The 40,784-nt window shown below is 39.8% G+C and carries 41 protein-coding genes; 14 read left to right on the top strand and 27 right to left on the bottom strand.

What is annotated here, in order from left to right; translation table 11 throughout:
* The first annotated feature begins 319 nt into the window (after nucleotides 1-319).
* From fabG to ACEW8O_RS01670, 5 genes are all read left to right on the top strand, one after another.
* Complete coding sequence (gene fabG, locus ACEW8O_RS01690; protein ID WP_373492891.1) at nucleotides 320-1,066, top strand: 3-oxoacyl-[acyl-carrier-protein] reductase; 747 nt, start codon at nucleotides 320-322, stop codon at nucleotides 1,064-1,066.
* A gap of 571 nt (nucleotides 1,067-1,637) precedes the next feature.
* The gene (locus tag ACEW8O_RS01685; protein ID WP_373492890.1) at nucleotides 1,638-2,936 is read left to right on the top strand and encodes a peptidoglycan DD-metalloendopeptidase family protein; all 1,299 of its coding nucleotides are present in this window, start codon (nucleotides 1,638-1,640) and stop codon (nucleotides 2,934-2,936) included.
* Nucleotides 2,937-3,287: 351 nt separating this feature from the next.
* The gene (locus tag ACEW8O_RS01680; RefSeq protein ID WP_373492889.1) at nucleotides 3,288-4,136 is read left to right on the top strand and encodes an SPFH domain-containing protein; all 849 of its coding nucleotides are present in this window, start codon (nucleotides 3,288-3,290) and stop codon (nucleotides 4,134-4,136) included.
* Between the two features lie 156 nt (nucleotides 4,137-4,292).
* Nucleotides 4,293-4,763, top strand: coding sequence for a hypothetical protein (locus tag ACEW8O_RS01675; RefSeq protein WP_373492888.1), 471 nt, complete (start codon nucleotides 4,293-4,295; stop codon nucleotides 4,761-4,763).
* A 1-nt stretch (nucleotide 4,764) separates the two neighbouring features.
* Nucleotides 4,765-4,935, top strand: a complete 171-nt coding sequence (locus ACEW8O_RS01670) for an Arc family DNA-binding protein (protein WP_373492887.1) — start codon at nucleotides 4,765-4,767, stop codon at nucleotides 4,933-4,935.
* 582 nt (nucleotides 4,936-5,517) lie between these two features.
* Here the strand turns inward: ACEW8O_RS01670 and ACEW8O_RS01665 are convergent.
* The 3 genes from ACEW8O_RS01665 to ACEW8O_RS01655 are packed head-to-tail and all read right to left on the bottom strand — an operon-like array spanning nucleotide 5,518 to nucleotide 9,664.
* Nucleotides 5,518-6,999, bottom strand: a complete 1,482-nt coding sequence (locus ACEW8O_RS01665; RefSeq protein ID WP_373492886.1) for a TolC family protein — start codon at nucleotides 6,997-6,999, stop codon at nucleotides 5,518-5,520.
* Nucleotides 6,992-8,311, bottom strand: a complete 1,320-nt coding sequence (locus ACEW8O_RS01660) for an ABC transporter permease (RefSeq protein ID WP_373492885.1) — start codon at nucleotides 8,309-8,311, stop codon at nucleotides 6,992-6,994. The genes ACEW8O_RS01665 and ACEW8O_RS01660 overlap by 8 nt, the downstream gene beginning before the upstream one ends.
* Before the next feature lie 6 nt (nucleotides 8,312-8,317).
* Nucleotides 8,318-9,664: an efflux RND transporter periplasmic adaptor subunit gene (locus ACEW8O_RS01655; RefSeq protein ID WP_373492884.1), complete on the bottom strand. Its 1,347-nt coding sequence runs from the start codon at nucleotides 9,662-9,664 to the stop codon at nucleotides 8,318-8,320.
* Nucleotides 9,665-9,864: 200 nt separating this feature from the next.
* On the opposite strand from ACEW8O_RS01655, the gene ACEW8O_RS01650 reads away from it, so the two are divergent.
* On the top strand, nucleotides 9,865-10,632 hold the full coding sequence (locus ACEW8O_RS01650) for a class I SAM-dependent methyltransferase (protein WP_373492883.1): 768 nt from the start codon (nucleotides 9,865-9,867) through the stop codon (nucleotides 10,630-10,632).
* Between the two features lies 1 nt (nucleotide 10,633).
* Here the strand turns inward: ACEW8O_RS01650 and ACEW8O_RS01645 are convergent, their stop codons facing one another.
* From ACEW8O_RS01645 to ACEW8O_RS01575, 15 genes are all read right to left on the bottom strand, one after another.
* Nucleotides 10,634-11,605: a glycosyltransferase gene (locus ACEW8O_RS01645; RefSeq protein WP_373492882.1), complete on the bottom strand. Its 972-nt coding sequence runs from the start codon at nucleotides 11,603-11,605 to the stop codon at nucleotides 10,634-10,636.
* The gene (locus ACEW8O_RS01640; RefSeq protein ID WP_373492881.1) at nucleotides 11,605-12,567 is read right to left on the bottom strand and encodes a glycosyltransferase family 2 protein; all 963 of its coding nucleotides are present in this window, start codon (nucleotides 12,565-12,567) and stop codon (nucleotides 11,605-11,607) included. The genes ACEW8O_RS01645 and ACEW8O_RS01640 overlap by 1 nt, the downstream gene beginning before the upstream one ends.
* A gap of 6 nt (nucleotides 12,568-12,573) precedes the next feature.
* On the bottom strand, nucleotides 12,574-13,119 hold the full coding sequence (locus ACEW8O_RS01635) for a DUF4199 domain-containing protein (RefSeq protein ID WP_373492880.1): 546 nt from the start codon (nucleotides 13,117-13,119) through the stop codon (nucleotides 12,574-12,576).
* Between the two features lie 6 nt (nucleotides 13,120-13,125).
* On the bottom strand, nucleotides 13,126-13,638 hold the full coding sequence (locus tag ACEW8O_RS01630; RefSeq protein ID WP_373492879.1) for a DUF4199 domain-containing protein: 513 nt from the start codon (nucleotides 13,636-13,638) through the stop codon (nucleotides 13,126-13,128).
* The gene (locus ACEW8O_RS01625; RefSeq protein ID WP_373492878.1) at nucleotides 13,639-14,880 is read right to left on the bottom strand and encodes a dihydroorotase; all 1,242 of its coding nucleotides are present in this window, start codon (nucleotides 14,878-14,880) and stop codon (nucleotides 13,639-13,641) included.
* A gap of 505 nt (nucleotides 14,881-15,385) precedes the next feature.
* Nucleotides 15,386-16,915, bottom strand: coding sequence for a glutamine-hydrolyzing GMP synthase (gene guaA / locus ACEW8O_RS01620; protein ID WP_373492877.1), 1,530 nt, complete (start codon nucleotides 16,913-16,915; stop codon nucleotides 15,386-15,388).
* A gap of 208 nt (nucleotides 16,916-17,123) precedes the next feature.
* Nucleotides 17,124-18,119 (bottom strand): phosphotriesterase, encoded by a 996-nt coding sequence (locus tag ACEW8O_RS01615; RefSeq protein WP_373492876.1) that lies wholly within the window; start codon nucleotides 18,117-18,119, stop codon nucleotides 17,124-17,126.
* 332 nt (nucleotides 18,120-18,451) lie between these two features.
* Nucleotides 18,452-19,459 (bottom strand): ligase-associated DNA damage response exonuclease, encoded by a 1,008-nt coding sequence (locus tag ACEW8O_RS01610; protein ID WP_373492875.1) that lies wholly within the window; start codon nucleotides 19,457-19,459, stop codon nucleotides 18,452-18,454.
* Between the two features lie 20 nt (nucleotides 19,460-19,479).
* Entirely contained in the window at nucleotides 19,480-20,622 is a 1,143-nt protein-coding gene (locus tag ACEW8O_RS01605; protein WP_373492874.1) for a hypothetical protein, read from the bottom strand.
* Between the two features lie 18 nt (nucleotides 20,623-20,640).
* Nucleotides 20,641-21,273 carry a flavin reductase family protein gene (locus ACEW8O_RS01600; RefSeq protein WP_373492873.1) on the bottom strand — a complete coding sequence of 211 codons (633 nt, stop codon included), beginning with the start codon at nucleotides 21,271-21,273 and terminating at the stop codon, nucleotides 20,641-20,643.
* Complete coding sequence (locus tag ACEW8O_RS01595) at nucleotides 21,270-21,713, bottom strand: hypothetical protein (protein ID WP_373492872.1); 444 nt, start codon at nucleotides 21,711-21,713, stop codon at nucleotides 21,270-21,272. Before ACEW8O_RS01595 ends, ACEW8O_RS01600 begins: the two co-directional genes overlap by 4 nt.
* 10 nt (nucleotides 21,714-21,723) lie before the next feature.
* On the bottom strand, nucleotides 21,724-21,987 hold the full coding sequence (locus tag ACEW8O_RS01590; RefSeq protein ID WP_373492871.1) for a hypothetical protein: 264 nt from the start codon (nucleotides 21,985-21,987) through the stop codon (nucleotides 21,724-21,726).
* Nucleotides 21,988-22,074: 87 nt separating this feature from the next.
* Complete coding sequence (locus ACEW8O_RS01585) at nucleotides 22,075-22,755, bottom strand: SDR family NAD(P)-dependent oxidoreductase (RefSeq protein WP_373492870.1); 681 nt, start codon at nucleotides 22,753-22,755, stop codon at nucleotides 22,075-22,077.
* Nucleotides 22,756-22,905: 150 nt separating this feature from the next.
* Nucleotides 22,906-23,604 (bottom strand): GTP cyclohydrolase I FolE, encoded by a 699-nt coding sequence (gene folE / locus ACEW8O_RS01580; protein ID WP_373492869.1) that lies wholly within the window; start codon nucleotides 23,602-23,604, stop codon nucleotides 22,906-22,908.
* Entirely contained in the window at nucleotides 23,564-23,974 is a 411-nt protein-coding gene (locus ACEW8O_RS01575; RefSeq protein WP_373492868.1) for a 6-pyruvoyl tetrahydropterin synthase family protein, read from the bottom strand. Before ACEW8O_RS01575 ends, folE begins: the two co-directional genes overlap by 41 nt.
* Before the next feature lie 284 nt (nucleotides 23,975-24,258).
* Here ACEW8O_RS01575 and ACEW8O_RS01570 point away from each other — a divergent pair, with 284 nt between their 5' ends.
* Nucleotides 24,259-24,969, top strand: a complete 711-nt coding sequence (locus ACEW8O_RS01570; RefSeq protein ID WP_373492867.1) for a murein L,D-transpeptidase catalytic domain family protein — start codon at nucleotides 24,259-24,261, stop codon at nucleotides 24,967-24,969.
* A gap of 4 nt (nucleotides 24,970-24,973) precedes the next feature.
* Here the strand turns inward: ACEW8O_RS01570 and ACEW8O_RS01565 are convergent, their stop codons facing one another.
* Genes ACEW8O_RS01565 through ACEW8O_RS01550 form a run of 4 tightly spaced genes read right to left on the bottom strand, consistent with a single transcriptional unit; the run spans nucleotide 24,974 to nucleotide 29,629 of the window.
* Nucleotides 24,974-26,650: a murein L,D-transpeptidase gene (locus tag ACEW8O_RS01565; RefSeq protein WP_373492866.1), complete on the bottom strand. Its 1,677-nt coding sequence runs from the start codon at nucleotides 26,648-26,650 to the stop codon at nucleotides 24,974-24,976.
* Nucleotides 26,651-26,678: 28 nt separating this feature from the next.
* Nucleotides 26,679-27,524 carry a 3-deoxy-8-phosphooctulonate synthase gene (kdsA, locus tag ACEW8O_RS01560; RefSeq protein ID WP_373492865.1) on the bottom strand — a complete coding sequence of 282 codons (846 nt, stop codon included), beginning with the start codon at nucleotides 27,522-27,524 and terminating at the stop codon, nucleotides 26,679-26,681.
* A gap of 1 nt (nucleotide 27,525) precedes the next feature.
* Entirely contained in the window at nucleotides 27,526-28,086 is a 561-nt protein-coding gene (locus ACEW8O_RS01555; RefSeq protein WP_373492864.1) for a KdsC family phosphatase, read from the bottom strand.
* Nucleotide 28,087: 1 nt separating this feature from the next.
* Nucleotides 28,088-29,629 carry a GNAT family N-acetyltransferase gene (locus tag ACEW8O_RS01550; RefSeq protein WP_373492863.1) on the bottom strand — a complete coding sequence of 514 codons (1,542 nt, stop codon included), beginning with the start codon at nucleotides 29,627-29,629 and terminating at the stop codon, nucleotides 28,088-28,090.
* Between the two features lie 247 nt (nucleotides 29,630-29,876).
* Here ACEW8O_RS01550 and ACEW8O_RS01545 point away from each other — a divergent pair, with 247 nt between their 5' ends.
* The 7 genes from ACEW8O_RS01545 to ACEW8O_RS01515 all read left to right on the top strand — a co-directional run bounded on the left by ACEW8O_RS01545 (nucleotide 29,877) and on the right by ACEW8O_RS01515 (nucleotide 36,390).
* The gene (locus ACEW8O_RS01545; protein WP_373492862.1) at nucleotides 29,877-30,689 is read left to right on the top strand and encodes a mechanosensitive ion channel family protein; all 813 of its coding nucleotides are present in this window, start codon (nucleotides 29,877-29,879) and stop codon (nucleotides 30,687-30,689) included.
* Nucleotides 30,690-30,765: 76 nt separating this feature from the next.
* Nucleotides 30,766-31,701, top strand: a complete 936-nt coding sequence (locus ACEW8O_RS01540) for a hypothetical protein (RefSeq protein ID WP_373492861.1) — start codon at nucleotides 30,766-30,768, stop codon at nucleotides 31,699-31,701.
* Nucleotides 31,702-32,053: 352 nt separating this feature from the next.
* Nucleotides 32,054-34,828 carry a leucine--tRNA ligase gene (gene leuS, locus ACEW8O_RS01535; protein WP_373492860.1) on the top strand — a complete coding sequence of 925 codons (2,775 nt, stop codon included), beginning with the start codon at nucleotides 32,054-32,056 and terminating at the stop codon, nucleotides 34,826-34,828.
* Nucleotides 34,829-34,922: 94 nt separating this feature from the next.
* Entirely contained in the window at nucleotides 34,923-35,240 is a 318-nt protein-coding gene (locus ACEW8O_RS01530; RefSeq protein WP_373492859.1) for a hypothetical protein, read from the top strand.
* A 29-nt stretch (nucleotides 35,241-35,269) separates the two neighbouring features.
* Nucleotides 35,270-35,794 (top strand): peptidylprolyl isomerase, encoded by a 525-nt coding sequence (locus ACEW8O_RS01525; protein WP_373492858.1) that lies wholly within the window; start codon nucleotides 35,270-35,272, stop codon nucleotides 35,792-35,794.
* Between the two features lie 132 nt (nucleotides 35,795-35,926).
* Complete coding sequence (locus ACEW8O_RS01520; RefSeq protein WP_373492857.1) at nucleotides 35,927-36,154, top strand: type II toxin-antitoxin system HicB family antitoxin; 228 nt, start codon at nucleotides 35,927-35,929, stop codon at nucleotides 36,152-36,154.
* Entirely contained in the window at nucleotides 36,151-36,390 is a 240-nt protein-coding gene (locus ACEW8O_RS01515) for a type II toxin-antitoxin system HicA family toxin (protein WP_373492856.1), read from the top strand. The genes ACEW8O_RS01520 and ACEW8O_RS01515 overlap by 4 nt, the downstream gene beginning before the upstream one ends.
* Here the strand turns inward: ACEW8O_RS01515 and ACEW8O_RS01510 are convergent, their stop codons facing one another.
* The 5 genes from ACEW8O_RS01510 to ACEW8O_RS01490 all read right to left on the bottom strand — a co-directional run.
* Nucleotides 36,391-37,344 carry an ABC transporter ATP-binding protein gene (locus ACEW8O_RS01510; RefSeq protein WP_373492855.1) on the bottom strand — a complete coding sequence of 318 codons (954 nt, stop codon included), beginning with the start codon at nucleotides 37,342-37,344 and terminating at the stop codon, nucleotides 36,391-36,393.
* A gap of 4 nt (nucleotides 37,345-37,348) precedes the next feature.
* Nucleotides 37,349-37,693: an MmcQ/YjbR family DNA-binding protein gene (locus ACEW8O_RS01505; protein WP_373492854.1), complete on the bottom strand. Its 345-nt coding sequence runs from the start codon at nucleotides 37,691-37,693 to the stop codon at nucleotides 37,349-37,351.
* 175 nt (nucleotides 37,694-37,868) lie between these two features.
* Entirely contained in the window at nucleotides 37,869-38,063 is a 195-nt protein-coding gene (locus ACEW8O_RS01500) for a DUF6728 family protein (protein ID WP_373492853.1), read from the bottom strand.
* Between the two features lie 92 nt (nucleotides 38,064-38,155).
* The gene (ispG, locus tag ACEW8O_RS01495; protein WP_373492852.1) at nucleotides 38,156-40,141 is read right to left on the bottom strand and encodes a (E)-4-hydroxy-3-methylbut-2-enyl-diphosphate synthase; all 1,986 of its coding nucleotides are present in this window, start codon (nucleotides 40,139-40,141) and stop codon (nucleotides 38,156-38,158) included.
* Nucleotides 40,142-40,146: 5 nt separating this feature from the next.
* A partial coding sequence (locus ACEW8O_RS01490; RefSeq protein WP_373492851.1) for an SDR family oxidoreductase occupies nucleotides 40,147-40,784 on the bottom strand: 638 nt, incomplete at its 5' end.

Here is a 40,784-nt window from a genome sequence, read left to right as displayed (position 1 = left end):
CGATCTGCCGCCGCTTTTCCAACCCCCCACCTTCCCAAACGACAAGCCCGGTGGCCGATCCCGATAACTATCGTGGACGAGGCCAGAATAGTTAACCTGTTATCATTACCTATTCTGAACTTTTTCAAAATGTTGTAAACTCGAGGTGACAAGGCAAAGTCTTTTTAAATAGTTATCCTTGTTTTATTGGATCGCTACTGGAATTTAACTTTTTAGAAATGTTGCCATTCTTCCAAAACGAATTCTCGTTGAAAATTCAACCTAAATATAAATTTCTTATTTTTGACCCTTTAACAAATACCAACCAAAATAATACAAGATGGGATTATTAAGCGGAAAAACAGCTCTGATCACGGGAGCATCTAAGGGAATAGGAAGGGCCATTGCCATCCGTTATGCACAGGAAGGCGCCAATGTGGCATTTACATATCTGTCAAGTGTGGAAAAAGGACAGGCATTGGAAAATGAACTGAATGCCTTTGGTATCAAAGCCAAAGGCTATCGTTCTGATGCTTCCAATTTCAAAGCAGCCGAGGAATTGGTCAATACTGTAGTGGCTGAATTCGGATCTTTGGACATCTTAGTAAACAATGCCGGCATTACCCGCGACAATCTGCTGATGAGAATGACCGAAGAGGCTTGGGATGAGGTAATAGGTGTCAATCTCAAATCCTGCTTCAATACTGTCAAAGCTGCCACCCGTCCCATGATGAAAGCTAAAGCTGGATCAATTATCAATATCACCTCGGTGGTAGGTATCAAAGGCAATGCAGGTCAGGCAAACTATGCAGCATCTAAATCCGGGATCATCGGCTTCACCAAATCCGTTGCTCTGGAATTGGGATCAAGAAATATCAGGTCCAATGCCGTAGCCCCGGGCTTTATCGAAACTGAGATGACAGGGGTTTTGGATGAAAAAACAGTTCAGGGCTGGAGAGATGGTATTCCAATGAAGCGAGGTGGGCAACCCGAAGAAGTGGCCAATGCCTGTGTATTCTTAGGTTCCGAGATGAGTTCTTATATTTCCGGTCAGGTGCTACAGGTGGATGGTGCGATGCTGACATAAATAGAATTTTGAATTACGCTTGACGATTGACGACGCCTCCGTGATCTTCATTTGTGATTTGGTTTTTTTAGTCAAATTCATAGTGATGGGATAAATGCTGAAGTAAAACAATACATTTATTAGAGCCCTGCCATGAAACCCTTAAATTTCACGGCAGGGTTTTATTTTTAAGCAATCATGCATTTAAGAGGTTCAATGCGACCCCATTGGGGTCGTGCCATTCTTTGCCGAATTTCTGCTATAAACATTTGATCCCATTGGGATCAAAACATCAATTTAATTGGCAAGAAAAAGAAGAAAACCAGACCTCGAAGAAGTCATATGTTTATAGAAATGTGTAAAAAAATCAGAATAGTTTGACCTCGGAGAGGTCACATGTTTATAGAAATTAATATGTTGGCGGATTCATTCGACCCCGTTGGGGTCGTACCCTTTACTATCAAAACGCTGCTTTGAATATACAATTCTTTTGAGATCAACTACTCCAATTTATCCTGACCCTCGAGGTTTTGAAAACCTCAAGGGTAAGGAAGGGTCAAACACTGCGCACGGTATTTGTTTTACAAATGTGATGAATACCAAAAATCTAATTTCTATTCTGCTATTGGGATTGCTGTTGGGGGCATGTAATAGGACCAATTTCAGGAAAATATTAGGGCCAAGCAATCCTTATGAACAGTACAGAAATTTTCTCCAATCCTCGGAGTTTGAAAACACGGCAATGGTCAGAGATTGGGTCCAGGCGGGAGAAACGGCACTTTCTTCTCCTATTGAGATCAGTCTTCCTTACCGGGAAATCTCCCATTTTGACAAAAACCAACCTCAGGCCATCTATATGGAATTTGGGACAAAAGAGGGGCAGTTGATTTCAGTTCAGGTTGAAGTGATTTCCAATCCTGATTCCAGGTTTTTTATTGACCTGTATGAAATGGGGCAAAGTGGTTACAAAAACATCCAATTTGCCAAAGACACCAACAGGCTCGAATTTCAGGTAAGGAATTCGGGGAGATTGGGATTAAGGATCCAACCGGAATTGTTTAGAGGTGGGCTTGTCGAAATCACCATTCAACAAAACCCTACTTTGGCTTTTCCAATCAGTGGCAAAAACCATCGATCTATTGCCTCATTTTTTGGGGTTCAACGTGATGGAGGTAGGAGAGTCCATGAAGGTGTGGATGTCTTTGCGCCTAGAGGCACTCCGGTCACCACTGTCAGCCCCGGGAGAGTCACCCGGGTAGGTGTCAATAATTTAGGAGGAAAAACTGTTAGCGTCAGTCATGACGGATATTCCTTTTATTATGCCCATCTGGACAGCCAATTGGTCAACACGGGTCAGAGTGTCAAGATTGGAGATACCTTAGGGACGGTAGGAAACACAGGAAATGCGATCACCACAGCACCACATTTACATTTTGGCATTTACAGAAGGGGTGCAGTGGATCCCTATCCGTTTTTTGAAACTGTAACATTGACCAATTCCCATTCGGTTGCTGATTCGATACATTTAGGTCAGTTTGCCCGAATAAAAGTGGCAACAGCCAATCTGAGAAATCAACCCAATACCCAGAGTTCGATTACCCAAAACCTATCTCAAAACGAAATCATACGACTTCAGGCAAAAGTCAATGATTGGTTTAGGGTCAAGTTGCCTGATGGAACAAGTGGATATATTTTTGAAAATTTGCTTACCTATGAGTTGTCTGCATTTGAATCATTGGAAGATAATGCGGGGGTGTTGATCAGGGAAAATTTTGCTGACAGCCATACCTTTGAAGCTTCCAGACTTGGTGAAAATATTGAGGTGATAGGCGAGTTTCAGGATTCGAGATTACTCAGAACTGAATCGGGAAGGTTTTATTGGGCTTTTTGAATCCCAACCTTTGAGTGCGCCGCGGCGTACTCGAAGGTTTTGAGTTAGGATAAACCTTGAATAAACACTAATGAAAAACTATTGGAGTATTTTTTACCACATAGCAATATAGTGGACATAGTTATAAGTCCAATCGCATTAGATATCAAAAAAATGCTTACAAAGGCTAAGTGATACTTATGTGCACTCCTATGTGGTAAGTAAAAGGCGAAACTTCGAGGTTAAAAAAACCTTTGAGTTGATTTTTATTAAGCTATTCCAAACTATTTAAAAAAATAATTTCCAAAAAATGTAACTTTTCTAAAGTCAACAAAGTATATTGCATTGATATCATTTTAATATCATAACAATATGGAAAAAATCGTAAAACCTTTCTCTGGCTATTTAATGGTTTTGGTGGCGATAGCCCTGATTCCGGCCACTGCACTTTCATTTATCAATGAGATACATATTCTTGGACTTGTTTTGGGTTTGGGATTTATCCTGATTCTCCCCGGCTTTTTTACTCTGCAGCCAAACAAGGCAATGGTTCTGATCCTCTTTGGAGCCTACAAAGGGACAGTCAAAGCCAATGGCTTTTTTTGGGTGAACCCTTTTATGACCAAAAACAAAATTTCGCTTAGGGTAAGGAATTTTGAAAACAAACCGCTAAAAGTCAACGACAAAATCGGTAACCCGGTCATGGTGGGAACTATTGTCGTTTGGCAGGTTGAGGATACCTTCAAGGCTACTTTTGAAGTAGAAGATTATGAAAACTTCATTCACCTCCAATCAGATGCTGCGGTTAGAAAAATGGCGGGCAAATACCCATATGATGATTTTGAGGCTGAAGATGCTGAAATCACATTACGTTCCGGTGTGGAAGATGTCAACCATTCACTTGAAGCGGAAATTTCTGAGCGCTTACATCATGCCGGTATCAAAGTCATCGAGGCAAGGATTTCCCATTTGGCATATTCATCAGAAATCGCTTCTGCCATGCTTCAGAGACAACAGGCCACGGCAATCGTCGCCGCACGGAGGAAAATCGTGGATGGAGCTGTTGGCATGGTGGAAATGGCCTTGGAAGACCTAAAGATAAAAGGCATCATAGATTTCGAGGATGAGAAAAAAGCGGCCATGGTCAGCAACCTGATGGTGGTACTATGCTCCGATCGATCTGCAAGTCCGGTGTTGAACGTGGGAACGCTCAATCAATGATCCTATATGGTAGTCAATGAAGTTCAGGGGTTTCGAGGTTCAATTGACAAAAAGAAATTTGATTTTACGTACTCTCAGACCTCATAAAATCTAAAAAATGGTAGATGGCTGGAGGTCTGAATAAGCCTAAAAATCTTCTAATTAAACCAAAATATCATGGCAACATTTGTCTTTAAGGAAAATCAACGATTCAATCAGCCTTGGATCTGGGCCATTTTGGTTTTGGTCACTGGGATTACATTTTATGGAATTTTCACGCAACCTATCGAAGGCTGGGAAGTTATTATTCCTATCCTAATTTTGGGTTTGGTAATAATGCTTTTTGTAAGCTTGCAACTAAAGACTCGAATTGATGAAAATGGATTGTCCTTTAGTTATTTTCCATTAATTGGCCATAGAAAATATAGCATCGATCAAATTGAAAAATTAGAATTGATAGAATACAACTCACTAACCAAGTTTGGTGGGTGGGGAATCAGATACAACTTTACCATGTGGGCATACAATGTAGGTGGCAAACATGGTCTGATTGTCAGTTTGAAGGACAAAAAATTCCTTATCGGAACTCAAAAACCGGAAGAAATGCAAAAAGTCATCAAGCAGTTTAATCAAATAAAATCAGAGTAAAATGTCTGTTAAAAAACCATTCGCGCTCCGATTGGACGAAAAGATGATGAAAGCCGTCGAAAAATGGGCTGCAGATGAGTTCCGCAGTACCAACGGGCAGATTGAATGGATTGTCTATGAGGCTTTGAAAAAAGCGGGGAGGTTTGCTAAAGGAAAGTCTGAGGAGACGTGAGAAACAAAACGTGAGACGTGAGATTTTAGATCTTTGATTTTAGACCTGCCTGCCGGCAGGTTTTAGATTTTAGATTTGAAAATGGCACATTATTCTAAAGTCATATTTACAAGAGGCTAACACTGTTTCCTAATTCCAGCCAATTCCGTCCAAACCCAATCTCGGTTCTTGTTTCTCGCATCTCGCTTCTTAAATCTTGACTCTTGGTTCCGGTGTCTTATAAATGTCTCTCCCGTACTGCTGTCGGGATCGACATGACAAGGAGAAGTCTTCTTTGATTATGAACACCATTATTTATCAATTCAAGATATCTTCTTGGTTCCCCTATATTATTCAGGACAGGCATTGTTCTTGTTTTTTGGCTCTTGTTTCTCGGCTCTCGCTTCTTTTGTCTTGGTTCTTAGTTCTCGTATCAAGCGTCTTTATAGATGTCTCCTGCCGTCGACATGACAAGGTAAGCTTATTACATCTTCTATTCTGGAATTTTTTTTGATTAGAGCAATCTTAAGAATTTGGTCTTGTTTCTTATTCTAAACTCTCGATTCTCGCTTCTCGCCTCTAATCTCTCGCTTCTCAAAAAACCTAATTCTCCTTAGGTACATACAGCAACTGCCTATTCTCAAAATCATACAGCGTCAGTTCCCGCATTTCATAATAGGCTGTCCAATAATCCCTTAAAGCTACTATGTAGGCCCTTCGGTTTTGGTCTTTTTCCTGCTGGGCTATATTGAGGTCGGTAATGGTCACGTTGCCGTTTTGGTATCTCCTCAATGAGATACCATATCTCTTGTCTGCTACTTCATCTGATTTTTTGGTGATTTCCAAGCGGTCTTTCAACATGGCGAAATTTCTCACTTTGGTGAATATTTCCTGCTCAAAGTTGACAATATCTTGCTCAACTTGGTATTCCGCCAATTTCTTGAATGCCGCAGCCTGTCCCATCCTGGCCTTGTTTCTACCCCAATCCAGTATCGGTACAAAAAAACCTAAATTTACGAGGGTCTGTCTGTTTGGATCGGTATAAATATCCTGCCAGTTCAGAGCGGCATTGTTCAAACCATAGCTTGCATTAAATGACATGTTGAAACGTTGTCCCCGGGCCTGTGCCATATCGGCATCCGCTTCAAGTAGGCGGATATCAAATCCCAGCGCCTGTGACCTGTTTTGGAAAGCATATTCCAAGGCATCATCTACATTGATCTCAATATCCTTGATATCACCGGGAGGAATCAGGATTAGTTCAGCAGTTTCACCTAGACCCACATAGGCTTTGAGTATTAGGGAATTGGTCTCCATATCCAATCTAGCCTGAGCTAAGTCCTGCCTAGCTTGTAACACCTGCAACTCCACCTGAAGCAATTTATCCTCGTAAGTAGTCCCTATGTTATATCTCCCTTGCTCAATTTTTAGGATTTCCTGGGTATTCTGTAAATTCTTGGTGGCAATATCCAAATTGACCTGAGCAACCAAATAGTTAAAAAAAAGTTCGGTTACGGTCCTGCTGATGCTTTCCATTTCCTCTACGTATTCTCTTTTGCTTTCTTCATAGCGCAATGGCTCGATTTTTTTATCCCATTTCAGTGGATTGTAAGCAAAAATTGGCTGGCTTAAACGTACATTGACAGGTACACCGCTCCACCTTGTCTGGGCGGCTCCTTCCGGGGCTAGAAAATTATCAAACCTATTGGTAGATGAATTAATGGAAATAGTACCTCCGGTAGCGGCTATTTCCTGTTGCATCCCCAGTTCAAGATCCATCAGATTCTGTCTGACTTCCCGGAATTCTATGGTACCATCAGGTTGGACGATATTATTAAATGACCGTGAGAACCCGGGGATTGTTCCTGCCAATCTAAGTTGGGGATTGTAATTGGATCTGAAAAGTCTGTATTGCCAAAACCGGTTTTCCTGCCTGGTCTCTGCCCTGAGTGCCGCCGGTGATCTTGACTTGGCACGCAGAACCAGTTCATCTAAAGTATACGTCAATTTTTCCTGGGCAAAACCAAAAACCGGCGCAAGCATCAACAATCCAAAGATGATACTGCGATGTAAACATTTACTCATATCTTAATGAAGTTATAGGATCCTGACTTGCAGCCTTCCTTGCAGGAGCTATGCCGAACACCAATCCAACGGTAGCGGCTACCCCAAATGAAAGTATAATGGAGGGAACGGTGACTATCGTAGGAAAATCGCCCAGATTGGAAACCAAATAGGCAAGAAAAATCCCCAATGCTACACCGATTATTCCTCCTGATACACTGATCATGACTGCTTCAAATAGAAATTGATTGACAATATCGGATTTTTTTGCACCTAACGAAAGTCTTAGGCCAATTTCTTTAATTCTTTCCATAACTGAGGCCAACATAATGTTCATGATCCCAATACCGCCGACCAATAATGATATCGCTGCAATGGCTCCCAATACCAGGTTAAAAATATTTTGTGTCCGCTGTTGCTGCTTCAATAATAGCTCGGGAATTGTTATTTCAAAATCAACTACCATATTATGTCTTCTTTCCAATAACTTGGCAATTACTTCCGCGGTGGGATTCAGTGACTCACTTTCTTCCACCTGCACCACTATTTTGTCTATCTGATGGTAATTTTTGGTAAGAACATTTTCAGAATCTTCATTCATAATACTATATCCGGTAACCAGATCTCTGTTTTTGAACCGGATCAACATGGACTGAATGGGAACGTACACATCCATGTTGAAATCCCTGATTCCCAATTTGGAAATACTCTGTTCGGATATCAATCTTTCTTCCATGACCCCGATCACTTCCAACCACTGGCTACCGCTTTTTATCTTCTTACCAATTGGGCTTTCTTTTGAAAAAAATTTGGTCTGCACTGACCTTCCTATGATGCAAACAGGATCTCCATTGATCATGTTGCTTTGGCTGAACATCTTTCCTTCCCTAAGGTGAAAATCCAGCACCTCAAAGTAGGCAGGAGTAATGCCAACTAGTTTGGCGGACCTCCTTATACCACTTTTGACCAAGTGGGTTTCCAGTATGATTTCGGGACTGATGTTTTTTACTCCAGGTATCATCTCTGAAATCGCATCAACATCACTTAATTTTAGTCCAGGTGAAAATTTACCCCTTTCAGCTTCGAGGTCTCCTTGTGCATCCAAAGTTTGCTCCACCTGTTCAAATACAGGCTCTATGACAATATTGTTGACTCCTACTAAGCGTATTTGTTCCAGAATTTCCTGCTGGGCTCCGTTACCTATGGCCAGCATGGCTATTACTGCGGCAACACCAAAAATTATTCCGAGTGCCGTTAAAAGTGACCGTAGTTTATTTGCAATTACAGCTTCTAAAGCAATTTGAAAATTTGCTAATAGTCTTTCATCAAACATAAACCTTTAGTCGTTATCTTGAGTTGGCCTTCCTCTTCTTGAATTCCTCACTTCGGGTTCCGTTGTATTTTCTGAAACTGAAAAACTTAAGTCTGGATTTCTTTTTCCGTTCAATTCATCTAAAAGACTGATAGCTGTATTCTCTGACCAGTCAGGAGTGGAAAGATAGAGATTCTGTCCTTCATTTAATCCCATTTCTATCACTACATCATTGGCATTGGCTAAGCCCAATTTCACTTCCTGCTTTTTTCTGTTGGATAAATAGACATAATTGATACTGTCGCTTTGCACATTAATAGCTTCTAAAGGAACATAAATCACATTTTCCAATTTTTCAATCACTATCGAATTACTGGTTGTCATAGAAGGACGCATGGAAGGATCACTCTCATTTACTTTGACAATAACCTCAAAAACTTTGGCGTCAGAATTAGGCCGCTGCTGACCCACATTTGCCACTTTGATTACCTCTCCACTATATTTTTTTTCAGGGAATGCATCCAAACCCAATTCCACCTTTTGACCTGCTTTTACTTTTCTGATATCAACTTCATTGACATAGGTCACACTCTGCATGGAGGATAGGTCCGGTAATGTTGCCACTACTGGATTCCAGCTGCTAATCTGCGAACCTTCTTTAACTTTTCCACCCCTTCCTTGGACATATATCACCATCCCGTTTTGAGGGGCTGTGACAGTAAATTTTTCAAGAACGGCCTGGATTTGTGACACTTCACTTTGAACTTCCCTCAATCGAGCACCAACTTCCACCATTCTGGCTCTTTCCTGCAAGGTTTTTATCCTATATCTTTCCTTGGCCTGCTCAAAATCCCTTTTGGCTTTTTCGTAAGCATACTCGTTTTGTTTGATGATGGCAGGTGGTTCAAATTCTGATTGTTCCAATACAAGCTTCTTTTCTCCAACTTCGTATTCGAGGTTGATCAGATTGTCTCTTTCTTGCCTTAAAACCAAAGAAGTGTCCAATTGGGTCTGCTCATATAAAGCTTTGTCCTGATCGAGTTCAATACGCTTGTCTTCCAGCCGCCCAAATAATTCCGTCTTATCCAAAGCAGCTATGAACTCCCCTTGCTTGACGACAGTACCTTCATCCACCATAGATTCAATCGTCATACTTCCAATCCTGTAGCGCCTAGCTTCTACCGGCCCCAAAATTTCAACCGAATTCAGAGCTTGTAATTCTCCAGAAGTGGTGATTTCAACCCTGAACTCACCTTGCTTCACTTTTGCAATGATATCAAAACCATCATCCACACCTCCTCTGGAAAAAAAATAAAAAAGAAGTGCTATAGAAGTTACAATACCAATCAATATGAATATGGTTTTTTTCTGCATGACATTCTTCTTAAGTACAATTACAAATTTAAACGAAATTGGACTTGGAATTCCCCCAATAAGAAAGTTATAAAACCATTAAAGGAATTTATAATTGTCAGATTTTAAGGGAAAACCATGCTTCACGTTTGACAGGATTTTGATAAATTGCAGACTTCCTAATGGCCTAGACCCGGCTAATAATTCCAAAAAACGCTTTCATGAAATCCATTATCAGTTTTGTAATCAGGTTTATCCCAAGGAAATACCTTCAATTGTTTTCCCATTTTTTTCTTAGAGTGATGGCGATTTTCTACAGCGGAAAAAATGTAACCTGCAATGTCTGCCAACATTCTTTCCGTAAATTTCTGCCTTATGGAAGAAAGGCCAGGGAAAATGCACTTTGCCCCAATTGCCTGGCTTTGGAGCGTCACAGATTGATGTGGCTGTTTTTACAGAAAGAAACTGATTTTTTTTCCTCAAAATTAAAGATCCTCCACATTGCACCCGAGTTGTGCTTTATTGACAGGATGGAAGCATTGCCCAATCTGGAATATATCACCGCTGACCTGGAGTCGCCTTTGGCAAAAGTCAAAATGGATGTGCATCAGATTCCATTTGAGGATGAGAGTTTTGATGTGGTATTCTGCAACCACGTTTTGGAACATGTGGATGATGACCATTTGGCCTGCAGTGAAATCAACCGGGTGCTGAAAAAGGACGGTTGGGGAATCATTCAATCTCCGGTATATGACCTTGAAAAAACAATCGAGGACAAAACCATTTCCGATCCTGCCGAAAGGGAAAGGCTTTTTGGTCAGAGGGACCATGTCAGAAAATATGGAAAGGACTATGCAAGCAGATTGAATAAATCAGGCCTAAGCGTGCATGAAAATCTATTTGTAAAAACTCTCTCCCAAGAACTGATTGTAAAACATGCGCTCCCGGAAAATGAAATCATCTATTATTGTGAGAAAGGAAAAAAATAAATTACAGCTTGCCCTCGCTTACCAACTTTTCCATTAGGCCATATATCAGACCTGCACCATAAAAGCTTAATTGTCCAAATGAGGTGAAAATGGCCAGAAAACCTACCACCAAGGAACGATATTTAATAAGGGAATCAAAAAAGACCAAGAGTATCCAAATATTATAAAGCTGCAGAATCCAAAATGAGACCGGCGAAGCCTTCAATAACAAAGCAACTCCAAACAGCCAACCCATCAGGAAAAAAACCGGTAAAAAATGGATTAACTGAATGGCATCAGGATGATATCTGCTGACATTGACCCTGTTTTGCCCAAAAGAAAAACTTTGCCTGAGGAATGACCTGAAAGTGTTTTTCCTTTTGTGGTATACAAAAGCCTCTTCAACCAATTCCAATTTAAATCCTGATTTTTTCAATCGAATGCTCAATTCTATATCCTCACCTTTATTCGGATCCACAAATCCCTTGGTAACTTCAAAGGCCTCTTTGGAAAGCCCCATATTATATCCCCTTGCCTGATACTTGGCAGGGTCTTTTAATTTGCCCCTGATGCCTCCTGTGGTCAGGAGAGAGGTCATACTATAATTAATGGCTTTCTGAAAATCAGAAAAACCTTGACCCGCATCATCAGGGCCTCCATGGGCATCAAGTTTTCTGTTTGTGATGGCAGCAATTAGGATTGAAAAATAATCAGGGGGAATGATGCAATCTGAATCAAAAAGCACAAAATATTCACCCTTTGCTTTTTCCATCCCGAAATTCCTTGCAAATCCCTGGCCTATATTCTTAATGAGATAATAGCTGACACTCAGTTTATCTTTGAAAAGAGGAATGATCTTCTCACAGGTAATTATCGAGCCATCTTCCACAATGATGACTTCGAAGTCTGCGTATGACTGATGGGTCAGACTTTCCAATAACTCCCTGATTTCCAAAGGGCGGTTATATACAGGTATGATGACCGAAAAAAACATCAGTTCTTAAGGTTCAATTCTTCATCGATATTGTAATCTGCCTTTCGGCTGTTGTTGGAGGTCATCATTTCTGCCAAAAATCCTGTCAAAAACAACTGAACCCCCACAATCAATGCCACAAGGGCAAGAAAAAACAAAGGCTGTGCGGTGATTTCCCTTACAGTCCTCCCCTGATAGAGGCCATATATCTTTTGGAAAATAAGCCATGATGTAATAAAGAAACCGGCCAAAAAGGAAACAGTACCCAAAGTCCCGAAAAAATGCATCGGCCTCCTTTTGTAGCGATTGACAAAAGAGACAGATATCAGGTCAAGAAAACCGTTCAGAAACCTCTCAATTCCAAATTTGGTCTTACCGTATTTTCTGGGACGGTGATCCACTACTTTCTCCCCAATATTCGAAAACCCGTTCCATTTGGCAATCAGCGGGATATAGCGGTGCATTTCTCCATAGATGTGGATATTTTTCACCACTTTATTCTTATAAGCTTTCAGTCCACAATTGAAATCATGGAGTTTGATGCCTGAAATGACCCTGGTCACTCCGTTGAAAAATCTGGAAGGGATGGTTTTGGTGATGGGGTCACGTCTTTTTTTCTTCCATCCGGAAACTACCTCAAATCCTTCTGCCATGACCATTTCGTACAATCCCGGAATCTCATCCGGACTATCCTGCAGATCCGCATCCATGGTAATCACCACCTCTCCCCGGGCTTTACTGAAACCCATATCCAAGGCAGCGGATTTACCATAATTTCTGGTAAAACTGACCCCTTTAACATTTGGATTGAGATCGGTAAGTTTTTGAATCTCATTCCATGACCCATCATTACTGCCATCATTTACAAAAATTATTTCATAAGAATAGCCGTGTCCTTTCATAACACGGCATATCCAGTGATGCAACTCAGGAATTGAGTCCTGTTCATTGTAAACAGGTATGATGACGGAGATTTGGATCATTATATTTTAATAGTCCAGAGACTTGTCTCTTTTTTTAAGGATTGCTCCAAGTATCAGTGATATTACAGCATAAATAATCAAGGCTATTCCAAAGGCTTTGACCTGTCCCATTACAGTAAATTGGGCAGCGGTATCTTCTCTCATTTTGTCTATTTGATCAACAGACATTGCATCAGCAGCCCCGAGCTTATCCATCATCGCCATGGTGTTTTCGAGGGTCTGTTCTACCAGGACCCCCGGCAGTGCCGGGTCAATCACATTGTATAACAATGCCGAACCTACTTGGGAAATCAGGCCCGCAACTATCAGGGCAATGAATGAAAAGTTGAATGCAGGACCGAATTCCAAAAAACCTCCAATAGATTTTCTGTATTGAATTCCCAAATAAATCAGGATACCAAAAAACAATACCAGCATAATTAGCCCATACTTCCATGAAACCAATATGGGTGGATCAATGAAATAAACAACAAATGTGATAACAACTGAGAAAATTCCCAGAATAACTCCGGCATTTAACCCTGCTTTAAAAGGGGATTCCTGATTTTCCATAGTACATTAAGTTTTAGTTTTTCTTAAAATTATAGAAATAATAATTGTAAAAAACAACCCCGGAAGAATTTTCCATATAAAATCATTCAGGGCAATGTCAATGGGTTTCATTGTCATGATATTTTGCAAAGTAACATCAAAAGACTTCTCATTAAGCTGAGAGATTATGAGTTCCTTATTTGTATTAAGGACTTCCAGTTTCAAAATCTTTATTGCTTCAAATAGGCTTGTGTCAATCAGAAGTACAATCCATATTCCCAAACAGGAAATAAAAGCGATCATGGTATAAATCAAAAAACCAATGGTCATCCCGTGGGCAAAACTCAATTCCCCGTTGTTCACCTCTTTTTTGAAATATCTGATTCCCAAAAAAACAAAAATCGGAATCAGCACATAACCGAACAGCATGCTAAAATTGGTCGGATCATATCCCAACCAATTGAACATCAAAAAAGCAAAAACGCAGAAAATGCCACCAATCAGGCCAAAGCGATAAGTTGACTCTAAATACCTGTTCATTTAGATTTTGACAAACTTGTTCTTGTTGATTACAAATTTCACTTTACCTGTCAATTCCGTATTGTGCCATGGAGAATTAGAGGAAAGAGACCTATTGGATTTCTTATCAAACACCCAGTTTTCTTCAGGATCAAAAATGGTCAGGTTTTCCAACTTATCTGATTGCTGACCTAAGACTGCATTAGGACCATCGGTGATTTTGGAAATGAACAATGGCCAGGAAATCTCTTCCGCCAACTTTACCATGGCAGGCAGAAAGGTCTGTAAACCCAGCATGCCAAATAAAGAAAGGTCAAATTCCATATGTTTGGCATCTAGGTCTTGGGGCTGATGATTGGAAACAATTGCATCAATGGTGCCGTCCTTTAAGCCTTCAATAAGTGCCTCCCTATCTTCCTTCCCTCTGAATGGAGGCATTACTTTAAGATTGGTGTCAAAACCCATCATATCTTCATCTGAAAACACCAATTGATACAGGGAGATATCAGCTGTCACCTGTAATCCTTCTTTCTTGGCTTGTCTGATTTCTTCCACTGCACCTTTGGTGCTGATGGTCTGAAAATGAAGTCTTCCTCCTGAATACCTTAAAATTTCAAGATTTTTATGGATGGCAATATCCTCTGCAAGATTGGGAATTCCCTTCATTCCGATCCGGGTGGAAGTGAAGCCTTCATGGATCTGACCAAACAAGGCCAGCAAAGGTTCATAAGTCTGATCAAACAATATCCCATTGAATTTTTGAAGGTATTGCAATATTTTCATCAATCTGTCGGGATTCGAAATCGGATTTAATCCATCACCAAAAACAAATACCCCTTCCTGATTCAAATCGAGTATATCCGTAAAATCCTCTCCTTTGGTGTCTTTGGTCGCTGCTGCCTGAATGATAAGGTCTGAAAACCAATTGGCCGATTTTGATTTCAAAAATTGAACTTCATTTCTTGTTTGGACTGCTGGATGGGTATTGGGCATCAGCACGGCTTTGACAAATCCACTTGATTGCAAAACTTCACCCAAGCTCTCCATAGATTCTTTGTATTCCTCTCCAGGCTCCCCTGACATACATCTCAGGTCCACCCAGCCTTTTGATGCCAAAAATCCTGAACAATCGATGGTTTCTTTGACAGAAAAATCGGAACCGGCTTTTTCGGCAACAATCTGATCACCTGTGTAAATGTAATTTTTGGGAGGGTTTATCCTTTGCGGGTCAATTAACCTGAGCGCTTGGAGCAATACAGCCATATATGAAAGGTTTGTGCAAAACTGCAATAATATTCCAAAAAATGAAAGGAAAATTGGGTGAGCTTGGGTAATCAACGGAATCCGAATGGCTTTATCAAGGGTAATCATTACATCCAACCAAACTCCAAAAAAATATTGATTTTCCCCAAAAATAAAACGGAATCCTTAATTAAGGATCCCGTTTTAACAGGGCTTATAGAATCATTGTTCAAAAACTTTATTTTCAACGCCACAAGGTCAAAATCACAGGTCACTTTCACAAGTTAATTGGAATGTTTTTTCAAAGAAATTGAGAAGTATCAATATTACAAAAGTACAATTATGCTACTTTAAGTAAAACCCACCAAAAACAGGGGTTTTAGTGGGTTTTTCAAAAATTCTTGAAGTTTTTATTAGTTCACATTTCATTCAAAAATATAAGGGAAAAATACAATTTATCAGATTTTCATTTTATGAATGTACTCAACCTTAGATGTTTCTTTCATATTAAATGTTACATATTTTTTTATTCCCACTCTATAGTAGCCGGTGGCTTGGAGGAGATGTCGTAAACAACCCTGTTCACTCCTTTTACCTTATTGATTATTTCATTGGACATTTTTCCAAGAAATTCATAAGGCAAGTGAATCCAGTCTGCTGTCATTCCATCGACTGAACCTACAGCCCTGAGCGCCACCACCCGTTCATAAGTCCGCTCATCTCCCATCACACCCACAGACTGGATCGGAAGCAAAATAGCCCCTGCCTGCCAAACTTCGTCATACAACCCATGTGTCTTGAGGCCTTGGATAAAAATTTGATCTACCTCCTGAAGGGTCTTGACTTTTTCGGCTGTGATATCACCTAAAATCCGGATGGCCAAACCTGGACCTGGGAAAGGATGTCTTCCGACGATCGCTTCAGGGATCTCTAATGCCCTGCCCACTTCCCTTACTTCGTCCTTGAAAAGAGTATTGAGTGGTTCGACCACTGAAAGCTTCATAAAATCCGGTAAGCCTCCAACATTGTGGTGGGATTTGATCGTAGCAGAAGGGCCTTTAACAGAAACCGATTCGATCACATCCGGATAAATGGTGCCTTGACCAAGCCATTTTACACCATCTATCTTATGCGCCTCATCATCGAAAACCTCAATAAATGCACGGCCTATGGCTTTCCTCTTGGCTTCAGGCTCCGAGATACCTGCCAAGGCATCATAAAAACGCTGCTTGCTGTCTACCCCGATGACATTCAATCCAAGAGTTCTATAGGATTCCAAAACTTCCTCAAACTCATTTTTTCTCAACAATCCATTGTCAACAAATACACAGGTCAGGTTATCTCCAATGGCCCTGTGGATCAAAGTTGCCGCCACAGAGGAATCAACCCCACCTGACAGCCCCATAACCACTTTATCATTTCCGATTCTTTGCTTTAGTTCTGCAACAGTGGCATCTATAAATACATCAGAAGTCCAATCTTGGGAACAGCCACTGATTTGGACCACAAAGTTTCTCAAGAGATTTTTGCCTTCTGTAGTGTGGGTCACTTCGGGGTGAAACTGGATTCCATAGGTTTCTTCCCCTTTAATTTTAAAAGCTGCGACCTTCACAGAAGAGGTACTCGCAATGACCTCAAAACCCTCCGGCAATGTCTTAATCGTATCTCCATGCGACATCCAAACCTGGGAACCATGGGTCATTTCTTTCAATAGATCATAATGTAAATCGATATGGTCAAGGTTAGCTCTACCATATTCCCTGATTTCAGAAGGGAGGACTTCCCCTCCATATTTTTGGGCCAAAAGTTGGGATCCATAGCAGACACCCAAAATCGGTAATTTTCCCCTTAAGCTGTCAAGATCAAGATCCGGGGAACCTTCGTCGCGTACTGAACAGGGGCTTCCGGAAAGGATAATGCCCTTTACATCTTCTGTAATTTCAGGAACTTTATTAAATGGGTGGATTTCGCAATAAACATTGAGTTCCCTAACTCTTCGGGCGATGAGTTGTGTGTACTGGGAACCAAAATCAAGGATGAGGATTTGTTCTGCCATGCGCAAAGGTACACAGGGCAGTGGGATTGGGAAAAAGTTTAAGTAAAATTTTCAGAAGAATGTTTTGTTGGGGGAGAAGGTTGGATTGGAAGATTTTAAAATTGGAAAATTGGAAGATTTCCTAGGATTTGCCAAGACGGATTGGGAATTTATTAGATTTTTTTTTCTAGGTTGTGGATTAGGGAATTGGAAAATTGGGTTATATGTTTTACCTAATCGAAAAAGCCTTTGCCGGATTCTCTATCAGCATCAGGTCCAGTTCCTTTTGGGTAAATCCTTTATCTTTCAACAATGGAATCAACTTATCAAACAAAGCGGTAAATCCTATAAAATCCCCTCCATTGGGTTCGCCGGGGCTGTACCAACCTGCATCATGTGATAGCAGTACCCGGTCCAAAATCCGGTTTTCTTTGCAATAGACAATCCTCTCAAGGTGTCCGGGCACATCCCATGCAATGCCGTCCAAACTGATCCAGACTCCATGTTCGGCAGCTTTGAGGTAATTTTCAAAATCCTTCTCAGCCTGGGCATGTACCCAAACAAAATTGCTGATATCAATACCAGATTCCTTTAATACATCAATTTCCGCTTTAGCAGTATTCCAAGGCCCGGTATGGGACACGATCAACAAGCCCGTTTCCAAATGGGTAATGGCAGCAGCATGCACCAACTTTTTGTCAATTGGAGAAAGCTGATCTCCTTCATTGACGGAGATTTTTATAAAACCAGGAACAACTCCTGTATCCTCAATTCCCTCTTCATATTCCCGGATCCACCTCTCGGCCAATTCCTCCGCTGATTCAGAAAAAGCATGTTCGGGCAGGTATTTTTCCCCAACAGCGCCGTAATATCCGGTATTGGTGATGAACCGGATTCCTGTCAGATCAGTCAGTTTTTGTAGCAAAACCGGATCTTTACCCAGATAACTTGGCGTGCATTCTATGATTGTCTTTACACCTTTGGATTTGATCTCTTCCAAAAAGGGGAGTACCCTTTGAACCACAGAATCTTTGTCCCATCGGTGATATCCCGTGGAATCCGCCCCGATAAAATCCACCAGAATATGTTCGTGGATCAAAGTCAGCCCCATCTCATCAGGATTGATTTTGCCCGAAACAGTTTGGATATAGGAAGACTCTGACTTTTGTTCCGTACATGAAAAAATGATGAAAATAATTAAGAAGGGGATGATGATTCTTTTCATATTACTGTGGGAAGATGGGAAATAAAAATAAAGATAATTTTTTCAGCTTTGTCAAATTAGAGAACACCAATTAAAATTTCTAAAAGGAAGATATTCCTTTATTTCCTAGTCCCTTTAGGGATATTATATAGGTAGAAAAAACGATTAATGATTGATTCTTGTGCCTTTAGGTACAAAATATATTCCGTACCTAAAAGCACGGCAGCTTAATTTGCAAGTTCAATTTTATCAATATTTTGTACCTAAAGGGACTTAATCATCTTTATCAAAACATATTATCTAATCTACATTTAATTAAAGGAAGCTTCAAAAGACCATTTTTTTAAGAGATATCAATCCCCCGTTTCACTTACATTCTCCCCTTCAAAAAGTGTCTCCAATTCCACTGCCTGGATCTTTTCGACTTCTTCAAGATACCTGCCAAAAACTGCGGTGCTTCCATGGGTGAGGTAAACTTTCTCCGCTTCGGTTGATTTGATGGCAGAAACCAAGCCTTCCCAATCAGCATGGTCAGAGAGTACAAATCCGGCATCGGCAGCACGTCGTCTCCTTGCACCACGGATATTCATCCATCCGGAACAGATTCCTGTACGATAAGGGGAAAACTTCTTCATCCAAGGACTTCCCATTGCAGATGGAGGGGCAATGATCAAAGCCCCTTTAAACCTGCTTTTGGGTATTTCCTGAGTCACCTTGGGTATATCGATGACTTTTACCCCATTGGCTATCAAAGCCTGATTGACATTCCAGACTGCCCCATGCGCAAAAACCTCCCCGATGGAATAATCAAGACGATTGATGATGCGCTGTGATTTACCTAAAGAATAGGCGAAAACAACCGAATTTCGGCCTTGTTCCGCATTCCATCTCCACCAATTGTTCAGACTTTCAAATATCTCATTCTGAGATTGCCACTTGTATATTGGCAATCCAAAGGTACACTCAGATACAAACTCATGACATTTTACAGATTCAAATGGAGCAGAAAGCCCATCATCCTCCACTTTATAATCTCCGCTGACTACAACTGTTTTACCTTTGTATTCCAATCTGATCTGGGAAGATCCCGGGATATGGCCTGCTGGATGAAGAGAGATTTTTACCCCATTAATTTGAATTGGCGCATTGTAGTCTAAAGTTTCCAGAGAAATGTCCTGACCGAGTCTTAGTCTCATCACCTCAGCAGAATGGTGATGGGCGAGATAGTGTTTCATACCATACCGGGAATGGTCAGCGTGTGCATGTGTGATGATAGCCTTTTCAACCGGTCTCCATGGATCCACAAAAATATCTGCTTGGGGGCAGTATAATCCGGAAGGGGTCAGTTCCAATAATGGCATATATTCTTAACCCTATAAAATCAATCAATGTTCACTTCATAGAAATAAAAGGTTTCAGAATCTTTTTCAACTTCATCTTCAGTTTCACCTTCTTTCAATTTATTGAATATTAAGTTTCTGCAGCTTGACAATTTTAAATCTTTTTGCCCTTCCCATAGCTTTTTATCCCCATCGAAAACATGATAATATGTCTTGTCATATTTCTTTGCCAAAGCAAGAAATTCAGGCCCTCCAACCACATTTCTTGGTAAAGCATCCACTTCATCCTTTGGAGCTGCGCCATTGTACCAAGTAATCAGGTAATCATTGGAAAAATTAAATCCTCCGAAAGTGGACGATGACAATATATTGAAAAACCTTTCAAAATTTTCTTTTCCATCACCGGGAGCATTTTGTTTGTAATTTTCTCCGGGTTGCAAATTTATTACTCTCTTGAGTACTAGTCCTGGAAATTCATAAACATAAATCTCAGGGGATGATATGAAATTCAGGAACAATTCATCATTGTGGTAAACAGCAAGAGGATTGTCAAAATTGTAAGTGCCAGGATTGAGAACCATCTGACTTTCCCTAGGGAATTTTCCTCTGGCAATAACAGAAAAATCATCAATCTTGTACGAAGTCAATACCGGGTAATCGACTGCATGACTTTCTGAGAACTCATCCCTTGAGTCGCCAGTATGGAAAGTAAACGAAAACATCGACTCTCCGATAGGAAGATTGACTGTAGAACCCAACATTCTTCCAATGATGGGACTGAAAGGTGTTTGCCGCTTTTCTTTTAATTCAAAATTTCCATTATAAATAAATTGCATACCGTATGTCTCGATCAATATGTCTCCATTCTCAAGGTATTGAGCGGTCATGAAATATTTCGATTGGTAATTATCTTTGCCATCTCCGGTTCGGTTGATTTGTTGCAAAATATTACCTGATCGATCCACTCTCAAAAAATCATGTGACAAACCATCATACAAAAGAAATTCTGAGTGATCTTCTTTCAGATCAATCATGTTAAGCTTGCCAAGATGATCCACTTGTAGACTATCCACTACGAGAAGCTTAATATCACCAACAATTTTATTTTCTTCTTTTGAAGTTTGACAGGAAAAGAGAGCAAATAAGTAGGAAACTGAAAACAAAAAAAACATTGACTTTTTCATAAATGTGAATTTAGTTCATTATAACAAAGTCTCCAAATCCCTGCCAGGCTTTGGATAGCTCAATTTAGCCAATCTTTTGCCGATATGGTATTCGTCCAATCCTGAGACGGTCACTGTGCCCAATGCATTCAGATCCAGAGAACCATCTTTGCGAAGTCCTTTCTCATCCACACGGATATGTTCAATGGCACCAATGACCATTACCGTGCCGTTTACCTGAAGTGTTTGGGTTTCTACCAATTGACATCCAACCTGCAGCGGACTTAATGTTACAAAGGGCGCAAAAAACCCATCTATGTAGAACTCCTCCAATTCTGTGGCATCAAATTCAGAACCTTCATACCTGGCGGCAGTCTGATGTGCCTGTTTATAAAAATCTGCTGTTACATGATTGAGTGAAAAAAATCCTGTCTCCAGAATGTTTTCCAATGTATGTCTTTCTACAGTATGTGGTCTAAACAGCACACCAACCAAAGGTGGTGATGCTCCTATGTGAAAAACCTGTGAGAAGGGAGATAAGTTAGTAATACCTGATTTGCTTTTTGTCCCGATGAGGTTGAGACTTTTGTATCCTGTCAGGGAATTGATCAGATCTCTTCTAAAAAATGATTCAGCCTCCATGACAGAGGCCTTATTGAAATACTTCATCATACCAAAATCGCTTCTTCGATGGAATTGCAGTATTTGATATCCAGTAAGTGAATGATGTTGTCAGGATTGTTTTTAATGATTTGTTCTTTGGCTATCATCACCATCTTTTCAAACCATTTCTCTTCGGGAAGGATTTTTCTGTGCTTATACAGGCCAAGTTCCAACATTTTATTTTTCCAATTGAGGAAATACCATTCCATACTTGGTTGGTGGAAGGCCCTCAATGACCTTTTATCGAAGATGAACTTTTCATATTTACCGTTTTCAACGATTTTTGAAATTTCATTAAAAACTTCCTTAAAATCATCAATAGGAATATAATCTGTTAGCAATTCACAGATGATCATTCCTTTTTCCTGATTGGCAAATACCTTGGCATATTTGATTTCGAACATCAGCTCGAAATTATTGAATTCTATGGCACTGGCTGTAATATTCATGATGGATAGTTTAGTGAAATGAACGGTTCTTCAAGTGGTGGCCATTGGTGACCTCCGCTTTAAAACTTCCCAGGTTCTCTTCAAGACGAATGGCATAATCCAGGGTTGTTTTGATAAGTTCCTGTTGGGATTGAATCTGCTCTTTCAATCTTGCCAATTCCCTGTTCATATCTGCCAATTTGATTTCATATTCTCTTTTAAGCCTTTCCTTTTCTATTCTGGCTTTTTCCAGTTCTTCCTTGAAAATCAAAAATGATTCCGGTGGAGTCCTCATAATCTCTGTACTTTATACTTAGGGACAATACCCTTAGTTTACTACACATTTAACCCTTAAAATGTTTAAAAAACATTTCTGTCAACCTCATTTGATTGCGCTCATTCCGCCATCCAGATGCAGTACCTGACCTGTCATCCAGCTTGCATCGTCGGATAACAGGTACAATGCGGCAGAAGCAATATCCTCCGGCTTACCATATCTCCCAAGGGGATGACGCTTATTGGAAGCTTCTTTTTTATCGTCCGAAGAAAGCAACTGATTGGCCAATGGGGTATCTGTCAGAGAAGGGGCAATGACATTGACCCGGATTTTATTGGCTGCCCATTCCGCGGCCAATGATTTTGCAAGGCCTTCCACTGCACCTTTTGCACTGGATATAGAGGAATGGAATCCCAATCCAACACCCACAGCCACAGTACTGAACAGCACCACGGATGCACTGTTTGATTTCTTTAATCCTTTCATACATGCCTGAAGAACCCTTACGGCACCCAATACATTCACATTATAATCATTTTGAAAATCGGCTATTCTGAATCTATGGAAAGGCTTAAGGTTAATGGTTCCCGGACAATAAACCAAACCATCAATCACTTCGGGCAGGTTTTTGATTTCATCAAAATCTTTGGTGACATCCAATTGACTCTCCCCTTCCTGACTTTTTGAATAACTGAATACTTTAGCACCCAAAGTTTCCAGACCTGACGTGATTGCTTTCCCTATTCCTGAATTTCCTCCTATGACTACAATATTTTTACTTTTCATGCTAATTGCTTTTCCTTTATAATCAATGTAACACCAAATTGTTTGTCCTTTTTGAAGATTTTGTTGGAAGACAGCGATGATACTATCAGGGTAAAAAAACAAAAACCGGACATTACTGTCCGGTTCCGTGTGGTTTAGTTTTCTAGGATTTTACTTTAAAGCAATGTATTTCATAAACTCTGATCGTGAGTTTTCATCGTTTTCAAATTTGCCGCTGTAAAAAGAAGTAACCGTTGAACTGTTCACATCCTGTACACCCCTCGTGGAGACACACATGTGATGTGCATCAATAACCACCGCTACATCATTGGTTCCCAATGCCTCTTTCAATTCGTTACCTATCTGCATGGTCAACCTTTCCTGTACCTGCGGCCTTTTGGCAAAATACTGCACAATTCTATTAATCTTGGAAAGACCAATTACATTTCCATTTGAGATGTAGGCCACATGGGCTTTTCCATAAATTGGAACAAAATGATGTTCACAATTAGAGAAAAAGGTTATATCTTTTTCAACAAGCATCTCATTGTACTTGTACTTGTTTTCAAAAAGCTTAGCGTCAGGCTTGTTTTTGGGATTCAGTCCGCTAAAAATTTCTTTGATGTACATTTTGGCTACTCTTCTTGGTGTGCCTTTCAAACTGTCGTCAGAAAGGTCAAGCCCAAGAACATGCATTATCTCTTTGAAATGTTTTTCTATCAACTCAATTTTGAGATCGTCATCCATTTCAAAAGCATCCTCTCTAAGAGGAGTTTCCAAGGATGTGCCGATATGTTCATCACCCATCTCATCAATAGGCTGGGAAATATTAATTCCCATCGTATTCAACATAATTTCTTTCTGTTTCATATAATCGAATAATTAATTCGTGTTTTGAATCGATTTTATTTCTTAAAATATTCCAAATAACCACAGCAATGTTTTCCGCAGTTGGATTAAGGCTTTTGAATTCATCGGTATCAAGATTTAAATTTTTATGGTCAAATCTACTTATGACATTTTCTTTAATCAGGTCACTGAGGATTTTCATATCAAATACATACCCCGTCTCCGGGTCAATCTCTCCGATCAATTTGACGATCAACTCATAATTATGTCCATGGAAATGGGGATTGTTACATTTTCCAAAGACTCTTGTGTTTTTTTCGTCAGACCAGTTTGGATTGTGCAATCTGTGGGCAGCATTGAAGTGCTCCTTTCTATATACTGCTACTTTCATTACTAACAAACAGACAGTTGTTATTTTTGTTTAATTATTTTTTATATTCTTTAAACAAAAATTACAAAGCATTGATACTCAATTTAATTTAATTTATAAATATATTCCAGATTGAATAGATTCAACAGGCTTAACATCCAATCAAACAAAAACAGTTCCATCGCTTAATCCTACACTTTGAGCAAATAAAAGAAGAAAGTAGATATCCATATAATCTTTAATCGAGGATTTGCAATTTAATTAATTTGGAACCTTATTTGTAAGTATATCATTACCAAATAGTAATGCGGAAACTCACCCTACTTATCTCGCTATTTATTGGCAGCAGCTTTTCAAGTTATTTCTTGGTCAACAGCTCGCCTTCCACTGTCCTGAAAGAAATCTCTTTGGAGGACCATTTCATACAACTCATCAACTCCAACAGTTTCAATGAAAAATTCATTGTTCCCAAAAGGGATATTCTCTCTTTGGGCATCAAGGGATACTTGAAACTGAAAGAAGAGGGAAATATGCCTGAAGGCAAGCCGTTGACGGTCATTGACTTTTCATTGCCTTCTACAGAAAAGAGAATGTGGATCATAGACATGGAAGATGGTATTATTTTACACTATGGATATGTTTCTCACGGAAGGAATTCAGGAGAGCTTATGGCCCAAAAATTCTCGAACAAAAACTCCTCATATATGAGCAGCCTTGGTTTTTATCTGACTGCTGAGACCTATCAGGGCAAGCATGGTTATTCATTGAGATTGGATGGGCTTGAACCGGGATTTAATGACAATGCTAGGGAAAGGGCCATTGTTATTCACGGAGCTGAATATGTCCGGGAAGATTTCATCAAACAGACAGGGAGATTGGGAAGAAGCTTAGGATGTCCGGCACTTCCCCTAGAGATTACTGTTGAAATTATAGATTTGATCAAAGGCAGGTCGGTATTATTTATTTATGGTAAAGACAACAATTATCTGAATCAATCCCAATTTTTAAACGCCTGACAATTTATATCTTTTGTTTTTTTAGCGCATTGAATATCTCTGCATCCCGGTCATAAATATCATGTCTGAAATAAGCATTACCCCTTCCATCAGTCCAATAAGTCAGGTATAAAATCACAACAGGTATTTTTCTATCCAGCATTACAGTTTGTTCTCTTGATTGCCTCATGGCGTTTCGGATTTTTTCATCAGTCCAATTGGCATCAAATGACAGCAGTGTCTTGGCAAGCTCAAAAGGCTTTTGTATCCTGATACAACCATGGCTTAACGCCCTATCTTCCCTGGCAAATAAACTCCGGGAGGGCGTATCATGGATATATACACTGTATTTGTTGGGAAACATAAATTTGACCAACCCCAATGAATTTTGATCGCCAGGTTCCTGCCTGACGATGTAAGGGAAATTGCGTGGATTGACCTTTCCCCAATCAATTGTATTCGGATCCACCACAGCACCCGAGGAAGTCAGCAACCTCATGCTTTTCTTTGCAAGATATTGATGGTCTCTTTTTACTGCCGGAATAATCTCATTTCGGGTAATAGAAGCAGGGACCGTCCATGTGGGGCTAAAAACTATATATGACATTTGAGCACTGAACTGTGGGGTAGAATGATAACTTTTACCCACAATTACCCTTGAGGTAAAAATTGTATCTCTCTTTTGAATAAAATCCAATTGGAAGTTGGCGGTATTCACCAATATCAATTCAAGGTCTTTGATACTGTCCGGAAGCCACCTCAGCCTCTCCAAATTGACAGAGGCTGTTGTTATCAGGTCCTCAGGGGTCATATTGGCTGCACGGATTGTACCTTGACCTATGACGCCATCCGGTTCCATCCCATGGCGTTTTTGAAGTAATTTGATTCCTGACTCCATGAGACTGTCATAAATTTTTTCTTCATCAGTATCATAAGGCTGCAAAAACTCCCAGAAATAAAGTCTTTTCCTGATTTCAGGTATAATATTGTCCGATTCTCCAAGTTTGACAGACTTATTTGTTTTTAAGGATTTCCAAGATGCTTCCTGTTCTCTGTCAAATCTATTTTGATCATCAAACAACTGCCTTAGACCATCCCGCATTTTCCTGTAAATTGTAAATGAAGGATAAATTTCCTCAAAACTTTTTCTGATACTGCCTTTGGCCAAAGCTGATTCCAGCCTTAGATCAATCCTGAGTTCAGGAGAGTTCCTTTGGATATTCCAAATGGTTTTAAGGCTTTCCGGATCAACTTTACCCATATTCAAATGAGAGGAAAGCATGACATAGGAATCGGTCAAAAGTACATCAAGTGCTGCGAAATCGGAGTTGGCTACTTTTTGTCCGGCCTTAGAGGAAGATTCTATTTTATCAAAATAAAAATTGATAATGGCAAGATGATAATCTTCAGGATTCAGGCCGTCAAATTTGGATTGGCCGATTTCATACCGCATTTCATAGGCAATTTCCAGCAATTTGGCATCTTTGTTCCATGCCGGTTCGAAGTACCTCTCACCATAAAATCGGTATATGACCACTGAACTGAACAACTCAATGCCTGCTACGACAGGCCTTTCCTCGGGACTTGTACTTTCCAAAAAGTTACGGATAAATGAGGGAATGCCATTTTCAACCAATACCTCTTGGGAAAATGCAGGTGATAAAATAAATATGGTAAAAACGAAAATCAGGAATTTTTTCATGTGTGGTTATATACTTATTTCTCAAATCTCAGACCTCAAAATCCTGGTAATTTTGACCCAAGGACCAAGATTCCAACAACATGGTCAAAAAGCCATTCATTTTATCCAAAGGAATCAGATTTGGCCCATCGCTGAGTGCTTTGGATGGGTCAGGATGGGTCTCTATAAAAAACCCGTCAACTCCGGTTGCTGCTGCTGCCCTGGCCAAATATGGGGCAAATTCCCTTTGTCCGCCACTGCTGCCGGCCATTCCTCCCGGCTGCTGCACACTGTGGGTGATGTCAAATACAACAGGTGCAAATTGTCTCATGATGGGCAATCCTCTCATATCCACAACCAGGTTATGATATCCTAAGCTGAAACCTCTTTCGGTCAGGCAAACATTATTGTTACCTGTTGACCTCACTTTGGAAACTGCATACTGCATGTCTTCCGGTGCCATAAACTGTCCCCGCTTGATTTTCACTGCCTTTCCGGTTTCTCCTGCTGCCAACAAAAGATCCGTCTGTCGGCACAAAAACGCCGGAATCTGCAGCACATCTACTACCTCAGCCACTTCCGCAGCCTGATAACTTTCGTGAATATCCGTCACCAAAGGTACCTGAAGTTCTTTACCAACTCTTTGCAGGACTTCCAGGGATTTGTCCATACCGATACTCCTGAAGGAGGACGATGAAGTTCTGTTTGCTTTGTCAAAGGAAGCTTTGAAAACATAGGAAAACCCCAATCGGTCAGCTATTTCCTTCACCTTGCTGCCTATTTCTATACAGATATCAAAACTCTCGACAGCACAGGGACCGACAAACAAAACAGGTTTTCCGTTGCCAAGAACTATCTGTTCCGAAATATGCATGGGTATGTTGGATCTTTTCATATTATGGGTTGATATACTTGTTGATAATAGGTGACAACAATCCCTTGGATTGTAAAATTAAATCTGCGACTTCCCTGAATACCCCCTGCCCTCCCTGAAGGGAAGATATAAAATCAACATGTTCAGAAACATAAGGGAGCGCATCAGCAGGACAGGCAGAGAAACCTACTTTTGTCAGAATCGGCAAATCAATCAGGTCGTCTCCGATATATCCGACTTCATCTAAACTTATTTCGAGAACTTCGAGAACTTCGAGAACTTCCTTCAGCTTTTGGAATTTATTCTTGATACCGTGGTAATGAAAATCAAAATGCAGTTCTTCACATCTGTTTTCCACTACTTTAGAGTTCCTTCCGGTGATGGCACCCACTAGAATGCCGTTTTTCCGCAAATGTGCGACAATTAAACCGTCTTTGACATTGAACCTTTTGTATTCCATGCCTGCATCATTATAAATGATTCCACCATCAGTCAAAACTCCATCCACATCGGTAATGAGCAATTTTATCTTTTCAGCCTTTTGGGTGACGGTCTCTGTGATTCCTTTCAGGTAGTTATTCATTTTATTTCTTTTTCTTCCATTGAATAGAATACAGATCTAACCTTCGCTGATCGAGATTCCGGACACTTCCCGCTTTTCTCTGTTTGGTCAGAAGATCCAGATCCACATCTGCCACAATGGTCGTCTCAGCATTTTCTGCCGCCTGTGCCACTGTGGCATCATGGGGGAAGGAAAAATCAGAAGGGGAATATATCGCTGATTGAGAATACTGAATATCCATATTTTCAACTCGGGGCAAGTTACCCACAGAACCGGTAATGGCTACATAACACTCATTTTCAACAGCCCTTGCTTTGGCACAGGTATTTACCCGTAAGAAAGCATTTTTTGTGTCGGTCCAATAGGGCACAAAAAGAATATCCATTTCCTGTTCGGCCAAAATCCTGCCCAATTCGGGAAACTCCACATCATAGCAAATCAAAATTCCGATTTTACCTGCATCTGTATCAAATGCCCTGATGCCATTTCCTCCCTGAAGACCCCAATAAGATTGCTCATCAGGGGTAATATGCAATTTATACTGCTTGTCAGTGGTACCGTCTCTACGACAGAGGTAGCTTACATTCCGGAGTTTTTTGCCATCATATTCAGGCATACTTCCAGCTATGATATTGACATTATAAGAAAGAGCAAGGTCGCTCATTCTACTGACAATTTCATCTGTATAGTCTGCAAGATTCCTAATGGCTTCCGAAGCATCCATATCATTGAATTCCGCCAACAATGGAGCGTTGAAAAATTCAGGTAATAAACAGAAGTCCGATTTATACCCTGAAACAGTATCCACAAAAAACTCAACTTGCTGCATCAGGTCATCGACACTGTTGAACCGTCTCATTTTCCACTGAACCAGCCCCAACCTGACGATGGACTTTTTATTGCCGATCAGTTTTTCATCTTTCTCATAATAGATATTGATCCATTCCAAGAGTGTAGCGTATGCCCTTGAATCAGTATCTTCAGGAAGGTATTTGGTAATTACTTTTCGGACGTGAAATTCATTGGCCAATTGAAAAGACAAAACAGGATCAAAAATCTCTTTGCTTTTCACCATGTCAATATATTTCCGGGGAGTCATCTGATCGAAATATTTGGAATATCCCGGAATCCTTCCCCCTGCAATGATGGACCGCAGGTTCAGGTTTTCACAGAGTTCTTTTCTGGCATCATACAACCTCCTGCCTATCCGCATCCCCCGGTAATCTTTATCTACAAAAACATCTGTTCCGTACAAGGTGTCCCCATCGTCGTCGTGGGTGTCAAATTTCCCATATCCGGTAATCTGATCATAGGTGTGGTTATCGCCGAACTTTGTATAATCTACAATAAGGCTCAATGCCGCGGCAACTACTCTCCCATTATCCTCAATACAAATCTGTCCTTCGGGAAATACTTTGAGCTGGTTTTTCAATTCCTGTCGGGTCCATGCCCCACCCGGTTCTTTATAAATGGTGACCATGATTTCACGGATGTCATCATAATCAGAAAGTTTAATATTTCGGAGCTTAAGCCTGTGCTCCAGTTCATCTCTTTGTTTACTCATGATACAAAATTAACCAAAATTCAATCAAATATTTTTAATTCTGCTTTTTTGAAATTCAAAACAGAACTATCTACCGTATTTCAAACAAAAGTCTAACCAAAACTATTATTATTATATATTAAGATTAATTTAGCTTTCGATTATACCAAAATCTTTTGGGAAATAGTATTGGAACATTAAAAATCATATAAAATTGGACAAATTCTTCGATTTGCTTAACGACTTAATTAACTACAGGCTATTTAGCATGGGTGACTCAAAGGTAACCTTTGGATTGATTTTTACATTGATTTTTTCCATTATCGCCTTATTTGTCATTTCGGAATGGATTAAAAAATTTCTTATAAGTAAAGTACTTAAAAGTTACAATATCCAACAGGGCACAAGGCAATCAGTAGGTACCATTGTCAAATATCTGCTCATCATTGCCGGGATGTTTTCCATCCTTCAGACCACCGGTATTGATCTCAGTGCTTTTGGGATTTTAGTTGGTGCATTAGGTGTAGGTATTGGTTTTGGCCTTCAGAATATTACCAATAATTTTATCAGTGGTCTGATCATTCTTTTTGAGCAACCCATTAAAGTGGGGGACAGGATTGAAGTAGAGGGAATTGCGGGTGATGTCCTTAAGATATCCGCTAGATCCACCACAGTCCTAACCAATGACAATATCAGTGTAATTATCCCGAATTCTAAATTCATCGATGACCAGGTTATCAACTGGTCTCATAATGACCATCGGATTAGGTTCAATTTTCCAGTGGGTGTTTCTTACAAAGAAAAACCTGAAAAAGTAAAGCAAATTTTAATTGAAGTCGCCTTAAACCACAGTGGCATATTAAAGGAACCTAGACCTGATGTATTGTTTGATGAATTTGATGACAGTAGTTTAAATTTTTTTTTAAGGGTTTGGACTTCCGAATTTGTTAATAAACCAAAGGTTTTAAAAAGTGAGCTTTACTATGAAATTTTCAGAAGGTTTAGTGAAGAGGGAATAGAAATTCCTTTCCCTCAAAGAGATATACATATCATTACCGGAGGTGATGCATTGAAAAATTGATTTTTTTTATTTTCTTTAGGTCGGATTTCTGTATATCTCGCATCTAATTGCCCCGAATGCTTTAATACTTATTAAAATGAAAAAGATAATTTTCATATTTTTTGCCATTTTTCTGTCTATTGAAGGCTATTCACAAAGCTTTTATAGGTACAGGTTTGATGCTCCATGGTCTGTTTCAGCATCGGTAGGGCCTACACAGTATTTTGGTGAATTGTATTCACTTTGGAAATATAATGAAGGAATTCAGCCTGACTGGAATGCAAATGTAGCTATCCGAAGGACTGTGGGCACCTATATAAGATTAAGAGGTGATTTTACCTATTATCAGATTTCCGGTCAGGATCCGCCGGCAGATCCCCGAAGTCTAAGACAACCAAGAAACCTGCATTTTAGAGCAAGAAACTGGGAGGCCACAGGAATCGCAGAGTTTCATATCAAGCCGGTAAAAGTTTATAATATCACCAGAAGTTTTTTTAACCTGTATGGCTTTGCAGGAGTTGGGGTTTCGAGTAATAACCCAAAGGCAGAACTAAATAGAAACTGGGTTGATTTAAGACCATTGCAATTGGAAAATAATCCCTATGAGAAACATATTATTGTTTTTCCGACCGGAATTGGGATGAAGTATAAATTAAATGTCTATACCGACCTTACAGTGGAAATGAATTACCGATGGACCTTGACAGATTATATGGACGACATCAGTGCCTTCAACATCAAAGAATTTTACGTGGATTTGGTCAATGACTATGGCGTCAACGGTGATGGCCCCCGTCCCGACCGATTGAGATTGGCTATCAGAAATCCCAACTTTATCAAAGAGAACGGAGAACCCGACGTGGATAGAATTCTAAACAATGGAGGAAGGATTAGAAGAGGTTCAGGATTGACAGAAAGATATGATGGTTTCCTTTCCTTTAATATCGGCTTGGAGATCTATTTGGCACCTGACATCTGGGACAACTGGATTTTCAGAAACAGGGTCAATGAGAAAAGTTTTAGATTCTGGTAGAAATAGATTTTAGATTTTAGATATAAGATTTTAGATTTTAGATCCTTAACCCTGAAATTATTGTTTTAACAAGAATAATTCAAGGTTGAATGTTTTAAAGAGCGATTCTGCCCAACTTCGGTCTTCCAGCTTCCGTCCTTTGTGATTTTAGATTTAAGATTTTTTCGGCAATGCACCAAATTTTGGTTTATTCACATCAGGTCAAGGATGAATTTTTATTGGCCGGTTTTCTTCGGTCTTCTGTCCCCTTTCTTCCGTCCTTTGTAAAAGCAATTGCAGGATTGTCAGCCAATTCCCGCTAATTTTTCTATTTTTGCAAGCAATTCATAAAAAGCAACGCAATTATTCAATAATGGGTGATTACAATTTTCAGGAAATAGAAAAAAAATGGCAATCATACTGGGAGATAAACCGGATTTTCAATGCCAAAGTAGATCAAACCAAACCTAAGTTTTATTCCTTGGATATGTTTCCATATCCTTCCGGTGCCGGACTACATGTTGGGCATCCATTGGGATATATTGCCTCTGATATCATTACCAGATTTAAAAGATTGGAAGGATACAATGTCCTGCACCCCATGGGCTATGATTCATTTGGATTGCCTGCTGAACAATACGCCATTCAGACCGGCCAACACCCTGCCATTACTACCGAACAAAATATCAACCGCTATACTGAGCAACTCAAAAATATAGGGTTTGCTTTTGACTGGAGCAAAGAAGTAAGGACTTCAAGCCCGGATTATTACCGATGGACACAATGGATTTTCATGCAGTTGTTCAATAGCTATTATGACAAGTCCGAAGACAAAGCAAAGAGCATAGAATCATTGATAGCCATTTTTGAAAAAGAAGGGAATGGCAACATTCAAGCTGTCTGTGATGAGGATACTGCTGTATTCACTTCTCATGATTGGAATTCATTTTCAGAGAAAAGAAAGCAGGAAATCCTATTGCAATATCGACTGACATTTTTGGCAGAAACCACTGTCAACTGGTGTGCTGCCTTGGGCACAGTTCTTTCCAATGATGAGGTAAAAGACGGCTTCTCAGAAAGAGGAGGCCATCCTGTGGAAAGAAAAAAAATGATGCAATGGAGCATGCGGATTACAGCCTATGCCGAAAGATTGCTTCAGGGTTTGGAGAAAGTCGACTGGTCGGAACCCATCAAAGAAATGCAGCGCAACTGGATAGGAAAATCCATTGGTGCAGAAATGGTTTTCCAGATCAAAGGAAAAGACAAACAGATCAAAGTTTTTACGACAAGAATTGATACCATTTATGGTGTGACCTATTTGGCTTTGGCACCCGAACATGAATATGTCCAGGAACTGATCACTGAAGACCAAAGAGAAACGGCCGAAGGTTATGTAGAAATCGCCAAAAACCGGTCAGAGAGGGACAGGATGTCTGATGTAAAAACCATCTCCGGGGCTTTTACAGGATCTTATGCGATCAATCCATTCAATGGTGAAGAAATTCAGATCTGGATCGCTGATTATGTTTTGGCAGGATATGGAACAGGCGCTGTGATGGCAGTTCCTGCCCACGATGAAAGAGACTACAATTTTGCCAGACATTTTGGATTGGAAGTCAGGCAGGTGATTGAAGGGAGTATGGAAAACGGTTCTTTTCCGGGAAAAGGCGGAACTATCATTAATTCGGGCTTTATTTCAGATCTTGAAATGAAAGATGCCATGAATAAGGCCATTGCATTTTTGGAAGAAAATAAAATCGGAAAAGGAAAAATCCAATACCGGATGCGGGATGCCATCTTTACCCGACAAAGATATTGGGGTGAACCTCTCCCTGTCTATTTCAAGGATGGATTGCCATACTTGATGGATGAAAAGGATCTGCCATTGGTCTTGCCTGAGGTGGATAAATATTTGCCTACGGAAGACGGAGAGCCTACATTGGGAAGGGCAAAAGACTGGACTTACATGACAGCGGATGGAGAATTTCCTTTAGAGAAAAGCACCATGCCCGGATGGGCCGGATCAAGTTGGTATTTTTTCAGATATATGGATCCCAAAAACACAGAGAAGTTTGTAGATCCCGAAAAGGAAAAATATTGGGGTGCAGTGGACCTCTATATTGGGGGAGCAGAACATGCAACAGGTCACTTATTGTATTCCAGATTTTGGACTAAATTCCTTTATGATATCGGAGCAGTAAGCATCGAAGAGCCTTTCCAAAAAATGATCAATCAAGGCATGATTCAGGGAAGATCCAACTTTGTATATAGAGTCAAAGGCTCCAATCAATTTGTGAGTTATGGTCTTAAGGACAATTATGATACTTCGGAAATGCATGTGGATGTCAATATTGTATATAATGACCAATTGAACATTGACAAATTCAAATCCTGGAGACCCGACTTGGCCGATGCCGAATTCATTCTGGAAGATGGGAAATACATCTGTGGTGCTGAGGTAGAAAAAATGTCCAAATCCAAGTACAATGTGGTCAATCCGGATGACATCATTGAGCGATATGGCGCGGACACCTTAAGATTGTATGAGATGTTTCTTGGACCTTTGGAGCAGTTCAAACCTTGGAACACCAACGGGATTGACGGTGTGTTCAAATTCCTCAAAAAACTCTGGAAGTTATATCATGACAGCAATGGTCAGTTCCAAGTTTCAGACGAAAAGCCAAACAATGAAGAACTGAAAACACTTCATAAAACCATCAAAAAGACCAAGGAGGATTTGGATAATTACTCTTTCAATACTTCTGTGGCTTCCTTTATGATCTGCGTCAATGAACTGACTTCACAAAAATGCAATAAACGTGAGGTTTTGGAACCTTTGGCTATTCTCGTTTCCTCCTATGCCCCGCATATTGCAGAAGAGTTATGGTCATTGTTAGGCCATTCCAAATCAATCATCTACGCAGCTTTCCCTGAGTTTAAAGAAGAGTTCTTGGTAGAAAACAATCACGAGTACCCGGTTTCTATCAATGGAAAAATGAGGACAAAGTTGACCTTGCCACTTTCATTGGGTAGGGAAGAGGTAGAAAAAGCTGCTTTGGAAGATACTACTGTTCTGAAATGGACAGAAGGAAACGCCCCTAAAAAGGTGATTGTTGTACATGGAAAGATTGTGAATATTGTTATTTAGTTTAATTCATGCCGTGACTTTGAGTATTCATGCCATGACTTTGAGTCATGGCATGAATTTACATGAATAGTCATGGCATTAATCAACACGCCCTATGAACAGATTCATTATCTCTTTTGCAGCATTGCTATCCTCAGGGATATTTGCCTATTCCTATTGGAGAGAATGGCTGGGGATAAAATATTTCCAAGGGGAAATGAAATTACAGTTAGGAAATCCTCAAGCACCCTATTTCCATTCCTCTGAGGATCTGTATATGAGAGTTTTGCTCATATTTGGGATTTTGTTTGGAATCATTTTTTTGAGCACGCTTTATTTTACCATCAAAGGAAAAAAGGGTTGGATATTTCTATGTTTTATATTTGCCATGCTCAGTATTATGGCGGTAATGGTCAATGGGGCAATAAAATAAACCTACCTTTACATCTTTAACAACACCATATGAAAATCACAAAAAACACAGTAGTAGGTCTTACTTACGAACTCAAAGTCAGCAAAGAGGAAGAAAATATAGAGTCTGTCCCATTCAGTGTAGAGATAAGAGATCAGGATGATCCGTTTTATTTTCTGTTTGGAAACAGTGGATTACCCGAAAAGTTTGAAATCTTCTTAGAAGGAAAACAACATGGTGATAATTTCAACTTCATCATTCCGACAGAAGAGGCTTATGGTGAAGCCGATGATGAATTGATCATGGCCATGCCAAAAAACCAGTTTGACGCTCAAAATGGATTCGAACCGGGTATGTTGGAAGAAGGTAATTTTCTCCCATTGGTAGATGAAAATGGTTATCCTATGCAGGCCAAAGTGGTGAAGGATTTAGGTGAAGAGATTTTATTGGATTTCAACCATCCTTTGGTGGGATTCGATCTGCATTTTGCCGGAGAAGTTTTTGAGGTCAGAGAAGCTACCGAAGAAGAACTAAGCCATGGTCATGTCCATGGAGAACACGGGCATCAGCATTAATGATTAAAAATAATTACCAATCATAACTTTGGTAATGGTTCTCACACCGTTAATGTTTTGCAAAAGTTTGGGGCTCAAATCTTTGTGAATTATTAAATTAAATCACTTAATTTCATTTAAAATTATAGAGCCATGAAATCATACCAATTCGCAGCACAAATAGAAAAAGATAAAGAGTCAAATTTATATATAGGAATAGTTCCAAATCTTCCGGGAGCACACACGCAGGCAAAAACTCTTGATGAACTGCATGTAAATCTAAAAGAAGTCATTGAACTATGTTTGGAGGAAATGACTACCAAAGAAATTGAAGACTTACCAGAATTCATTGGAGTGCAGCATTTTTCTGTTTCTGTATGAGTAAGCTTCCTATTATTGATACTTTGACTTTTGAAAAAATTCTAACTTCACTTAACTTTCAAATAGTTAGACAAAAGGGAAGTCATGTTTTTTACCGCCATCCGGATGGAAGGTATACCACATTACCCCATCATAAGGGAACTGACATTTCAAGGCCACTTATCCGTAGCATACTTAAACAGATTAACCTCAACACAGAGGATTTTATCAAAATACTGAGGGATAAGAAAGTTTAATTAAAAACCGATTTCCTTTTCTTCCTCCCATTTCAAAAACAATTTTTCACCAACATCAAATGTTCTTTTTTTATCTTCAACTTTCCACAACGTACCATCAGAGAGTTTTACGGTCAGTTCGTTGTAATGCACAAGATATTTTTTTTCTGTGATTTTGGCAGATACTCCACTTGATTTGAATAATTGGATATCAGAAGGTCGGATATATGTTTTTGATTTGCCGGGGATGGGATTCAGATGACTGAAAAGTTTGGCTGCATATAGGTTTTTTGGTTTGGTAAAAATCTCCTCAGGATGTCCTTGCTGAATGATTTTACCCTTTTGCAAGATCACCAAATCATTGGTCATCTGTAGGGCATCATCAAGGTCATGGGTGATAAACACAACTGTTACACCCAATTTCCCAAACATGGTTTTCAATTCATCGATCAGTTCCCTACGCTGAATTTGGTCCAAACTTGAAAACGGTTCATCCAAGAGCAATACTTGGGGTTCAATACTCAAAGCCTTTCCGATTGCTACTTTTTGTTGTTGCCCACCGGAAAGTTGTTTCGGCTTTTTATCTTTGAAGTCTGTCAGGCCAAGTAATTGGAGCAAGGTGGCAACCCTTTTTTTCCTGTATGCTTTTTCATACAGAAACAGGGGCCTGTCAATATTCTCTTCGACAGTTGAATTGGGAAATAACTTGTAATCCTGATATACAAGTTGGATTTCTTCATAGCCTGGAATCAGCTTTTCCTTTGGATTTTGGATACGTTCACCTTCCAAAAAAATCTCCCCTGAGTCCCTATTTTCCGTTCCTGCAATAATTCTCAGCAAAGTACTTTTACCGGAACCACTCTCTCCGACCAATGAGATGATTTTACCTTTGGGAATATCAAGGGAAAAATTATTTAGAACATAATTTTCTTTTTGATAGCTTTTTTTGATGGAATCAATTTTAAGATAGCTCATGTAGTCAAATGGATTCCCGCTTTTTCTTAGGCAAACTATTAAAAATCAAATCATAGGAGTGATCCACCAATTCCAAAATAAGATTATCAGGAACTGACCCGTCAAATGATACCGTATTCCAATGCTTTTTGTTCATATGATATCCGGGAACAATTCCTGTAAATTTTTCTCTTAACTCAACAGCTCTTTCCGGATCACATTTTAAATTGACACTTTCAAAAAGCTCAATATCAATGATGGCAAATATTTTATCTGCGACTTTAAAACAAAGGGTATTTGGATCAAAAGGGGTATCTTCTGAAGTACCGGGTTTTGAAAGACAATATTCTCTGAAAAAAGTAATGTTCATTGTTCAATTTTTAGGTTGCAATTATTTCATCAGAAGACTTACACGGTTTGCCATGCGTGACCGATGACCGATGTCCGATGTTGGCATGATTGACATATTAACCAGCTTTGAGTTTACCATTTTTGTTGGTATGAAACCTAATACTCTAATAATTTTTTTAAAACTCATTCGAAAATCAAGCGATTACCCGCTTAACGATCCAAAAAATAATCCCCATCAGGAATATCAAAATGGTAATTTTATTGATGCCATGCATCATCCTGATATTGATATTGGATGGTCTGTCAGGGTCAGGTTTTCCGAATACCCTGAAAAAATAATTCCCAACTTCACCAAGCTTAAAAAACTCTTTAATTTTATTCTCTGACATCTTTTCTGTTGTTGATAATTAGTAATTTATTTTAGAGCTAATGTTATCATGGTTCCATACTGTTTCATGATAACCTATACAACCTATACAACTCAATCAGCGGCTTCAGGTTCAATCCACACACCATCTTTTCTGATTATTTCTATCAATTCATCTACTGCATGTTCGGAGGGGACAGATTTCTTTACAACTTCTTTTCCCCTGTATAAAGTGATTTTACCTTTTCCTGAACCTACGTATCCAAAATCCGCATCAGCCATTTCACCCGGTCCATTTACGATACAGCCCATAATCCCGATTTTTACACCCTTAAGATGGTCAGTTCTTTTTCTTATCATGGCTGTGGTTTCCTGTAAATCAAACAGGGTTCTTCCACAGGAAGGACAGGAAATATACTCTGTTTTGGACATTCTTGTCCTTGCCGCCTGAAGAACTCCAAATGAGACAGAGTTATGCAATTTGATCTGTTCCAAAGTTGAACTTCTTTCACCATCTTGAAAACTTTCAATCCCCAACATGATACCCTCTCCCAAACCGTCAATTAACAATCCTCCCACATCAGTGGCTGCATATAGCATGATTTTATCCTGGTCCAGAACAGGATAACTTATCTTGACAACAACCGGTATTTGGTTATGGTTTTCCAATAACGTGATAAAAGCACGTCTCAGGGCCGCCATTTGATGGCTGTTTGAGCTGCTTAAGATGATGACAATGTCTCTTCTGTTTTCTATCCAATCTAAAGCCTCGTTGATTTCCAAATCAGTAAGCATCAGAAAGTTCACACCATTGTGGAAAGTATCTGCCGATTTGAATTGATCCAAAGTAAACGCAGGAAACTTATTGATTTGATCAGTTTCATTTTTCCAAATTGAATAATTCTGAATTTCCTTCATTCCATTTGGAAGCATAAATGGAATTGGATTTGAACCGGAATAGACATAATCTGCTCCCTGATCATTCATTTTCCATTTATCAAGTTCAGGCAAATAGAAATGACCAACATGCTTCATTTCTTTTGAGGAGATATTGTCTATAACAGAAATATCCGCAATCACCCGAGGGACATTTCCCCCTCCAAAGTTGAGGACTTCTCTTGTTAATCTTTTATTATACTCAAAAGGAGTAATTGGATAATGATGAATTTCCTCAATATCCTGATGTCCTGATCTTTCCAGATACCTGTCCACCAAACTTTGTGCAACAGGTGATTCAAATTCAGGATCTTCTGTCAGTGATACCCTCACCGTATCACCCAAACCATCCTCCAACAAAGTCCCAATTCCAACAGCTGATTTGATTCTTCCATCCTCACCATCTCCCGCCTCTGTCACACCTAAGTGAAGTGGATATGGCTTAAAACCACCTTCATCCAGTTTTTGAACCAAGAGTCGATAGGCTTGTACCATGACCTGAGTGTTGGACGATTTCATCGAAATGACGATATCATGGTAATTTTCATCTTCGCAAATCCGGAGAAATTCCAATGCCGATTCTACCATCCCAAGTGGAGTATCGCCATAACGGCTCATGATCCTGTCTGAAAGAGAGCCATGGTTGGTACCGATACGCATAGCAGTTCCATATTCTTTGCAGATTTTGACCAGGGGAAGAAAACGCTCCCTGATTCTTTCCAATTCTTCCTGGTAACTTTCGTCAGTATATTCTATGACCTCAAATTTCTTTTTGTCGGCATAGTTCCCTGGATTGATCCTCACCTTTTCTACAATCCTTGCAGCGATTTCAGCGGCATTTGGTGTAAAATGGATATCCGCCACCAATGGCGTATTGTAACCTAACTTCCGTAATTCATTTTTGATCTTTTGAAGATTTTCTGCTTCCTTCATGCTAGGAGCGGTAATCCGGATCAGTTGGCAACCGCTTTCGATCATGCGGATACACTGTTCCACAGAGCCTTGGGTATCCATAGTATCCACAGTTGTCATGGACTGGATCACTATTGGGCTGTCTCCACCAATGATCACATCTCCTACCTTGACGGGGATGGTCTTTCTTCTTGAATATTGAGTAAGGCTGTTACAGTACCTTATCTTTTCCAACAATGCTTTGGTTTCCATACTGATTATAAATCTCCTAATTGAGGTCTAATAACTATTTCTTCAACAACAGAAAAGGGGGAAAGGTTATATGCGCCCCAAACTGCTTCTGCCACGTCTTCTGACTTCATGAATCTTTCTACGGGAAGATCCACTCCTTCCCAACTCGCGGTATATGTAGCTCCAGGCAAAATTGAAGTCACTTTTATATTGTAATCCTTTAGCTCCTGCCTGAGGCATTTGGTAAATCCCAACATGGCCCATTTTGATATTGCGTAGCTGCCACCATTGGCATAGGCAGTTAGCCCTGCTATAGATCCAATGGAGAAAATATACCCTGATTTTCTTTTGATCATTTCTGGTGTAAATGCCCTGGTAAGATAATATGCAGAAAACAAGTTGGTCTTCATCATCAATTCAAAATTACCTTCCGGTTCTGAATGAATTGATCCCGGAAAGAAAACCCCTGCATTATTAACAATCACATCAGGGGTAGCAATATCTTTGACTTCATCTGTAAATACTTCAATTTCTTCTTTTACAGACATATCCACTTTTTTGATAAAAATTTTTTGCCCAGAATATTTAGAAGCAAAATCCTTTTTCAAACCCTTCAAATCCTTCAGATTTCTGGCACAGGTGAAAACATCAAATCCTTCCAAAG

It is taken from the genome of Aquiflexum sp., assembly GCF_041749095.1.
GTDB lineage: Bacteria > Bacteroidota > Bacteroidia > Cytophagales > Cyclobacteriaceae > Aquiflexum.
The sequence above is the reverse complement of the archived record's forward strand: the minus strand, read 5'-3'. Positions and strand labels throughout refer to the sequence as shown.

Bases quoted from the DNA above. Each gene is read 5' to 3' on its own strand.
- ACEW8O_RS01540 (WP_373492861.1), top strand. From the start codon at position 30,766: ATGAAAAAGATAATTTTCATATTTTTTGCCATTTTTCTGTCTATTGAA.
- ACEW8O_RS01500 (WP_373492853.1), bottom strand. From the start codon at position 38,063: ATGTCAGAGAATAAAATTAAAGAGTTTTTTAAGCTTGGTGAAGTTGGG.
- ACEW8O_RS01640 (WP_373492881.1), bottom strand. From the start codon at position 12,567: ATGATCCAAATCTCCGTCATCATACCTGTTTACAATGAACAGGACTCA.
- ACEW8O_RS01590 (WP_373492871.1), bottom strand. From the start codon at position 21,987: ATGAGGACTCCACCGGAATCATTTTTGATTTTCAAGGAAGAACTGGAA.
- ACEW8O_RS01600 (WP_373492873.1), bottom strand. From the start codon at position 21,273: ATGATGAAGTATTTCAATAAGGCCTCTGTCATGGAGGCTGAATCATTT.
- ACEW8O_RS01650 (WP_373492883.1), top strand. From the start codon at position 9,865: ATGAAATCCATTATCAGTTTTGTAATCAGGTTTATCCCAAGGAAATAC.
- ACEW8O_RS01610 (WP_373492875.1), bottom strand. From the start codon at position 19,459: ATGCCATTATTGGAACTGACCCCTTCCGGATTATACTGCCCCCAAGCA.
- ACEW8O_RS01570 (WP_373492867.1), top strand. From the start codon at position 24,259: ATGCGGAAACTCACCCTACTTATCTCGCTATTTATTGGCAGCAGCTTT.
- guaA (WP_373492877.1), bottom strand. From the start codon at position 16,915: ATGGCAGAACAAATCCTCATCCTTGATTTTGGTTCCCAGTACACACAA.
- ACEW8O_RS01605 (WP_373492874.1), bottom strand. From the start codon at position 20,622: ATGAAAAAGTCAATGTTTTTTTTGTTTTCAGTTTCCTACTTATTTGCT.
- ACEW8O_RS01630 (WP_373492879.1), bottom strand. From the start codon at position 13,638: ATGAACAGGTATTTAGAGTCAACTTATCGCTTTGGCCTGATTGGTGGC.
- ACEW8O_RS01525 (WP_373492858.1), top strand. From the start codon at position 35,270: ATGAAAATCACAAAAAACACAGTAGTAGGTCTTACTTACGAACTCAAA.
- ACEW8O_RS01510 (WP_373492855.1), bottom strand. From the start codon at position 37,344: ATGAGCTATCTTAAAATTGATTCCATCAAAAAAAGCTATCAAAAAGAA.
- ACEW8O_RS01530 (WP_373492859.1), top strand. From the start codon at position 34,923: ATGAACAGATTCATTATCTCTTTTGCAGCATTGCTATCCTCAGGGATA.
- ACEW8O_RS01645 (WP_373492882.1), bottom strand. From the start codon at position 11,605: ATGTTTTTTTCGGTCATCATACCTGTATATAACCGCCCTTTGGAAATC.
- ACEW8O_RS01670 (WP_373492887.1), top strand. From the start codon at position 4,765: ATGTCTGTTAAAAAACCATTCGCGCTCCGATTGGACGAAAAGATGATG.
- ACEW8O_RS01595 (WP_373492872.1), bottom strand. From the start codon at position 21,713: ATGAATATTACAGCCAGTGCCATAGAATTCAATAATTTCGAGCTGATG.
- ACEW8O_RS01615 (WP_373492876.1), bottom strand. From the start codon at position 18,119: ATGAAAAGAATCATCATCCCCTTCTTAATTATTTTCATCATTTTTTCA.
- ACEW8O_RS01625 (WP_373492878.1), bottom strand. From the start codon at position 14,880: ATGGCTGTATTGCTCCAAGCGCTCAGGTTAATTGACCCGCAAAGGATA.
- ACEW8O_RS01660 (WP_373492885.1), bottom strand. From the start codon at position 8,311: ATGTTTGATGAAAGACTATTAGCAAATTTTCAAATTGCTTTAGAAGCT.
- folE (WP_373492869.1), bottom strand. From the start codon at position 23,604: ATGAAACAGAAAGAAATTATGTTGAATACGATGGGAATTAATATTTCC.
- ACEW8O_RS01685 (WP_373492890.1), top strand. From the start codon at position 1,638: ATGAATACCAAAAATCTAATTTCTATTCTGCTATTGGGATTGCTGTTG.
- leuS (WP_373492860.1), top strand. From the start codon at position 32,054: ATGGGTGATTACAATTTTCAGGAAATAGAAAAAAAATGGCAATCATAC.
- ACEW8O_RS01550 (WP_373492863.1), bottom strand. From the start codon at position 29,629: ATGAGTAAACAAAGAGATGAACTGGAGCACAGGCTTAAGCTCCGAAAT.
- ACEW8O_RS01505 (WP_373492854.1), bottom strand. From the start codon at position 37,693: ATGAACATTACTTTTTTCAGAGAATATTGTCTTTCAAAACCCGGTACT.
- ACEW8O_RS01675 (WP_373492888.1), top strand. From the start codon at position 4,293: ATGGCAACATTTGTCTTTAAGGAAAATCAACGATTCAATCAGCCTTGG.
- ACEW8O_RS01665 (WP_373492886.1), bottom strand. From the start codon at position 6,999: ATGAGTAAATGTTTACATCGCAGTATCATCTTTGGATTGTTGATGCTT.
- ACEW8O_RS01655 (WP_373492884.1), bottom strand. From the start codon at position 9,664: ATGCAGAAAAAAACCATATTCATATTGATTGGTATTGTAACTTCTATA.
- fabG (WP_373492891.1), top strand. From the start codon at position 320: ATGGGATTATTAAGCGGAAAAACAGCTCTGATCACGGGAGCATCTAAG.
- ACEW8O_RS01575 (WP_373492868.1), bottom strand. From the start codon at position 23,974: ATGAAAGTAGCAGTATATAGAAAGGAGCACTTCAATGCTGCCCACAGA.
- ACEW8O_RS01515 (WP_373492856.1), top strand. From the start codon at position 36,151: ATGAGTAAGCTTCCTATTATTGATACTTTGACTTTTGAAAAAATTCTA.
- ACEW8O_RS01545 (WP_373492862.1), top strand. From the start codon at position 29,877: ATGGGTGACTCAAAGGTAACCTTTGGATTGATTTTTACATTGATTTTT.
- ACEW8O_RS01680 (WP_373492889.1), top strand. From the start codon at position 3,288: ATGGAAAAAATCGTAAAACCTTTCTCTGGCTATTTAATGGTTTTGGTG.
- ACEW8O_RS01635 (WP_373492880.1), bottom strand. From the start codon at position 13,119: ATGGAAAATCAGGAATCCCCTTTTAAAGCAGGGTTAAATGCCGGAGTT.
- ACEW8O_RS01555 (WP_373492864.1), bottom strand. From the start codon at position 28,086: ATGAATAACTACCTGAAAGGAATCACAGAGACCGTCACCCAAAAGGCT.
- ACEW8O_RS01565 (WP_373492866.1), bottom strand. From the start codon at position 26,650: ATGAAAAAATTCCTGATTTTCGTTTTTACCATATTTATTTTATCACCT.
- ACEW8O_RS01520 (WP_373492857.1), top strand. From the start codon at position 35,927: ATGAAATCATACCAATTCGCAGCACAAATAGAAAAAGATAAAGAGTCA.
- ACEW8O_RS01585 (WP_373492870.1), bottom strand. From the start codon at position 22,755: ATGAAAAGTAAAAATATTGTAGTCATAGGAGGAAATTCAGGAATAGGG.
- kdsA (WP_373492865.1), bottom strand. From the start codon at position 27,524: ATGAAAAGATCCAACATACCCATGCATATTTCGGAACAGATAGTTCTT.
- ispG (WP_373492852.1), bottom strand. From the start codon at position 40,141: ATGGAAACCAAAGCATTGTTGGAAAAGATAAGGTACTGTAACAGCCTT.